This window comes from Phaeovulum sp. (assembly GCF_047638075.1).
GTDB lineage: Bacteria > Pseudomonadota > Alphaproteobacteria > Rhodobacterales > Rhodobacteraceae > UBA6197.
In genome coordinates, this window is record NZ_JBLJBV010000066.1 from 56,850 (window position 1) to 111,988 (window position 55,139).

The following is a 55,139-nucleotide window of genomic DNA, read 5'->3' on the forward strand; positions in this document are numbered from 1 at the left end:
TTGCGCGCGCCACTGTTGTTCGCCGCCATGGCCGCGTTGATCGTGCTAGAGGGCTTTTTAGGAAGCTGGAACTCGGCGCTTTATATCCTCAATACCGGGCTGATCGCAGCGATCATGGCGCTGGGGGTCAATATGCAGTGGGGCTATGCGGGGCTGTTCAACGCTGGTGTTGTCGGCTTTGTGGCTATTGGCGGACTGGCGCCGGTGCTGATTTCCATGCCGCCCAATCCGGGGGCGTTTTCGGCGGGGGGGGTTGGTATTCTTCTTGCCATCGCCATCGTGGTCGCGGTGGTGGCGCTGGCGATCACGGCCAACCGAAGGTTGACACCGCGTTTGCGCAAATTGGCCGTGCCGGCCCTACTGATCGGCGGGTTCTTTCTGTACCGCGGGGCGTTTGACCCTGCGGTAGAGGCCATTGAGGCGGTCAATACGGCTGCGGCGGGCAACCTGGGCGGTATCGGGCTTCCGGTGCTGTTTTCCTGGCCTGTCGGGGCGTTATTCGCGGCTGGCGCGGCATGGGTTGTGGGTAAGACGGCATTGGGGCTGCGGTCCGATTATCTGGCGATTGCGACACTGGGTATTGGCGAAATCATCGTGGCGGTCATCAAGAACGAAGACTGGTTGGCGCGCGGCGTGATGAATATCAACGGGATTCCCCGCCCCTGGCCTGTACCCTATGAGGTTACGTTGCAGTCCAGCCCCGGCTTTGTTGAACGCGCCGCCGCATTGGGCCTGGACCCGATCACAGCCTCAACCCTGCTGGTCAAACTTTGCTACACCGGGCTTTTGGCGCTGGTGCTGCTGGCGTTGATCTGGCTGTCACAGATGGCGCTGCATTCGCCCTGGGGCCGGATGATGCGGGCTATCCGCGATAATGAGACCGCCGCCGCCGCCATGGGCAAGAACGTCACCCGGCGCCATTTGCAGATTTTCATCATCGGATCCGCAGTCTGTGGCCTTGCGGGGGCCATGCTGATCAGCATGGACGGGCAGATGACACCCGGCAGCTACAATCCGCTGCGGTTCACGTTTCTGGTCTGGGTCATGGTCATCGTTGGCGGATCTGGCAACAACTGGGGCTCGGTTCTGGGTGCGATGCTGATCTGGTTTCTCTGGATCAAGGTCGAGGTCTGGGGGCCGCAGTTCATGATACTCGTGACCTCTGGGCTGGCAGAGGGCTCAGCGCTTAAAAAACACCTTGTTGATTCGGCGGCGCAGATGCGGTTGCTGACCATGGGGGTGATCTTGCTGTTGGTGCTAAGGTTCAGCCCGCGCGGCCTTATCCCCGAAAAATGATCCGCCGGGGCGGGGTGCTTGCCTGCCCTTTTCTTCCTTCTTGGCCAAAATCTGCCAAGAGGGTGCGGGGGCGTTGCCCCGCGCCTCTTGCATCAGCGCCAAGGCCGCCATATTCCGGGCCCCATGACACAGCATCAGCGCCTTCTTATCATCGACTTCGGCTCTCAGGTGACGCAGCTTATTGCGCGCCGCCTGCGCGAGCTGAACATCTATTGCGAAATCCATCCCTTCCAGAAGGTGACGGATGCGTTTCTGACCGAGTTTGCCCCCAAAGCCGTGATCCTGTCCGGCGGTCCGGCCTCGGTCTTTGCCGAGGGCGCGCCGATGCCCCCGGCCCGCGTCTTTGACCTTGGTGTGCCAATCCTGGGGATCTGCTATGGTCAGCAGGTAATGATGCACTGCCTTGGCGGGCGGGTTGAACGCGGCCACGGCACCGCCGAATTCGGCCGCGCCTATGTCACCCCCACAGGTGCGCCGCTGCCGCTGCTGGAGGGCTGGTTTGCCGACGGCCGCGAACAGGTCTGGATGAGCCATGGCGATCATGTGTCGCAAATCGCGCCGGGTTTTGCGGTTTACGGCACCTCGCCCAATGCGCCATTCGCCATCACCGCCGACCCTGCCCGCAATTTCTATGCGGTGCAGTTTCACCCCGAGGTGCATCACACCCCGAAGGGCGCGACGCTATATGAAAACTTTGTTCGCATCGCAGGCTTTACCGGTGACTGGACGATGGGTGCCTACCGCGACGACGCCATAGCACGGATTCGCGAACAGGTCGGCGATGCCAAGGTGATCTGCGGGCTTTCGGGCGGCGTTGACAGCTCGGTCGCGGCTGTTCTGATCCATGAGGCAATTGGCGATCAGTTGACCTGCGTTTTTGTCGACCACGGGCTGCTGCGGCTGGGCGAGGCTGAACAGGTCGTCACCATGTTTCGCGACAATTACAACATGCCGCTGATCCACGCCGACGAATCCGACCTTTTTCTGGGCGAGCTGGAAGGGGTGTCGGACCCTGAAACCAAGCGCAAGATCATCGGCAAACTGTTCATTGACGTGTTCCAAAAGCACGCGCATGACGTGGGTGGTGCCAAGTTTCTGGCGCAAGGCACGCTTTACCCCGATGTGATCGAAAGCGTCAGCTTTTCGGGCGGACCCTCGGTCACGATCAAGTCGCACCACAATGTCGGCGGCCTGCCCGAAAAGATGGGCCTGAAACTGGTGGAGCCGCTACGCGAGCTTTTCAAGGATGAGGTTCGCGCCTTGGGCCGTGAACTGGGCCTGCCCGAAAGCTTCATCGGCCGCCATCCCTTTCCCGGCCCCGGCCTCGCGATTCGCTGCCCCGGTGAAATCACCCGTGAAAAGCTGGAAATCCTGCGCAAGGCCGATGCGGTCTTTATCGACCAGATCCGCAAACACGGGCTTTACGACGAAATCTGGCAGGCCTTCGTGGCGATCTTGCCGGTAAAGACCGTGGGCGTGATGGGCGACGGGCGCACCTATGACTTTGCCTGCGCGCTGCGGGCGGTGACCTCGGTCGATGGGATGACCGCCGATTACTACCCGTTCACGCATGATTTTCTGGGGGAAACAGCCACGCGGATCATCAATGAGGTGAAGGGCATCAACCGCTGCACCTATGACATCACCTCAAAACCCCCCGGCACGATCGAGTGGGAATAACACCGCGCCTGACGCGGCCAGGGGCGTGAGGGTTTGCGCAATTTCGCATCTTTCACGTCCTTGCGGCGCCAGAACGACAGGGGCGCATCCCCACCCCTGGTCTGCACTGACGGCGGCTACCGCCCAGAGGATCGTCCGGGGCCACCCGTCATCCGCATCTGCGCCCATCACCATGGTATCAAAGGTTGCGCAAAGGCCCACACCCCGCCGAAAACGCCACCGTGCGCCTCCGGCGGGAGTATTTCAGCCAAACAAAAGCCGAGGTCAGCCCAGATTGCGTAGCCGCGCGATCAGGCTTGAGGTATCCCAACGCGCGCCGCCGAGTTTTTGCACATCCTTGTAGAATTGATCCACAAGCGCCGTGACCGGCAGGCTGGCGCCGGTATCGTTGGCGGTATCGAGGCAGATCCCCAGATCCTTGCGCATCCAGTCAACGGCAAAGCCGAAATCGAACCGATCCTCCTCCATCGTTTTGGCGCGGTTCGCCATCTGCCAGCTTCCCGCCGCGCCCTGGCTGATGACCTCGACCACGTCCGAAATGGAAAGCCCGGCTTTTTCAGCAAAATGCAGCGATTCAGCGAGCCCCTGCACCAGACCCGCGATAGCGATCTGGTTGCACATCTTGGTCAACTGGCCTGCCCCGCTATCGCCAAGGCGGCGGCAGATTTTTGCGTAGGCGGCGATAACGGGTTCGGCGCGCGTATAGGCGGCGGTATCACCGCCGCACATCACCGAAAGGACGCCATTTTCTGCCCCCGCCTGCCCGCCAGACACCGGTGCATCCACAAAGTCGACACCTTGGCCGGCGGCGAGCGAGGCCAGTTCGCGGGTGACAGCGGCGGAAACGGTGGTGTGATCCACAAAGACGCTGCCCGGTTTCATACCTGCAAAGGCGCCGTCCTCGCCCAGGCAGATGCTGCGCAGATCGTCATCATTCCCAACGCAAGCCATGACGAATTCCGCACCTTTCGCGGCCGCGGCAGGGGTTGCGGCGCGCTTACCTTCATGACGCTTGATCCAGGTGTCAGCCTTGGCGGCACTACGATTATAGACCGTGACCTGATGCCCGTTAGCCGCCAGATGCCCCGCCATCGGAAAGCCCATCACCCCCAGCCCCAAAAATGCGATATTTGCCATCGATCGTCCTTTCGCTCGCGCAAACGCGCGTTGATTACCGTTCTTGCCTGACTTAGTTACGCATGCGGCCCACCACGTCAACCGGGCCGGACATCCGGGCACACTAGGGGAACACTATGCAATTTGCTTTTCGCTGGTTGGTCCGGTTTGTCTCGACGGGGCTATTGTTGCTGATAATCGGGCTGGCGGGGATCTATTATTTTGCCGCACGTTCGCTGCCCGATTATAATGCGACCTATGAGGTCAGCGGCATTTCGGCCCCGGTCGAGATTGTGCGCACCACCGATGATGTGCCACATATTTTCGGTGCAGATGACGCCGATGTCTATTTCGCGCTGGGGCTCGCGCATGCGCAAGACCGGCTATGGCAGATGGTCATGCTGCGCCGCACGGTTCAGGGGCGTCTGGCCGAGGTCTTTGGCAAGCGCGCGCTGAAAACAGACGAGTTGATGCGCAGATTTGATCTTTACACGCTGGCAGCCGCCTCTGTTGCTGCGCAAGATGACTATACGCGCGCGGCATTGGAGGCCTATGCCAAGGGTGTGAACCAGTGGATCGCGCAGGTCAATTCGGGGGCGTTGGGGCGGGGGGCGCCCGAGTTTTTCATCTTCAACAACGAAATTGCCTATTGGCAACCGGCGGATTCGATCGCGCTGCTAAAGCTGATGGCGGTTCAGCTTTCGTCGCAGATCGACGAAGAGGTATTGCGGGCGCGGGTGTCGATGCTGGGTCAGGGGTGGGTGCGCGACATCATGCCAGACATGCCCGGTAGCGGTGTGGCCGCCCTGCCCGACTATGCGGGCATTTTTCCGACCGCGCCGCGGGCGGTGAAGGTGGCGGGAACCGGGCGCGATGCCTTTTCGCCTTTCGCACCCCGCACGATGAGCGGCGCCTCAAACGCCTGGGCTGCTGCGCCGGAACGATCGGCGGCTGGTGGATCGCTTTTGGCCAATGATCCGCATCTGGGGCTATCGGCCCCCTCGATCTGGTATCTGGCGCGGTTGGAACTGAAATCCGGCGGCGTGATCGGGGCAACGATACCGGGAATACCTGCGGTATTGACCGGGCGAAACCAGCATCTGGGCTGGGGCATTACCGCCGCCTACGCCGACGATCAGGACATCTCGATGGAAGAGTTGAACCCGGCCGACCCCGAACGTTACCGCACCCCCGATGGTTGGAGCAAGTTCAAGACACGCCGGGCGATCATCTCGGTCAAGGATGCTGATCCGGTCACGATCACATTACGGTGGTCGGGGAATGGGCCAATCTTGTCAGGCGGGCAATTCAACCTTTCGGCGGTGACACCCCCTGGACATGTGGCGGCGATCAACTGGACGGCGCTTTCAGGGGCAGATACCTCGATGACGGCAGCGATGGGGCTGATGCAGGCGGGCAGCGTGGCGGATGGGGTGGCGGTTTCGGAACGTTTCATCGCCCCGGCGCTGAACCTGATTCTGGCCGACAGCAAAGGCGTGGGGATGGTGACAATTGGTGCGCTGCCAAAACGTGACCCCGCGCACAGCACGCTTGGACGGATGCCAAGCCCCGGCTGGGAGCCCGCAAACCGATGGCAAGGCACCCTGCCCTATGCCGACAATCCGCGCTTTCTGGACCCTGAGGGTGGGATCGTTGGCAACACCAACAACAAGACAATCGACCGGCCGTTCCCCAATCACGTCAGTTTTGACTGGGGCGACAGTCAGCGTGTCTTGCGCTGGCAACGCCTGATGGGGGAGCGAGAGGTCCATAGCCGCGAAAGTTTTATCGCGGCGCAGCTTGATACCGGCAGCCCGGCCGCACGGGGGCTGTTGCCGCTGGTCGGTGCGGATCTGTGGTATACCGGCGAGGCGGCCCCGGAAGGCACCCCCGAGCGGCAACGCCAACGCGCGCTGGAATTGCTGGCCGCCTGGGATGGCGATATGAGCGAACACCTGCCCGAGCCGCTGATTTACGCGGCCTGGATGCGGGCGTTGCAAAACCGGTTGATCCGGGATGAGTTGGGGCCTTTGGCCGCCGAGTTTCCGCATCTGGAGCCGCTATTCATCGAGCGGGTGTTTCGCAACACCGATGGTGCAGATCGGTGGTGCGACGTGATGCAATCGGCCCCGATCGAGTCGTGTACCGATATCGCGCGCCTGTCATTGGATGATGCCCTGCTGGATCTGACCGCCCGTTTCGGCACGAATGTCGAAAGTTGGCGTTGGGGGGATGTACATGAGGCGATGCATGACCATCCGGTTTTGGGTAAGGTGCCGGTGCTGAGTTGGGTCACCAATATTCGCCAATCGACCTCGGGGGGGGATTTTACCTTGATGCGCGGCGCTACGGTGGGGACTGGGCCCAACCCCTTTGCCAATGTGCACGGCGCTGGCTATCGCGGGGTTTATGATTTTGCAGACCCCGACAGTTCGGTTTTCATCATTGCCACGGGGCAGTCGGGGCACCCATTGAGCCGGCATTATGATGATCTGAGCGAGTTGTGGCGCAGTGGTGAATATATTCCAATGTCCCTCGACCCCGATTTGGCGCGCGCGGCAGCGGCGGGGGTGACGTGGCTGGAACCGGCACCCTGAGCGGGCAGGAACGGGGGGCGTCTGCCCCCCGCACCCCCCGGGAGTATTTGGCCAAAGAAAAGCCAGGGTCACAGGGTGGCGAATTCGGCCTTTTGTCTGGCAGTCCAGCGGACCAGAAACCTGTGGCTGCTATCTTGCGGGGTTTCTTTTAAAATCACCCCCGCCTCATGCAGCCAGGCGCGGCGGCGGCCGTCGGCGTAGGGAAGGACCAGGGTTTCTTCGGTCTTTTCTTCGCCTAAGCGCTGGTCGATCACCTCAAGCAAGGCCTCGATTCCGTCGCCAGAAATGGCTGAAACGGCCTGCACATCGCCGCGGCGCGCGTCTTGCACCAAAAGCGCGGTGCGGGTTTCGGGCGAGAGGCAGTCGATCTTGTTCCAGACCTCGATCAGGTTCACGTCTTCGTCGACGCCCAGCGTTTCAAGAATGTCACCGACATCGGCGGCCTGTTCTTCGGTTTCGGGGTGGGAAATGTCGCGCACATGCAAAATCAGATCGGCCTCCAACACCTCTTCGAGGGTGGCGCGAAAGGCGGCGACCAGTTCATGCGGCAGATCCGAAATAAAGCCGACCGTGTCTGACAGGATCGCCTTGCGGCCCGACGGAAGCACAAGGCCGCGCATGGTGGGGTCAAGCGTGGCAAACAGCATGTCCTTGGCCAAGACCTCGGCGCCGGTCATGCGGTTGAAAAGGGTTGATTTTCCGGCATTGGTATAGCCAACCAGTGCGACCAGCGGAAAGGGAATCCGGCGCCGTGCGGCGCGGTGCAATTCGCGCGTCTTGATCACTTTCGACAATTGCCGGCGGATGCGCACAACCTGATCGTCAATCGCGCGGCGGTCCGCCTCAAGCTGGGTTTCGCCGGGGCCGCCGACAAAGCCAAGGCCGCCGCGCTGACGTTCAAGGTGGGTCCAGGCGCGGACCAAACGGGTCCGTTGATAGGAAAGCGCCGCCAGTTCCACCTGAAGCACACCTTCACGCGTGCGCGCGCGGTCTGCGAAGATCTCAAGGATCAGACCGGTGCGGTCCAGAAGCTTGACGTCCCAGGCCTTTTCAAGGTTGCGCTGTTGCACCGGGCTGACCGGGCCATCGACCAGCACAAGGTCCACCTCGGCCTCGGTCATTTTTGCCTTCAGCTCATCCATCTTGCCGGTGCCGAACAGATGGCCCGGATGCGCGCGCGTCAGGCGCACGACATCCGCGCCCATTACTTCAAGATCGGGCAGTGCAGCCGCAAGCGACACGGCCTCGGCAAGGCCATGTTCGGGCAATCTGCGGCTTTGCGCGCCCTTCAGTTCTGGGTGCAAGACCCAGGCGCGGGTTGGCCGGTCACGGGCGGGGATGGGATCGCTCAGTTGTCACCTTCATAGAGCGAGATCGGTTGCCCCGGCATAATGGTGGAAATGGCGTGTTTATAGACAAGCTGCGATTGGCCATCACGGCGCAACAACACACAAAAGTTGTCAAACCAGGTGATGACACCTTGAAGTTTGACGCCGTTGATCAGGAATATCGTCACAGGGACCTTGGTCTTGCGTACATGGTTCAGGAATGCATCCTGCAGGTTTTGTTTATCGGCAGCCATTTTTATTGCCTTTTTTGTCTTTTCTTAGCGTGCGTGCGGTTGCGGCCAGATGCGCCAGGCCCCAACGTCAAGTATGCTTAAGCAATCGAAGAGATTCCAGCCCTAAAAACAACCCGTTATGAAGCTAATCTTCTGAAAGCTCAGTTTCGCCAGAATTCGGGATTGAAAAGCGCGATGATGGCGAGCGTTTCAAGCCGCCCCAGCACCATGGCACTGACCAGAATGGCCTTGGTGCTGTCGGTCAGCGTGGCCCAGTTGATCGGGGCATCGCCCGCGATACTGGCCAAGGGGCCGGTGTTGGACAGGGCCGCAATGGACAGGATGGTGGCGGGTTCGAATTCCAACCCCGCCATCGACACCGCCATCATCACCACAGCAATCGACATGGCGAAGAGCATGAAGAATATCCATGACATATAGGCGCCTTCGCGGCGAAGGCGCCGCGCCACGACGCCCCCACCGCCGATTGAGGCGGGGTGCACCAACCGTTCCAATTCGCGTTCGCCGTGGCGCAACAGGGCATAGACCCGCAACAGCCGCACCCCGCCCGCCGTCGTGGCAACGCCGCCGCCAGTGATCGCCAGACCCGCCAGAATAAGCCCCGGCGTGCCAAGACCGGACCAGTTGCGCGCCTCAAGCCAGCCTGAGGATTCAAACCCGGTCGTGGTCAAAAACGACAGAACGGTAAAGAACCCGCCCCAAAGCGAGGTGGCCATCATGGCCGGTGACGGCTCTATCGCGACCTCAAGAGAAGCGATCCAGTGGCGCAAGAACAAGATCAGGGGGACGATCAGGACAAGGCTGGCGGCCAGCTTTAGTTCGGGGTCGTCCCATATCCGGTTCGTCACGCGCAACTCTCGGGCGCCGGGCCAGAAGCGGCGCGACAGGGCCGGTATCAAAAAGAGAAAGATCAGCACCTCTCCCATCATGCCGGAGGGGGCGGTCGCCGGCCCGGTGATGGGTGAAATTCCCGAGGTGGCCAGCGTTGACATCGCATGACACAGTGCCACCAGGGTTGGGTCGCCCGAAATCAGCAACGCCACCCACAGCACCAGTGTCAGCCCCAGATAGGTGGGAAACAACGCCATGGCATAGCGCAAGACCCGATCGCCGGGGTCCGCTACACGTTCAACCGGGCCGGGGCTTGCGTCGGTCATCCGGCCGGATGGGCCAGCCGCGAAAAATACCTCAAAGCCGCCAATCCGCATGGGGGCCAATACCGCGATAGCCATCACCAACATGAAAAAGCCCCCCATCCAGCCCACTGTTGCCCGCCACAGATGCAGGCTGGGCGCAAGGCGCGCGGGTTCGTAAAGCGACGCGCCTGTGGTCGTGAATGAGGAAACCATTTCCCACCAGGCATTGAATAGCCCGGTATCGGGCACCGCCTCATTAAAGGGGATCGCCAACATCAAGGGCAGAACGGTAAAGGCTGCGACCATGGCCAGCAGATGGTTGCGCGCGATGTTGCCGGGCCGGTTAGCCGCAGTGGCCAGCCCCAAAAGCGCCACCAAAAACAGAAATAAGGTGCCGGAATAAAAGAATGGCCGCGCGGTTGCATGATCGCGCAGGGTCAGCGCGTGGGCCGCAGGCACATACATCGCCAAGGCGCTGATCCCCATCAGGATCACGAACAAGGGCAGATCCAGAATGCGCCGCATCAGAAGAAATCAATAGAGACCTGAAGCAGGCGCTCCACCTCGGGGACATCGGCCGAAAGCACAAAGAGGATGATAACATCGCCCTCTTCAACCTTGCTGTCGCCGGTGGGTTTAAGCACCCTGTCCTCTTTTTTCAACGCGCCCATCAGCACCCCTTCGGGGAAGGCAATGTCGCGCACCAACCGCCCGGCAATCGGAGACGTCGATAAAACCTGCGCCTCGATCACCTCGGCCTCGGCGTCACCGATCGAATAGATCGCGCGCACCCGGCCATGCCGGATATGACGCAGAATCGACGAGACAGTCGTGGCGCGCGGGTTGATATAGGCGTCAATGTCCAAAGGCGCCATCAGCGGCACCAAGGTCGGGTCGTTGACCAGCGCGATGGCCATTTTGCAGCCGGCCTGTTTTGCGCGCACCGAAACAAGAATGTTGGTCTTGTCGTCCTCGGTTACGGCCAAAACCGCATCCGCCCGGCTGATACTGGCCTCTTCCAACAGCTCAGCGCTCATCCCGTCGCCATTAAGAACGATTGTGCGTTCCAGCAGGTCGGCCGCGCGTTCCGCCTGGGGGCGCGAACGCTCAATCACCTTGGCGCGAACCCGGTCAGTCCGGGCCTCAAGCGCCCGCGCGACCGCCAACCCCACATTACCGCCACCAATAATGACGATGCGTTCCTGCTTTTTCGTTGTCTTGCCGAAAATTTCCAGCGTGCGGTTCACGTCTTCGATATGAACGAAAACATAAATCTGATCCCCCACAAACAGCTGGTCCCCCGGATCGGGCGCAAACAGCCGCCCATCGCGGCGAACCCCGGCTACAATCGCGCGCAGAGTGGAAAACAGATCCGTCAACTGCCGCAACGGCGTTTCCAGCACCGGGCATTCCTGATCCAGCGCAATCCCCAAAAGCTGCACCTTGCCGCCCATGAAACTTTCCGTGTCGAACGTTGCCGGCGCAGAAAGCCGTTGAAGCGCGGCCTCGGCCACCTCGCGTTCGGGGCTGATGATCACATCAATGGGCAGGTGGTCACGACGGTAAAGATCAGCATAAAGCGGCTCCATATAGGCCTGGGCGCGCAGGCGCGCAATTTTACGGGTGATCCCGAAAACCGAATGCGCGACCTGACAGGTGACCATATTGACCTCATCTGAATGGGTCGCGGCGATGATCAGGTCACAATCCCGCGCGCCGGCGCGCTCCAGCACATCGGGGTGCGAGGCAAAGCCGGCAATTCCCTGCACATCAAGCGTATCCGAGGCCCGACGGACCAGTTCGGCGTTGCTGTCCACAACGGTGACATCATTGCGTTCGCCCGACAGGTGCCGTGCGATCTGCCAGCCGACCTGCCCTGCCCCACAGATGATGACTTTCATATACCCACTCCGCCAGACTCGTGCCGTTCTTCATAGGCCCACGGCCCTGTCTGGGTCAATCGGAGCCTGTTTTGCGTGCCCGGTTAACCCGCGATAGGGTAAGCCGTCTTGATTTGAAGGCGCTCGGTGGCCGTATCCTGGCCCGAAAGAACCCTCAGATCTCTGCGTTTTCATCCTCTTCCAGATGCGCGACGCGCGCACCGGATTTGGCCGTTGTCACTACGCCAAGCGATTTCAGCTTGCGGTGCAGGGCCGACCGCTCCATCCCCACGAAATTCGCGGTCCGGCTGATATTGCCCCCAAACCGGTTGATCTGTGTCAGCAGATATTCGCGTTCAAAAAGCTCGCGCGCTTCGCGCAACGGCAATGTCGCAAGCGCCCCCCCCAGAACGACGCGGCCCTCATCGGGCACAGCATCCTGGCCGGGCAATTCGCGCGGCTCGATCGGGCCGGTGCCCTCACCAAGGATCAGGACGCGCTCAATGACATTGCGCAGCTGCCGTATATTGCCGGGCCAATCCATGGTCTGCATCATCGCCGCGGCCTCTTCACCGATCTCACGCAATGGCAGGCCTTGCGCCTGGTTGAAACCCTCGATGAAATGGTGGGCAATCAGGGGAATATCCTCGCGCCGCTCAGACAGGGCGGGTACCGCTATCGGCACCACATTGAGCCGGTCAAAAAGTTCCTGCCGAAAGTGCCCAGCGGCAATTTCGACCGGTAGATCGCGGGTGGTGGACGATATCACCCGCAAATCAACGCGCACCTTGTCTGCGCCACCGGCGCGGGTGAATTGCTGTTCGGTCAGCACACGCAGGATTTTAGACTGGGTGCCCAGTGGCATATCGGCCACCTCATCGAAATAGATCACCCCCCCGTGGGCCTGCTCCAACAGCCCCTTTTCCACACCGCGTTCGGGCGTTTCGCGCCCAAAAAGCACCTCCTCCATCCGATCAGGCGCAATCGAGGCCGAGGTGACGGTGACGAAAGCTGCAGCCGCGCGGTTCGAGTGTTGATGGATGTAGCGGGCGGCCATTTCCTTGCCCGCCCCCGGCTCGCCGGTCAGCATGACCCGCCCGTTGGATTTGGTAACCTTGTCAAGCTGATCCTTCAGTTTGCGAAAGGCAACGGAATTGCCCAGCATGTCCGCCACGCTAAGGTCACGTCGGCGCAAGCTGGTGTTTTCGCGGCGTAGCCGGGCCGTTTCCATCGCGCGGGTGATCACCACCATCAACTGGTCGATGTTGAACGGCTTTTCGATAAAATCGTAGGCCCCCTGTTTGATCGCAGCGACGGCTATTTCGATGTTGCCATGGCCTGAAATGATCACCACCGGGATCTCGGGGTTGTCGCGTTTGACCTGCTTGAGGATGTCGATCCCGTCCATCCGGCTGTCTTTCAGCCAGATATCAAGGATCATCAGCGCCGGGGGCTCGGTGTTGATTTCGGCCATGCAGTCATCGGCGTTGCCGGCAACACGGGTCGCAAAGCCCTCATCCTTGAGAATATCTGCGATCAGGTCGCGGATGTCTTTTTCGTCGTCAACAATCAGAATATCGCTCATTTCGATCCTGTCGGGGCCTCTGCCCTCTCCTTGATTGCACGGGCCGCCGCGCGGGCGCGGGGCAGACGGATTTCCGCAAGGGCACCTTGATGACCCTCTTGGGTAAAGGCGGGCGCATCCGCCAGGGTCAGCGTGCCGCCATGTTCTTCGATGATTTTCTTGACGATCGGCAGGCCCAGCCCGGTGCCTTTTGACCGTGTCGTCACATAGGGTTCAAACAGCCGTGCGCGGTCAGGCGGCAGGCCGATACCATTGTCTGCAATGGTGATGGTCACTTGGGCCGGGGTTGCGGCCATTGCGATCCGAACCTCTGGGATCCAGCCGTCCGGCGCACCCTTTTCAGACAGGCTTTCAATGGCTTCTCCGGCGTTCTTGATCAGGTTCGTGACCGCTTGACTGATCATCGTGGCGTCAAGTTCCACGATCACCGGGTCTTTGGGAATATCCGCAATCAGGTGCGCCCCATGCAAGGCGCCCTCTTGCAGCAAGACCGCATCGCGCATCAGGTGGGCCAGATCATGGTCGCGGCGGTCGGGTTCGGGCATCCGGGCAAAGCGTGAAAATTCATCAACAATGCGGCGCAAGTCATTGGTTTGGCGTATGATCACACCGGTATATTGCTCAAGCGCCTCGGCCTCGTTCCCGGCCAGAGGGGCAAATTTGCGCTGCAACCGTTCCGCCGATAGCTGGATCGGGGTCAGCGGGTTCTTGATCTCATGGGCGATACGGCGCGCTACATCGCCCCAGGCAGCCATACGCTGCGCGCTGACCAGTTCGGTCACATCGTCAAAGGCGACCACATAGCCCTCAAGCGCGTTATCGGCGCCGCGCCGGATAGCCATCCGCACCAGCAGGCTTTCCAGTTTGGCATCGCGCGATAGCCGCACCTCTTCTTGCGCGACCTCGGCCAGACCGGCCTGAAGGCGCCCGAACAGGGCGGCAAATTCGGGCACAGCCTCGGTCAGGGGGCGGTCATGATCGCGCTCTGCGCAAAGCCCCAAAAGCCGCGTTGCCGCACGGTTCAAAAAGTCGATGTCGCCCGTGGCATCCAACCCGATCACCCCCGAGGTAACCGATGACAGCACCGAATCAAACAGCCGGCCGCGTTCCTCGGTGGCGCGATGACTATCCACCAGTTGCGCGCGCTGCCCCTTGAGTTGGCTGGTCATATCGTTGAACGCGCGCCCAAGCGTGGCGATTTCATCATCCCCCGGCTCTTCGATCACACGGCTGTCCAGATCGCCCGCCCCTACCCGCTGGGCCGCCTGTGCAAGCCGCCCGATCGGACGTGACAGCCGTTCGGCAAACCACAGCCCCAACCAGATTGCCGCCAGAATCAGGATCAGCGCAAAGCCGAAATAGACCAGCCCGAATTCGAACACGACCTTGCCACGGGTCGCCTCCAACTGCTGGTAAAGCCCGACGGTTTCGCGGGTGTCGTCCAGCAGCGACAAAATCTGGCCATCCACCGCGCGGCTGACGTAAAGGTAGCGGTCCACATAGGCATCAAGCGCGATAATGGCGCGAAATTCGCTGTTGGGCCAATCCTCGATCAGCACCGTTTCGCCAGCATCCGCGCGGGCAATGCTTTCGGGCGTGGGTTTTTCAAAGTCGAACAGATAACTGCGTTCGCCGCGGGCGCGGATCTCGCCGGTGGCGTCGATCACGAATGCCTCGCGCAGACCGCGCTGGATACCCGCCTGGCCCTGGGTCAGCAATTCGCGCAGATCGCCATCCGACAAAAAGGTCGCGGCCTGGCGGCGCAGGTTCAAAAACGCGGCCAGCGCCTCGGTATCCTTGGTCAGGTCGCGCTGATGTTCTTCCTGATAGGCCTCGGCGGCGGCCAATGACGTGCCCACCACTTCACGAACCCGGTCTGAAAACCAGCCCTCAAGCCCGATGTTGAGCGTGAGCCCGGCAAACAAGGCCACCAACACGGTCGGCACCAGCGCAATTCCCGCAAACACCCCGGTCAGCCGCAGATGCAGCTGCGACCCCGCAGACCCGGCGCGCCGTGCCGCCACCACCTGCAACAACCGCGACAGGATCAACCCCGCCAGCAGCAGGAAGTAGACGAAATCCGCCAGCAAGATCAACCGCAGCGATGCCGAGGCCGCGCCCTGCCCGAACGGCCCCATGACGAGGAACGTCGCCACGGCAAGCGCAGGCCCCAGAACAACCAACGACAGTGTGGCAAAATTGCGTACCCGCCGTTGCCGCCTAAGCCGGCTCAATCTGTCCCAGGCCACTTTGTGTGCCGTGCTGTGCAAACATTCCCCCGGCGTCAAACCTGCGCTGCGATCCGCCAATTCATTTCGGGCGTCCCTTTGCAGGGGCTCGATTCTATCGGGCAGAATTGCAACGCATACCTGTGGCGGGTTTACATCAGTTTGCGCCGTCGTGTCACCTGAATATCAAGCTCGGTGATCTTTTTACGCAAGGTATTGCGGTTGATCCCCAAAAGATCGGCACATTTGGCCTGATTACCGCCGGTCGCCTCCAGCGCAATTTCAATCAGCGGGATTTCGATTTCACGGATTATGCGATCATAAAGCCCCGGCGGAGGCAGATTGTTTCCATGCAGGTCAAAATACCGGTTCAGGTGCCGCGCAACAGAGTCGGCCAGTTTTTCCCCTTCGGTGCCTTTGTGAAATGGCGCGATCACCGGCTGGCTGGTCAGTGTTTGCTCAACCTCGGTGCGGGTTATTTCCGCTTCGGGTGAGGTCGCAACCAGGCTGCGAAGGGTGTTTTCCAACTGGCGGACATTGCCCGGCCAGGCATGGGCGCACACCAGCGCCATTGCATCTGCGCTTAAATGGCGCACGCCAAGCCCGTCGCGCTCAGCGCGCGCCAGGAAATGATCCGCCAAAAGCGGCACATCTTCGACCCTGCTTCGCAACGCCGGCACCGACAGCGTAACACCGCCCAGCCTGTAGAACAGATCCTGCCGGAAACGCCCGGCTTCGATCAGCGGCATCAGATCAACCTGCGCCGTGGCGATGATTCGGGGGGTGGGGTCGGGTAGCGCATCCAGCATCCGCACGACGCGGGCCTGTGCCTCATCATCGTAGTCGCTGATCTCGTCAAAGATAAGACTGCCTCCGCGTGCCCTTGAAAGCAACGTTGCAGGCCCATCCGCCCCCAGCAGATCAGAGGTCTGAACAACAACAAAGGGCCGTGCCCGGCGGTCGGAAAAATCGTGGATCGCGCGCGCGATCAGCGATTTCCCGGTGCCGTTTTCGCCACTGATCAGCACCGTCAGATCCGTGTTCATCACACGGGCGACCAACCGATAAAGCGCCTGCATCGCGGCAGTGCGCCCGACCAGCGGCAGATCGTCCACCGCCTCTTGCGTCCCCTTTGGGCGGGACGGGGTCGCGTGGTGCTTTCGCTCCAGCGCGCGGGCGGCGCGCTTCATCAAATCCGGCAGATCGAACGGTTTGGGAAGGTAGTCATAGGCCGCCGCCTCGGCCGCCTGAATTGCGGTGACAATGGTATTTTGCGCAGAAATCAGGATCACCGGCAAACCGGGGCGTTCATGCGCGATACGCGGCAGCGCCTCAAGCCCATTACCATCGGGCATCATCACATCCGAGATCACCAGATCGCCCTTACCCTCTTCTACCCAGCGCATCAGCGTGGTCAGGCTGGCGGTCGCATGCACCTTGCAGCCTGCCCGCGTCAGCGCCTGCGTCAGCACGGTGCGGATCGTGCGGTCATCATCCGCGACAAGAACGGTGCCATCCATCAGCTTTTCTCCGAAATTCCGGGTGCCACAGGCAAGGATATGCGCAAGATCGTGCGTCCGGGTGTTGACTCGAGGGTGACCCAGCCGCCGTGCTCTGCAATGATTTTCGACACCACCGCAAGACCAAGGCCGGTCCCGTTTTCGCGCCCCGAAACAAAGGGCTCAAACACCTCGGCGGCGATTTCAGGGGCAATGCCGGGGCCATCGTCGATAACCTCAACCTGAAGCGGCAACACGACCCCGGTGCCATCGGCGCGGCGCAGGCGCAGCGCCTGATCGTAGAACGTATGCAGGCGGATCGTGCCGCCGCCGGTCTTGCTGTGGTGTGCGGCCTCGGCGGCGTTTTTGATGAGATTCAGAAACACTTGCGTCAACTGGTCGGCGTCCCCCAGCGTCAGCGGCAATGAGGGGTCGTAATCCTCGATGATGCGCATATGGGCGCCAAACCCGACCAGCGCCGATTTGCGCGCCCGGTCCAGAATGCCATGCAGATTGACCGGTTGCCGATCAGGCGGGCGGATGTTTCCAAACTGCTCGACCTGCTCCAGCAGCTTTACGATCCGTCGGGTCTCATCCACGATAAGGTCCGTTAATTCAAGGTCTTCCCCGCCGAGGTTCATGCCAAGCAGCTGGGCGGCCCCGGCGATACCGGCCAAGGGGTTCTTGATCTCATGCGCGAGCATTTCGGCCATGCCAATGGCTGAACGGGCCGCAGATTTGACCTGATAGGCACGGCCCAAGCGGTCGGCAATGTCGCGCGGGGTGATCAGCAACAAGACGACGGTGGGGTCATCACCCATCGGTGCCAGTTGCAGGTTGCATTGCACGGGGGCGCGTTGGCCGGTCGTGACATCGACATCGTTGATGAACAGCGCCGAATGACTGCCCCGGACCCGCGCCAAAATCTCTTCCAGGGGTGCCGCGATTGCGAGACGTTCAAACAGGCTTTGGCCCTTCAGCGCGCGGGATGACAGGTTCAGGAACGCTTCGGCTGCGGGGTTGGTTTCAGCCACCCTGTCGGCCCCGTCGATCAACAACGCAGGCGTCGGCAGTGAATTCCAGATAACCCCCGGCGCCGGTAACGTCATGCCGCCAGCCTTTCACCAAAGGCGCGCGCAATCAGTGCCAATGTGGCCTGCGGGCTGTCGGACACCATCATATCGGCGCGCAGCGGTGCCCCGGCGACATCGGCATACCAACCCAGATGCTTGCGCGCGAGCCGCAGGCCAATCGCGGCACCGTAAAAGCCCAGGATCGCCTCGTAATGCTCGGCGATGAAATCGGCCAGCGCCGCCCCTTGCGGCACGTTTGGCGCCGGTGTTCCGTGCAGCGTATGGGCAATTTCGGCCAGCCGCCACGGAGCCCCTTGCGCCCCGCGCCCCACCATTACCCCATCCGCGCCCGACACCGCCCGCGCGGCCCTTGCGCTGGCCACATCGACAATATCGCCGTTGGCCACCACCGGGATCGAAACGGCGGCCTTCACCGCGCTGATCGCGCACCAATCCGCCCTGCCTTTGTAAAACTGCATCCGGGTGCGACCGTGGATCACCACCATCGACACGCCTGCATCCTCGGCCCGTTTGGCAATTGACGCGGCGTTATGGGTTTCATCATCCCACCCCAGCCGCATTTTCAGCGTGACCGGCACGTCTACCGCCCCTGTCACCGCCGAAATCAGCGTCAGCGCATGGTCCGGGTCGCGCATCAGCGCTGAACCTGACAGCCCCCCCGTCACCTTCTTGGCCGGGCAACCCATGTTGATGTCGATGATCCTGGCGCCCATGTCTGCGACCACGCGGGCAGCCTCGGCCATGGCGCCCGCCTCGCGCCCCGCCAGCTGCACCGAGGCGGCCATATCCAACCCCAGATCGGCGCGCGCCTTGGCCCGGACTGAGGGTTTGGCGGTCAGCATCTCGCCCGAGGCAACCATTTCCGAGACCACCAGCCCCGCGCCAAACCGCGCCACCATCCGCCGAAACGGCAGATCGGTGATCCCGGCCATCGGGGCCAGAAACACCGGCGGATCAAGCCGCATCTGCGCCAGTTGAATCGTCACATGCCTGTTCCTTGTGCCATCGGTCGAGGGAATAGCCGTTTGCGGCCAGAATCACAATTCAGACCATAGCGTCAGCGCAATAAATCACAGCACATGCCTAAAAACAGGGCGCAACCCCCGCCAACGCGGCGGATTGCACCTTTGCGGGCCTTGCCCTAAGCCGTTTCAGGACAGTTTCGGAGGAAAGATGACAGTCGCGGTTATTATCGTGGCCGCCGGGCGCGGCATCCGCGCAGGTAGCGCCCTGCCCAAACAGTGGCAATCCCTTGCCGGGAAATCGGTGCTGGCGCGCACGGTAGCGGCTTTTGCGGATGTCGGGCGTATCGTTCTGGTGCTGCACCCCGATGACATGGTGCGCGGTTTGGCAGAGTTTGGCGGCAAGGTCACGCTGGTTGCGGGCGGAGAGACCCGCACGGACAGCGTGAGAAACGCACTGGAAGCACTTGATAACACAGGTGTATCCAAGGTTCTTATCCATGACGGCGCACGGCCTTTGACGCCGCCGGCGGTCGTAGCTGCCGTGGTGCGCGCACTTGATCACGGGCCTGCCGCCGCGGTCGGCCTGGCGGTGACCGACGCGCTTTGGCGCGTGGCGGACGGCACCGTTTCGGGCACCGAGGATCGCAGTGGCCTTTACCGGGCGCAAACCCCGCAAGGCTTTGACTTCGCATCTATCCTTGCCGCCTACCGCGCGCATCCGGCACCTGCCGCCGATGATGTGGAAATCGCCGGCCGTGCCGGTCTGCCGGTTGCCATTGTGCCGGGCAGCGAGGACAATCTGAAAATCACCTGGGCCGAAGATTTTGCCCGTGCAGAACGCATCTTGGGGGCTGAAATGGATGTAAGACTTGGTAACGGCTTTGATGTTCACGCCTTTTGCGAGGGGGATCACGTGGTGCTTTGCGGTGTGCGGGTGCCACATTCGCGCGGTCTTCTGGGCCATTCCGACGCCGATGTGGGGATGCACGCCCTGACGGACGCGATCTATGGCGCGCTGGCCGAAGGCGATATCGGCCGCCATTTCCCCCCCTCGGACCCGCAATGGAAAGGCGCGGCGAGCGAGATTTTTCTGGCGCATGCCGCGGCGCTGGCACGGGATAAGGGTTACACCATTTCAAACGTTGATGTGACGCTGATCTGTGAGCACCCAAAGATCGGGCCGCATGCTGTTGAAATGGCTGCGGAACTGTCCCGTATAACCGGCATGGCACCGACCCGTGTTTCGGTCAAGGCCACAACATCGGAACGGCTTGGCTTTACCGGCCGCGAAGAGGGTATCGCCGCCATCGCCACCGCAACACTGGTGAGCAAATGATCAATTTCATCACGACGTTCTTTTGGGTTGGCAAACTGCGCCCCGCGCCCGGCACCTGGGGCTCGGCGGCGGCGCTGGTTTTGGGCCTGGCGATTGACCGGTATCTGGGCTTTCCGGTTTTGGTGCTGGCTACCGCGCTGGTCACGGCACTGGGATTCTGGGCGGTGGGCCGTGAATTGGCGGACCGCCCCGGCGAAGACCCGTCAGAAATCGTTATTGATGAGGTTGCGGGCCAGTGGCTGGCGCTTTTGTTCCCGGCCGCGGCATTTTGGGGACGCGGGTTGGACGATTGGGCCGTGGTGGCCTATCCCGGCTGGATCGCCGCCTTTTTGTTTTTCCGGCTGTTCGACATCTGGAAACCGTGGCTGGTGGGCCGCGCCGACCGCCGCCACGACGCGGCGGGGGTGATGCTCGATGACCTCTGGGCCGGGGTTTTTGCAGGTATTGCAACGATTATCGCCGCCGGTATAGCGCATGGGGTGCTGATGTGACGCCCGAAGCCATTCTTGCCGCCGCCCGCGCCAAATCGCTTCGCATCGCTACTGCTGAAAGCTGCACCGGGGGCATGGTGGCCGTGGCGCTGACCGATGTGCCGGGGTCGTCGGACGTGTTCGATCGGGGTTTTGTAACCTATTCCAACGCCGCCAAAACCGAGATGCTGGGCGTATCGCCTGCCACACTGGCCGCCCACGGCGCGGTTAGCGAAGAAGTCGCGGCTGAGATGGCCTTGGGCGCGCTCTCTCATTCGCAGGCCGGGTTGGTGGTGTCCGTCACCGGCATCGCTGGCCCCGGTGGATCAGAATTCAAACCCGAGGGGCGCGTCTGTTTCGGATTGGCCGAAACCGGCAAGCCGGTCATCACTGAAACCCGCGATTTCGGCGCCCTGGGCCGCGCGGCGGTGCGGCAAGCCGCCCGCGACCATGCGCTCGCGCTATTGGCAGCGGCGTTGCCGGGTCAGCCGTAAAGCACCTTCGCCCGTTGCTCGAACGCGCGCACGATCCGGCGCATCGCCTCATCAAAAACCACGCCGATGACCTTTTGCAAAATAATGTTGCGAAACTCGAAATCGACGAAAAACTCAACGTCGCAACCGCCTTCGGGGCGGTCGGCAAAGGTCCACCAGCTGCGCAGATATTTGAACGGCCCGTCAAGGTATTCGACCTCGACCCGGTTGCGGGCCGGCCAAAGCGTGGCCCGGCTGCCGAAACGTTCGCGAAACACCTTGAACGAGATCACCAGATCCGCCTCCAGCACTTCTGAGCCATCCGGCCCCGGCCTGCGCGACCGCACCCGTGCCGCCGAATTCCACGGCAAGAACTCGGGGTAGCGCGCCACATCCGACACCAGATCATACATCTGCGCCGCGCTATAAGGCATCACCCGTTTTTCCGAATGTGTCGGCATCCCCGTCCCTTTTTCGCAATCCAACCCGTGACTTTCCGTGCGTGTTTGCGTTAAACAGTGGCCAGAAATCAAGAGGTAGCCATGACGCACCGCCCCTATGTCATTGATCAGATGATTTCGGCCAAGGCGATCGCCGCGCGGGTCGAAGAACTGGCCCAGGAAATAACTGCGGCCTACAAGGGCTCCGACAAGCTGGTGGTGGTCGGGCTGCTGCGCGGTTCATTCGTGTTCATCGCTGATCTGGTGCGCGAAATTGATTTGCCGGTGCAGGTCGATTTTCTTGAGGCGTCAAGCTATGGTGACGGCCTGTCGTCCTCGCGCGAAGTGCGGATCCTGAAGGACCTGCGGTCGGGGATTGAAGGGCAGGATGTGCTGGTCGTCGAAGATATCGTCGATACCGGATTCACGCTGGGCCATGTGCTGACGATGCTGCGCGCACGCAACCCCAAACGGCTGGAAGTCTGCGCGCTTTTGGACAAACCCAGCCGCCGTGAAGTGCCGGTCAAAGCCACCTGGACCGGGTTCGAAATTCCCGATGAGTTTGTGGTGGGCTACGGTATCGACTTTGCGCAGCGCAACCGGAACCTGCCCTATATCGGCAAAGTGCGGTTCACCGAATGAATCTGACATGGCTTTTGCGGATGTCCAAATGGTCGCGCAGGCCGCCCTCGTGGACGCGGGTCAAGCTGGTGGCGTTGGTGGTGGCCCTTTGCTTGTTGCTGTTCGGGCTGGAATGGGCGGGGCTGTGGCCCGACTGGGCGACGCTGCCCGCCAACCGCAACCCGGCACGCGGTTTTCGCCCCTGACCGCCAAGCGGTTGGCGCGGGTGTAAAAAGCTGGCACAGTCAGGGGTCTTGCCCCGGCCCGTTCCGCGGCACCGCCAAAATCACCCCCCGGTGAAAGGAGCCTTTCATGCGCCGCCTGTTTCGTCTTGCCCTTGTTCTTGCCCTGCCGGGGCTGGCCGCCTTTTGGTTCATCACCCGCCCGAACCCACTGCCCGCTGATGCGCTGGTCGGGCTGGTCGCTGACCCCGCCCACGGAGAGCAGGTGTTCTGGGCCGGCGGCTGCGCCTCGTGCCACATGACTGCGGGGGCCAAGGGCGATCAGATGCTGGAACTGGGCGGCGGGCAAAAATTCCCCTCCCCCTTTGGCACCTTCATCGCGCCCAATATCTCGAACGATCCCATCCAAGGTGTCGGCGGTTGGAGCAGTGATGACCTTGCCAACGCAATGATGCGCGGCATTTCGCCCGAAGGGACACATTATTACCCCGCCTTCCCCTATGCCAGCTACGCCAAGGCCACCCCGCAAGATGTGGTGGACCTGCGCGCCTATCTGGCCACCCTGCCCGCTGTGGCCACACCCAGCCAGCCGCATGAGGTGGGCTTTCCCTTCAACCTCCGCCGCACCTTGGGCGGCTGGAAATTCCTGTTTCTCAATACCGATTGGGTTATCGCGGGTGATCTGACTCCCGACGAAACCCGTGGCCGCTATCTGGCCGAGGCATTGGGGCACTGCGCCGAATGCCACACCCCACGCAACCTGCTGGGCGGCTTGCAGCGCGACCAATGGCTTGCCGGCGCCCCGATACCCGGCGCCAAGGGCCGCTTCCCGAATATCACCCCAGCGCGCCTGAAGTGGTCGGCAGCCGAAATCGCCGACTATCTGAATACGGGCTTCACCCCCGAGTATGACAGCGCAGGCGGTCATATGGCGCTGGTCGTAGGCAATTTCGCGCGGCTCTCAGCCGAAGACCGCAGCGCCGTTGCCGCCTACCTCAAAAAAGTGCCGCCCATCGAAACACCGGCGACCGCCCCCGCGCGGTAACCCACGTTTGCACAAGGGTTCAAATTCAACACAACGCGCGCTCTTTCTGGCGGGAATGCCCCCGTTGAGGGCATCGGCACTTGCACAAGGGCGCGCCAGTCCCCCTTGTGGAACCCGGCGCGATTGGGCAGGAATCAGGGATGAACCAGACAGCGGATATCTTGTGCATCGGCTCGGTGCTGTGGGACATTATCGGTCGCACGCCCGGGCATATGCGCGAGGGCTCGGATGTGCCGGGGCGGATTACTCGGTTGCCGGGGGGTGTCGCGATGAACATCGCGATGACGCTGGCCCGCTTTGGCATGCGGCCGGCGCTGCTTTCTACCGTGGGCCGCGACGCCGAGGGCGACGAGTTGATCGCAAGCGCCGCGCATATGGGCCTGATCTGCAATCATATTTACCGCTCAAACGATCTGCCGACAGATCGTTATATGGCGATCGAGGGTGCCAATGGCCTGATCGCCGCTATCGCAGACGCCCATTCGCTGGAAGCCGTGGGCGACAAGATCCTGCGCCCGCTTGCCGATGGCGCCTTGGGCAGCGCGGCAAAGCCCTGGGCCGGCCCGGTGGCGCTGGACGGGAACCTGACCGAGTCGCTCTTGGCCACAATCGCCATATCGCCGCTTTTCGCCCTGGCCGATCTGCGGATTGCCCCCGCCAGCCCCGGCAAGGCCGAACGGCTGCGCCCCTTGCTGGATCACCCCAACGCAACACTTTATGTCAACCTTGATGAGGCGGGGCTGCTTTGTCAGCGCAGCTTTGAAAGCGCCCCCGAGGCCGCCGAAGGGCTGATAGCGCGTGGTGCGCACCGCGTTCTGGTCACCAATGGCGCCCACACCGCCGCCGACGGCGCGCAGGGCAGCGTTCTGACCCAGACCCCACCGCCCGTTCTGGTGACCCGTGTCACCGGCGCGGGCGATACTTTCATGGCCGCCCATCTGGTGGCCGAACGGCGCGGGCTGGACCGCGCCGCATCCCTTGCCGCGGCACTTGACGCCGCTGCGCGCTACGTCTCAGGAGATATCGCCACATGACCGCCCCCCTCAGCTATTCACCCGAAGCCCGCGCCGCCCTTGATACCGGCCGCGCCGTCGTGGCGCTGGAAAGCACGATCATCACCCACGGCATGCCCTACCCGCAAAACCTTGAAACCGCCCGCGCGGTCGAGGCCGAGGTCCGCGCAGCCGGTGCCGTTCCCGCCACCATCGCCATTCAAAACGGCCACATCCACATCGGCCTGACCGAAGTCGAGCTGGACCAACTGGCGCAGACACCCGATGCGATGAAGCTTAGCCGTGCCGATCTGGCCGCCTGCCTCGCAATGGGCCGCACCGGCGCCACGACAGTCGCCGCAACGATGATCTGTGCCCATCTGGCCGGGATCCACGTCTTTGCCACCGGCGGTATCGGCGGTGTGCACCGCGGCGCCGAAACCTCGTTTGACATCTCTGCTGATCTGTCGGAACTGGCGGCAACCCCGGTCACGGTGGTTGCTGCGGGCGCGAAAGCCATCCTTGATCTGCCGAAAACGCTTGAGGTGCTTGAAACGCTGGGGGTGCCGGTCATCGCCCTGGGGCAAGACAAATTCCCGGCCTTCTGGTCGCGCAGCTCGGGCCTGACGGCGCCGCTGCGCATGGACAGCGCCGCCGAAATCGCCGCCGCCCATCTCATGCGCGCGCGCATCGGCCTGCCCGGCGGCCAGCTGATCGCCAACCCGATCCCGAAAGCCGCCGAAATCGCCCGCGAAGACATCACCCCGGTGATCGAGGCCGCCCTTTCCGAGGCCGAAGCCCAGGGGATCAGCGCCAAAGCCGTCACCCCCTTCCTGTTGCAACGCATCTTCGAGCTGACCGAAGGGCGGTCTTTAGCCTCCAACATCGCGCTGGTGCTGAACAATGCGCGTCTGGGCGCCGCAATTGCCCTGGAAATCGAGCGCCAGACCTAAGCTGCCCATTGCAGCACCCCGCCCCCCTCCATAAGTTACGCCAAACCCGGAGGGAACCGCCAGATGACCGACCCCGATCCCGCGCCGCGCAAGCGAAGCGTCTTTGCAACCTTGCGCGCCTCGTTCCTGACCGGGCTGGTCGTCGTGGCACCCATTGGCCTGACGCTGTGGCTGATCTGGACGGTCACCGGCTGGATCGACGGTTGGGTGCTGCCGCTGATCCCCGAACGCTGGCAACCCGAACAATATATCGGGATCAACCTGCGTGGCCTCGGGGTGATCATCTTTTTGGTTTTCACGGTTATTGCAGGCTGGCTGGCCAAGGGGTTTTTCGGCCGCTCGCTGTTGCGCTGGGGCGAAGGGCTGGTCGATCGGATGCCGGTCATCCGCTCGATCTACAATGGCTTGAAACAAATCGCTGAAACCGTTTTTGCACAGACCGAATCCAACTTTGACAAGGCCTGCCTGGTCGAATACCCGCGCCCCGGCATCTGGGCGATCGGCTTTGTCTCCACCAAAGCCAAGGGCGAGGTGCTGCTGCGCACCCCCCACGACGGCGACGTGATGTCGGTCTTCCTGCCCACCACACCAAACCCGACCTCGGGGTTTTTGCTGTTCGTCCCCGAAACAGACCTGATCTATCTGGATATGGGGGTCGAAGACGCGGCCAAACTGATCATTTCCGCAGGCTTGGTCTATCCCAACCCAAAAGACCCAACCACGCCGCCCAAGCCCTAAGACCCGCGCGTCCAGCTGCAACAGCCCCCAACCGCGCCCCCTCCCCCCCCTCTGGCTTTTTTTTGGCAAAAATACTCCGCGGGGGTCCGGGGGCGCGAAGCCCCCGGCGGTCTCTCACGGGGCGGCCCTTCTGTCACCCATAAGAAACGCCCGGCCAATGATCTGGTCCCCTCCCAGCCGATGTGGGGGGCATGAACAGATCCTTTCCGCATGTGGTGACAGTTGCGCGATTGCCCGTTCACACCCCAAACGTCATGCAAAAAAAAACGCCCGCACGAGGCGGGCGTTAAGTCATGAGGCAGGTTTCATACAGGCAAGAAACCTATCGAGCAGTAGGTATCTTATAAGCGCTTAGTTGCCGTAATCCAAGGGAAAAGTTTGCGTATCGCGCCGTGCAAAGCTAGCTTCGCCCCGAAAAGAACAGGCAAGCCGGGGTTATCGCGATGCTGAAATTGGTGTTTTTGCGGGGCCTGCGGTGCTGCCTTGTCGCTTTGGGCCCTGTATTGATGGGGGCCGCAGCCCATGCGGACGCAACACATGGTATAGCGATGTACGGCAGCCCTGCCCTGCCGGCCGGGTTTGATCATCTGCCCTACGCCAACCCCGACGCCCCCAAAGGCGGCCGTATTCGCTTGGGCGAATCGGGCGGATTCGATTCCCTCAACCCCTGGATCCTGTCAGGGCGGGCCGCCGCTGGTGTCGCCGCCTACACAGTCGAATCACTCATGGGCCGCAGTGCGGATGAGCCGTTCACGCTTTACGGGCTGCTGGCCGAAAGCAGTGATACCGATGAGGCGCGCTCTTACGTCGAATTTACCCTGCGTGAAAACGCCCGCTTTTCAGACGGCACCCCGGTCACCGTTGATGACGTGATGTGGAGCTATGAAACCTTGGGCACCAAGGGCCATGCCCGCTATCACACCGCCTGGGCGAAGGTCGCAAAAATGGAGCAGACCGGCCCGCGGTCCGTCCGCTTCACCTTTGATGCGCCTGACCGCGAACTTGCGCTGCTGATGGGGATGCGCCCGATTTTGAAAAAGGCACAGTGGCGGGGCAAGGACTTTGCCGCCTCGACACTGGAGGTGCCGATCGGGTCGGGCCCCTATGTGGTCGATCGGTTTGAGCCGGGCAGGTTCATCAGCCTGAAACGCAATCCCGACTGGTGGGGCAAGGATCTGCCCCTTAACCGGGGCCAGTACAACTTTGATGAAATCCGCTATGATTATTTCGGCGATGGCGGCGTGGTATTTGAGGCGTTCAAGGGCGGCGAGATCGACACATGGCGCGAAACCAACAGCGCCAAATGGGCGCGCGAATATACGTTTCCGGCGGTCAGTTCAGGCAAGGTCGAGAAAGCCGAAATTCCGCACCACCGGCCATCCGGGATCACCGGGTTGGTGTTCAATACCCGCAGACCCGTTTTTGCCGATTGGCGCGTGCGCGAAGCGCTGACACTGGCGTTCAACTTTGAATTCATCAACGCCACGCTCAATGACGGGACCGAGCCGCGGATCAGCTCGTATTTTTCCAACTCCGCCTTGGGTATGGCGCCGGGGCCGGCGACCGGGCGGGTGGCCGCATTGCTGGCGCCCTTTGCTGGCGATCTGATCCCCGGCACGCTTGAAGGCTATGTCTTACCCATTGCAGACGGGACCGAATTGAACCGCGGCAATAGCCGCAAGGCGATGCGCCTGCTGGAAGATGCGGGCTGGACCGTGGACGACGACGGGGTTTTGAAAAACGCCCAAGGCGCGCCCTTCACCTTTGAGATTGTCTTGGCGCAGGGCGCAGCCGAAGTGCAATCCATCGTCGACATCTATACCGAGGCGTTGACCCGGCTGGGCATCGCGCCGCGTCTGACCACGGTGGATGACGCCCAATACAAGGAGCGCACCAATACCTATGATTTCGACATGGCCTGGTATACCCGCGCGCTTTCGCTAAGCCCCGGAAATGAGCAGATGCTTTACTGGGGCGCGCAGGGGGTAAAACAGCCGGGCAGCCGTAACTGGATGGGAATGAATTCCCCCGCCGCCGAGGCGATGATTGCCGCGATGTTGGCCGCCGACAGCGAAGCCGAATTCACCGCTGCCGTGCAGGCGCTCGACCGGGTGTTGACCGCGGGGCGCTATGTGATTCCCATCTGGTATAGCAAAGTCTCGCGGCTGGCCTATGATCGGGATCTTCACTTTCCCCGGCGGATTCCGCTATACGGAGATTGGCCGGGCTTTCAGCCCGATGTCTGGTGGTATGAGGCAGTGAAATGAAAAAACTGATGATTCTGGCCTGTCTGGTAGCCCTTGCAGGGTGCAACACCGTCGCGGGTGTAGGGGATGATGTCTCTGGTGGCGCGCGTCAGGTGCAAAGCTGGTTCTGATCCGATTTTCCTTTGCGTTTTCACCGATTGACGGCAAACTCGCATATAGGGGGCCAACCATCGCAAGATTGCAAGGAAACGGAGAACACGAATGAAATGGCACCATGTCCAGGAAAACTGGCCGGCTTTTTATGACGCGATCATAGACCGTTGGCCTCAGGCGGATGAAGCCGATCTGGATGAGATCGACGGCGATCAGCGTGCCTTCATCGCCTATGTGGCCGGAATGAACGGTCAAGAACCTGCAGAGGCGCGCGAAGAGATCCGCGAATGGATCGTCGGCGAGTTGCCCTCTGACGTTGTGATGGACCCGCGCCATGACAACCATTCGATCACCCTCTCGGCTAAATATGTCGGCGAGGGCGAGGATGAGTCTGATGATGATGCGCGGTTTGGCGATGACGCCAAAGACGGCTGATGCGCCCGGTTGGAGCGTCGCTATTTGAGTATTTTTACCAAAAAAAAAGCCGGGTCAGGCCAGTGAGGTGACCCAAAGCACGGTGGCGTCTTCGGGCGAGGTCGAAATCAGGTTGTGCCCCATGCTGGCGTCGTAATAGGCGCTGTCGCCGCGTCTGAGATCCACAGGTTCATGGGACTCGGTATAAAGCCGTGCGGTGCCGGTCAGGACATAAAGGAACTCTTCGCCATCGTGACGCACCCAGCCGCCGAATTCATCAAAGCTGCGGGCGCGAATCCGAGCGCGGTAGGGCAGCATCTGTTTACGCGTGAGGTCGGTTGCCAGCAGTTCATGTTCATAGGTGGAGGTGACATGCGGCTGCCCTTCGGTGGCGCGGGTCAGCGCCATGCGGCCCGTCACCTGCCCGCCGGAGGGCGGTGTGAACAGTTGCGGGATCGAGATCGCCAGCCCGTCGGCCAGTTTCTTGAGCGCCTCGTAGGTGGGTGACATCTGGCCATTCTCAATTTTTGACAGTGTCGAGCGGGCCAGACCTGCCTGATTGGCGGCGTGTTCAAGTGTCCAGCCACGGGCCTTGCGCAATTCACGCACGCGGCTGGCAAGATCGACCGGTTTGGGCAAATCCTCAGTGCCATTTTCGCGCGCGATGCGGATGATTTTCGCGCTTTCAGTTTCGCCCATCATGCTGCCTTTCAAGCGAGGGTCCCGCATCGGTGCGGACCGGGGGCGGGTCTGCCGGGTTGCAAGCTGCCGGGGCGAGAGGTAGCAGGAAAGGATGTATTCTGTCCATGCCGAAGCCCCCTCACCGCCCTGCCCCGAGCCGTTCAATCTGGCCGGCCATGTGTTGGCCTGTGCGCCCGAGGCCGGCGCGCGCGCGGCGCTGAAGGTTTTGAACCCGGATGGCGGCGCCGAGGTCTGGGGCTATGACCGGCTGGAGGCCGCCGTGCGTGGCACCGCCACCGGCCTGTTGCGCGCGGGGCTGGCGCCCGGTGATCGGGTTTTGTTGCGGCTGGGCAATACGCCCGGGTTTCCGGTGGCGTTTTTGGGGGCGATTGCAGCGGGGCTGATCCCGGTGCCGACCTCATCGCAGTTGACGCGAGCCGAGATCAGCCGGATGGCGGCGGGCCTTGACCCGGCACTGGTGATTGCGGGCGAGGGTATCGCGCTGCCCGATCACCCGGCGCCGGTGCTATCGGAGGCCGTCTTGCGCGGTTTTGAGGCGTTGCCGCCCGCCAATTACGTTTTGGGCGCGCCGGACCGGCTGGCCTATCTGGTATTCACCTCGGGCAGTTCAGGTCAGCCGCGTGCGGTGATGCATGCGCACCGCGCGATCTGGGCGCGCCGGATGATGATCGACGGGTGGTATGGGCTGCGGGCCGACGACCGGCTGCTTCATGCAGGGGCCTTCAACTGGACCTATACGCTGGGCACCGGGCTGATGGACCCGTGGAGTGTTGGCGCCACCGCCCTGATCCCTGGCCCCGGTGTCACGTCGCTGCAACTGCCCGCGCTGCTGTGCGCGCATGAGGCGACGATTTTTGCCGCCGCCCCCGGCGTCTTTCGGCAGATGCTGCGGACGCCGGGCGCCTTGACCCTGCCGGATTTACGTCACGGATTGTCGGCGGGCGAGGCCTTGCCGGGTTCGGTCAGGAAGGGGTGGAATACGGCCACCGGCACGATGATTTATGAGGCGCTGGGGATGTCGGAATGTTCGACCTTCATTTCGGGTAGTCCTGCCCGCCCGGCACCAGATGGCAGTGCCGGTTACCCGCAGCCGGGCCGCCGGATTGCGGTGTTGGACGCTGCCGGTCAGCCGGTGGCGCGGGGCACGTCGGGGGTGCTGGCGGTTCATCGCAGCGATCCGGGGTTGTTTCTGGGCTATTGGCGCGCAGATCGGGAGACCGCCGCGCGCTTTGCCGGTGAGTGGTTCATCACTGGCGACATGGTTTCCATGGCCCCTGATGGCGCAATCACCTACCTTGGCCGCGATGATGACATGATGAACGCAGGCGGCTACCGCGTCTCGCCGCTGGAGGTCGAGGCGGCGCTGGCCCTGCACGAACAGGCGGGCGAAGTCGCGGCGGTGGAATTGCGCGTGAAGGCCGACACCAGCGTAATTGCTGCGTTCTATACGGGTTCCGCCACACCCGAGGCCTTGGCTGCCCACGCCAAGGGTTGCCTTGCGCGCTATAAACAGCCACGGATCTTTCGGCACATTGCTGTGATTCCGAAAAACGCCAACGGCAAGATCAACCGCCGCGCCCTGCGCGATCTGAAGGAAGCGCCATGACGCTGGAACTGTGGTTCGTGTTTTTGCTGGCCTCGGTCGCGCTGTCGCTGACGCCGGGGCCAAACGCGCTTTTGGCGTTGGATCATGGCGCGCGCTACGGGCGGGCGCGGGCGGGGTTCACGGTGCTGGGCTCGGTTCTGGCGATGATGACGATGGTGGGGGCAACGCTGGTGGGCCTTGGCGCGCTGATGTTGGCGTCCGAGGCTTTGTTCGGCGCGATCAAGTTGCTGGGCGCGGCCTATCTTGCCTGGCTGGGGGTAATGCTGTGGCGCGCGCCGGGTTTTGCACCTGCCCCTCTTCCCGGCGAGGCGCGCCGCCTGATTTCACGCAAGCGGGCATTTAGCCAAGGCGCGCTGGTGATGCTGTCTAACCCGAAAACCATCCTGTTTTTCACCACGTTCCTGCCGCAGTTTTTGACCCCTGGCGCGCCGCTCTTGCCGCAGTTTGCGGTGCTTGCGCTGACGCTGGGCATGGTGGAATTGCTGGTCGAGCAGTTTCTGGCCTCGGCGGCGGGTCGCTTTGCCCCTTGGCTTGGCCGCAATGGCCGCATGTTCAACCGTGTCACCGGATTGGCCTTTGTTGCCATTGCCGCAATGGTGGCCCTGTCGTCGAAAGGTAACGCATGATCTCGCTTGATATATTCGCTGATCCGGTCTGCCCGTGGTGCCTGATCGGCAAGGCGCGACTGGATCGGGCGTTGGAGGCGCGGCCCGACCATCCGTTCGTGATTGCCTGGCATCCGTTTCAGCTAAACCCCGACATGCCTGCCGAGGGGGTGGAGCGCGGCACCTATCTGGAGGCCAAGTTCGGCAGCCGCAATGCGGTAGTCGATCTGCACAAACCAATTATTGAGGCCGCCGACGCCTTGGGCCTGACGATTGATCTGGCCGCCATCACCCGCATTCCCAACACGCTTGATGCGCATCGGATGATCCATTGGGCCGGGCAAGAGGGGCGGCAAACCGCGATGATCGCGGCCTTGATGCGCGCCTATTGGCGCGAGGGGCGCGATATTGGCGCGGTTGCGGTGCTGGCGGATCTGGGCGAAAACATCGGTATGGAGCGCGCACTGGTCACCCGTTTGCTGGCCTCTGACGCGGACCGCGATACGGTTCTGGCGCGCGACCGGCATGCCCGCGAACGTGGCCTGAATGCGGTGCCCAGTTTCATCATTGCCAACCAGCACGTCGTTTCGGGCGCACAACCGACCGAGCTGTGGCTGAACGTGATCGACGAATTGACAGGTCGCCCCGATGTTTAAGCCGCGGCGCCCGCTGGCGCTACCAGAGTTCACCGCCCTGCTGGCCGCGCTGTTCGCGACCGTTGCCTTTTCAATCGACGCGATGTTGCCCGCGCTGCCACAGATTGCGGCGGAACTGACCCCGACAGATGTGAATCGCGCGCAGTTGGTGCTGACGTCATTTGTGCTGGGAATGGGATTGGGCACCTTTGTGACCGGCCCAATTTCGGATGCGATGGGGCGCAAATCCACGATCACCGGCGGGTTTGCAATCTATATCGCCGCAGCCATCTGGGCGGCCTACGCCCAAAGCCTTGAGGTGCTGCTGGTTGCACGGTTCGTGCAGGGCTTGGGCGCATCCGGGCCCAGAATCGTCGGGCTTGCGATGGTGCGCGATCTTTATGCAGGGCGCGAAATGGCGCGGGTCACGTCTTTTGTGATGATGATCTTCATCCTTGTTCCGGCGGTTGCCCCGTCAATCGGGCAGTTGATCATTGCGGTTGCGGGATGGCGTGGGATCTTTGGGGCGTTCATCGCGTTTTCACTGATCGGGTTATTGTGGATGAACCTGCGCCAGCCCGAAACACTGCCGGTCACGCACCGTCGCCCCCTATCGCCCGGGCCGCTGCGCGCCGCTGCGATCGAGGTCTTGGCCGACCGTGATGTGCGACTTTATATCGTGGTTCTGACGCTGGGGTTTGGGCAGATGTTTGCGCTTTTATCCTCGGCGCAGCAGATCTTTGACATCAGCTATGGGCGCGGCGTCAGCTTTCCGCATTGGTTTGCGTTGATGGCGTTGCTTTCAGGCACGGGCACGCTGATCAACGCGCGCTTCGTGATGCGGCTGGGGATGCGCAGGCTGGCCAAGGATGCCTATCTGATGCAGATCGTCGCCTCGTTTCTGGCGCTGACGTTGCTGAAATTTGATCTGTTGCCCGAAGGCGCCCATTTTGCGGTGTTTTTTCTTTGGGCGGTTTCGGTGTTTTTCATGGCCGGGGTAACGTTTGGCAATCTGAATGCGCTCGCGATGCAGAAAATGGGCCATATCGCCGGTATGGCGGCCTCGGTCGTCTCGGCGCTGTCGACGGTGTTTGCGGTGGCCATTGCCGCGCCGGTCGGGTTGATGTTTGACGGCACGCCAATCCCCATCATGCTGGGCACGCTGATCTGTTCGGCGCTGGCCTGGGTGCTGATGCGGCGCACCGTCGAGCATTAGGCCTTTTTCCGGCCCTCGATGACCTTTTCAGCCAGATCGCGGGCGATGCCAAAGGCACCCTTGATCTTGTCCGCGTCCGTCGCCCAGTCGCGGCGCACCACGACCTTGTTGCCAGAGATTTTGGCCATGCCACGTTCTGCGGCCAGAAACTCGACCAGGCCTGCGGGGTTGGGGAACTTGTCCATGTGGAACTGCACCGTGGCGCCTTTCGGGCCGGCGTCCATCCGGGCAATCTGGGCGCGTTTGCACATGGCTTTGATCCGCACCACCAAAAGAAGCGTGTTCACCTCTTTCGGCAAGGGGCCGAAACGGTCGATCAATTCGGCGGCGAAGCCCTCCAGCTCGACCTTCGTGGTCAGCGATGAAAGGCGGCGGTAAAGCCCAAGGCGCACGTCCAGATCAGGCACGAACGCCTCGGGGATCATCACCGGCACCCCCAGGTTGATCTGCGGTGCCCATTGGCCATCGCCCTCGGTTTCGGTCAACTGGCCTGACCTCAGCTTGGCAATCGTTTCTTCCAGCATCGCCTGATAAAGCTCGTATCCGACCTCTTTGATATGGCCCGATTGTTCCTCGCCCAAGAGGTTGCCGGCACCGCGCAGGTCAAGGTCCTGACTGGCCAGCGAAAAGCCCGCACCAAGGCTGTCAAGGCTGCCCAAAAGCCGCAACCGCTTGGTCGCCTGCGGGGTGAGCGGCATTCGCGGCTTTGTGGTCAGGTAGCAGTAGGCGCGCGTCTTGGCACGGCCGACCCGGCCCCGGATCTGGTAAAGCTGGCTTAGCCCGAACATATCGGCGCGGTGCACGATCATCGTGTTGGCGGTGGGAATATCCAGCCCTGATTCCACAATGGTCGTGGCCAAAAGCACATCATATTTGCCGTCATAAAAGGCGTTCATCCGGTCATCCAGCTCGCCCGCTGCCATCTGGCCGTGGGCAATCACAAAGCTGACTTCGGGGACATGTTCGCGCAAGAACGCCTCAATCCCGGCAATGTCGGTGATTCTGGGGACAACGTAAAAGCTTTGGCCGCCGCGATAATGTTCGCGCAGCAGCGCCTCGCGGATGGTGACCGCGTCAAATTCCGAAACATAGGTGCGGATCGCCAACCGGTCCACCGGCGGTGTGCCGATGATCGACAGATCCCGCACCCCCGTCAGCGACAGTTGCAGCGTGCGCGGAATCGGCGTTGCGGTCAGCGTCAGCACATGAATCTCGGATCGCATTTCCTTGAGCCGTTCTTTATGGGTCACGCCGAAATGCTGTTCCTCGTCGATCACCAGCAGGCCCAGCCTCGCGAATTTTACCCCCTTGGCCAGCACGGCATGGGTGCCGATGACGATATCGACCGTGCCTTCGGCCAGCCCTTCGCGCGTCGCGGCGGCATCCTTGGCCGTCACAAACCGCGACAGCGGGCGGACGCTAATTGCAGTGCCGCGAAACCGTTCGCAAAATGACTTGTAATGCTGGCGCGCCAGCAATGTCGTAGGCGCGATCACCGCCACCTGCACCCCGGACTGCGCCGCGACAAAGGCCGCGCGCATCGCCACCTCGGTCTTGCCAAAGCCGACATCGCCCACCACCAGCCGGTCCATTGGCGTGCCCGAGGCCAAGTCCTCCACCACATCTGCGATTGCGGTCAGCTGATCATCGGTTTCTTGCCAGGGAAAACGGGCGGCAAAAGCCTCCCATTCATGGTGCGGCGCTTCCAGCATCGGGGCGGCACGCAGGTGGCGTTCGGCGGCGATCCGCATCAGCCGTTCGGCAATCTGGCGGATGCGTTCCTTCAGCTTGGCCTTTTTCGCCTGCCAGGCGCCGCCGCCCAGCTTGTCAAGCAAGCCCTCTTCATGGCCGTAGCGGCTAAGAAGTTCAATATTTTCAACCGGTAAGAACAGCCGGTCACCGCCCGCGTATTCGAGCAGCACGCAGTCATGCGGCGCACCCAGCGCGGTGATGCTTTCCAGCCCCTTGTAGCGCCCCACCCCATGATCGACATGCACCACCAGATCGCCGGGCGACAGGCTTTGCGCCTCGGTCAGGAAATTCTCGGCCTTGCGTTTCTTCTTGGGCGTGCGGATCAGCCGGTCACCCAGCACGTCCTGCTCGGAAATTACCACCAGACCCGCGCCATCCCCGCCCGGAGCCTCAAACCCCTGATCCAGCGCCCAGACCGCAAGGCATAGCCCGCCCTTGCCGGGGCCAATGTCACGCGCATCGCGGATCAGCCGGGCACCGGTCAGCCCTTCGTCCTCCAAAAGACCCTTCAGCCGTTCGCGCGCCCCCTCGGACCAAGATGCGATCACCACCTGCCCCACTTTGAAGCTGGCTTTGATGTGGTCCTTCAACGCCCCGAAAAGGCTGACATTTTCCAATTTTCGTTCGGGGGCAAAGTTGCGTCCCAAACGCCCGCCCGCATCCAGCGCGCCCGGCCCGGTTGGCTGCGCCAAAACCGACAGGTGGATGGTCCGGTGCGCCGCAAGGGCCGCATTCCAGCCTGCGTCGTCAAGGTAAAGCAGATCGGGGGCCGCGGGTTTATAGACGCTATCCACCCGATCACGGCGGCGCAACGCCTCCAACCGGGTGTCATACTGATCGGCAATGCCTTCCCAGCGGCTCAGGCGCTGCGGTTCCAACTGATCGTCCAGCATCACGGACGCGCCGGGCAAATAGTCGAATATCCCTTCAAGCCGTTCGTGGAAAAAGCCCAGCCAATGTTCCATTCCGGCGTGTTTTCGGCCGGCGCTGACGGCCTCATATAGCGGATCATCCGTGCCGCCGGCGCCAAACTCCACCCGGTAATTCTGCCGAAAGCGGGCAATCGCGGCGTCGTCCAGAATGACCTCGGACACCGGGGCCAGTTCCACCATGGTCAGCTTTTGCGTGGTGCGCTGCGTTACCGGGTCAAACCGGCGCGCGCCATCCAGCACATCACCGAACAGATCCAGCCGGATCGGGCCGCCCTCGCCGGGCGGAAAAATATCGATGATCCCACCCCGGACGGCGTAATCCCCCGGTTCGGACACGGTCGAGGCGGGCGAAAAGCCCATCCGCACCAAAAACCCGCGCAGCGCCGTCTCATCCACCTGCCCCCCCACCCGCGCGGCAAAGCTGGAGGCCGCCACCACGTCACGCGCCGGCACCTTTTGCATCGCCGCCGATAGCGTGGTCAGCAAAATGAACGGCCCCCGCACCCCCGCCGCCAGTGCGGCCAGCGTCGCCATCCGCGTCGCCGAGATGGCCGGGTTCGGGGAAACCCGATCGTAGGGCAGGCAATCCCATGCCGGAAAAGTCAATACCACGGCTTCGGGCGCAAAAAACGCAAGCGCGGTGCGCATCGCCTCCATCCGCCGGTCATCGCGCGCGACATGCACCACCGGTGCCCCGCGCGCCAATTCCCGCGCCAAAAGCCGCGCATCATAGCCCTCTGGGGCGCCTGACAACAGGATGTGATTTGTCTGTTTCATCGCGCTCTGAGGTATCGAGCCTGCGCCCGGTGTCAACCCCGCCCCTGCTTTCTTTCTGATCCAAACATCTTTGCAAGACCGGGCCGGAAATCAGCCAAGCCGGGCGCAAACGCGCCCCTTGCCCTTACCGCAATACCGACAGGTTGAGGTTTTGCCACATCCCCCAAAGCGCTGTCACCGTGATCGCCATCATTCCCAACAGTTGCACAAAGAACCGGTGCCGCGTCAGACGAAAGACGACAAGCTCGGCGGTGGCCGCGCCGCCCAACAGCAGCGCCTCAAGGCGCCGCGCGGTTGCCAGACTCATTGCCCCGACAATCGTCAGCGGAAAGACGATCAAAAAGACCGCCTGCGCGAACTCTACCCAATAGAAAAAGCCCAAGATCGCCAGCGAACTCAGCACAAACCCCACTATCATCGCCAGCACCAGCCCGCTTTCGCGCCCGATGTAAAGAAGACGGATCACATTCAGCCGCACCATGACCACCAGATCATCCGCCGCCGTTCCGCCCTTTCTGCGCGCGCGCAGCACCATATCATAGGGCACGCCCAACACCCAATGCGCCGTTGATGACCAGGTCACCGCCAGCGCGATCCAATACCACAGGTTGGAAAACGACCGCATGTCGATCAGCGCAAGAATGGTCTGGGTCACGTTCACGTCAGGCACTCCTGGAAATCTGACGCAAGCGTAGTGGATGTTCGGGCAAAGGAAAACCTCTTGCATTTGCGTCAGACGTGACAGCCTGCCCCCTTGAGAAAGGGCGTGATCCGTGGCACCCCTCGGCCAAGGTTTCCAGCGAAAGTTCAGCCATGACCCCGATCTTGCCCCCCTTCCCGCACACCCGCCTGCGCCGTCTGCGCCGCACCCAAGCCCTGCGCGATCTGGCGCAAGAACATCGGCTTGCCGTCAAGGATCTGATCTGGCCGATTTTCGTAACCGATGTGCCCGGCGCCGATGTCGAGATCCCGTCGATGCCGGGTGTGTCACGCCTGACGCTTGAGGGGGCGGTGCGCGCCGCCGAAGAGGCCGCCACTTTGGGCATTCCGGCGATCTGTCTGTTTCCCTACACCGATCCGGCCCTGAAAACCGAAACCTGCGATGCAGCCTGGAGCCCGGAGAACCTGGTCAACCGGGTGATCCGCGCCGTCAAGGCCCGCGTTCCCGAAGTGGCAATCATGACCGATGTGGCGCTTGATCCCTACAATATCAACGGCCATGACGGCCTGGTGCGCGACGGCATCATCCTGAACGATGAAACGGTCACCTGCCTGACCAATATGGCGCTGGCGCAGGCCGATGCGGGGGCCGATATTCTGGGCCCGTCCGACATGATGGATGGGCGCATCGGTGCCATGCGCAGCGCGCTGGAGGCCAAGGGCCATGCCGATGTCACCATTCTCAGCTATGCCGCCAAATACGCCAGCGCCTTTTATGGGCCTTTTCGGGATGCGGTGGGCGCATCGGGCGCCCTGAAGGGCGATAAAAAGACCTATCAGATGAACCCCGGCAACTCTGACGAGGCAATTCGCCTGGTCGCCCGCGATCTGGCCGAAGGCGCCGATATGGTGATGGTAAAACCGGGCATGCCCTATCTGGACGTCTGCCACCGCGTCAAGGAAACCTTCGGCGTGCCGACCTATGCCTATCAGGTTTCCGGCGAATACGCGATGATCGCGGGGGCCGCGCGCAATGGCTGGGTCAACCATGACGCGGTGGTGCTGGAAAGCCTGATGGCGTTTCGCCGCGCCGGCTGTGACGGTGTGCTGACCTATTTCGCCCCCGTTGCCGCACGTCTTTTGCAAGGCTGATCGGCGCCGCGTCGCCTTTCACCACAAGTGGAAGTGACAACTGCGTATTTTTACCCTATAACTTGTGTCCAACAGGCCGCATAAAGGCCTGATCACAGGCGGAGAGCAGTAATGACCCAGATTTCCAGACGCAATCTTCTGGCTTTTGGCGGTGCGGGGCTTGGCCTTGCCGCTTGTGGCAATGGCATCGGCGGTGGCGGCGCCCCGCGGCTTGACGCGCGGGTGGACGCCACGCGCGACTATCTGATTTCGCGCTATCCCGGCACGCAGGATCTGATGAGCAAATCGGTGGGCATTCTTTACATGCCGCTGATGACCGAGGCGACCTTTGGTTTTGGCGGCGCTTATGGCCGCGGCGCGCTCAGGATCAACGATGTGACGGTGGATTACTATTCGGCGGCTTCGGCCTCGGTCGGGTTTCAGATTGGCGCGCAGCAATACGCGCATGCGCTGTTTTTCATGACGCAAAAGTCGCTGGCGGATTTCCGCAGGGCGGATGGGTGGGAACTGGGCGCAGATGCGCGCTATGCCCTGCCCGACGGTGGCGGCGCTATTGGCACCGACACCACAACCACCCTTGCGCCGGTCATCGCACTGGTCTTTGGCCAGGCCGGGCTGATTGCCGGTGCCTCGCTTGCAGGAACGAAATACACGCGCATTCTGCCCTGATCCGATGGGCGCCCGGTGCTGATCGGGCGGCCTTTTGACGGGCGGCGGGTCAACTTCCCAGAATAACGCGAACGTAGTTTGTCGTTTCGCGGTAGGGCGGGATGCCGCCGTGCTTTGCCACCGCTTCGGGCCCGGCATTATAGGCCGCCAACGCCAGGCGCCAACTGCCGAACCGATCATACATCTGCCGTAGATAGCGCGCGCCACCGTCAAGGTTCTGGCGCGGATCACGCGGATCCACCCCCAACCGTGCCGCAGTTCCGGGCATCAACTGTGCCAACCCATGCGCGCCCTTGTGCGAGGTCGCGTTTGCGTTCCAACCTGATTCCTGCTGCACCAGCCGCAAGAACAGATCCTCGGGCACGCCGTGTTTTCGGGCGGCGCTTCGGGCCATTGCCAAGTATTCGCCCTTGTAGCGCCCTGAATAGCCCGGCAGATTGGCGTTTTCAGGCGCGCTGAGCAGCCCTTTTGGCTGAAGCCGCGCCGAATTTGAATATTGCGCGTTCAGCCGGGTGTCCATCAGCTTGGTCTGGTTGCGAAACAAATTGGCCCGCGACTTGCTCGATGATCCCGAAAGCGACAGCCCCTCGGCCCCCGCATCCATCGGCACAAAACTGATTCCGGCCATGACAACAGCCACCAACACTCGACGCATTCACGGTCCCTCAAACGAGCGGTTTTCAAACCCGCGCAGTTCTTTGAACGAAACTAGCCTGTTTCGCCGCAAAACGAAAGCCTTAGGCGCGCAGCACCTTGCGCATCGGCATTGGCGGGGCCCGCAGGCCCTTTTTTACCCTTTCTTACCCCCGCCCTGATGGGCTAACACAAGCCAACAATACGGATTCGAGTGGAGGATTTAATGGCGGGTTCTGTAAACAAGGTGATCCTGATCGGCAATCTGGGTCGCGACCCCGAAGTTCGGTCCTTCCCCAACGGCGGCAAGGTGTGCAATCTGCGCATTGCCACGTCAGAAACCTGGCGCGACAAGGCCACGGGTGAACGCAAGGAACGGACCGAATGGCATTCCGTCGCAATTTTCTCGGAACCGCTGGCCAAAATCGCTGAACAATACCTGCGTAAAGGCTCCAAGGTCTATCTGGAGGGCCAGTTGGAAACCCGCAAATGGCAAGACCAGTCCGGTGCGGACCGTTACAGCACCGAAGTCGTATTGCGCCCTTTCCGCAGCGAATTGACGCTGCTTGACGCCCGTGGCGAGAGTGGCAGTTCGGGTGGCGGCTCTCAGGGCGGCTATGGTGGTGGATCGCAGGGCGGCTATGGTGAAAGCTCAGGCGGCGGCTATGGCACCCCATCCCCGCAGGGCGGTGGCCGCGCGGACATGGACGATGAAATCCCGTTCTGACGCCGCGCGCTACCTAGGCTGATCGCGTCATCATTTCGGCCAGCGTGTGCGTGGTGGGGGGCGGGCAAAGGCTGCGTAAAACAAACGCCGCCCCGCAACCCCCCAAAGGTTTTCGTTGCCATATCGTCGCGGGCACGATGGATACTGCCTCCGGCGGCGGCGCGTTTTCGGGGTGCGCGTTTGACCAGACGTGCCAGGTGCGCAAGGCTGATCGTGCCCCCCTATTGATCCGCGCCGTTTGCCAAACGGTGGCGGATTTTACACCCGGCAGGGACGCCGCTGTTACAGGGATCTGGCGATGGGTTCGGGTGAAATCACGTCAACGCCGCTTGACAGCATCAAAATCCGAACCGCGCCCACTTGGTCAGGCGCCACAATGCCGTTCGGATGTGTGCAGCGTTTTATAAAGCCTCACGGCTCGCCGGTTGTGGGTTTGGGCCGATCCTGATGCCTGCCGCGATCCAGCCGGTCAGCAAAGGCCTTGCGCTCATCTGGTGTCATTGCGGCGATCCGCCCGAACATCAGCCGCCCGCCGATCTCGATCCGCTCCAGCGTTCGCATCCGGTGCCCGTCAAGTACGGCCTGCACCTCGGCTTTGTTCCAGGGATCTGCGCGCAAAGCCGCGATCAGCCGCGCATAGTCGGCGCGCGCCGCACGCTGCATGGCGCGAAAGTCCTGACCCTCGGCCTCGGCGTCGCGGCGCAGGGCTTCGCGGTCCTCGCGCGATAATGAGGCGGTAAAGGGGCCCATGCTGATACTGCTGACCCTATGGCGTGGCGGGTGCTTGGCATGACCAATCACCCCGCCTGCAACGACCCCCAAAACCACCAGATTCAACGCAAGCGACACGATGAAGACCGCGCGCACCCAGCCGCGCATGCCGGGCTTTGGCGCGGCGACGGCACCGGTATCGTCCGTTTTTGTCATCGTCCATCCTCCGTTCCCAGCGCAAAGGCAAAGACATCTTCGTCAGGCAACAGATCGACGGTGCCCAACACTTCGGCCCCGCCGACACCCAGATAGCCTGCGCTCATATCCTCCAACCGGTCCACGCCAGCAAATCCGATCCAGACCCCCGCCAGCGTCGCCGTAGCCAACCCGCCCACCGCACGCCAGCCGCCCAGCGCCGCCAGTAGTGCCGCAAAACCGCCCATACGCGGCTTGGGGGCATGCGCCAACGCTGCAAGGGGATGGCGCGCCCGCGTCTCGGCCTCGGCATCCGCCAACACCCGCGCCAGCAACGCCATGCCGGGTTCGGGCGCCGCCGTGCGGGCCGCCCCGAAAAACGCCTCTAGCGGATCGTGGGCCTTATCCGTCTTATCCATGGCCATACCCCAATTCCTCTCGCCGCCCGGCCAGCATGGCCGTCAACGCCCGTTTTCCCCGCGCCGTCAGGCTTTCCACCGCCTCGACGCCAATCTCCATCACATCTGCAATCTCGGGGTTGGACAACCCTTCGAGGTGGCGCAGAACCACCGCCTGCCGCTGGCGGTCAGGCAAGGCGGCAAGTGCCGCCTCCAACGCCTTGGCGCGGTCCGTATCAATCATCACATCCACAACCGCTGGCCTGCCGTCATCGGGCTCTGCCGCCTCGTCCAAAGACACGCCGCGCCGTTTGCGCAGACGGTCGGTGGCCAGGTTCGACACCACCCGGTAAAGCCAGGTCGAGACCTTGGCCTCGCCCTGCCGCCAGTCGGGGGCCACGCGCCACAACCGCAGCATCGCCTCTTGCGCGACGTCCTCGGCCTCGCTGCCGTCCCCCAACATCCGCGCGGCAACCCTTAGCGCCATTGGCGTCAGACGTATGGTCAGCGCGCGTGCGGCTGCGGGGTCTCCATTGGCATAGAGAACCAGCAGGGCCTCTTCCGAGGTGTCGGTAAGCGCGTCAAATGGCATATCCATGCGTCCAATGGCCTAGCGCGGAATCCGTCATCTTGCAATCACGGCCCAGAGGGTGCCCTCCGGGCCGTCAACGGCGTCAGTTCCAGTTCTGGTGCATCTTGTGGTTATGCCCGCGGCGATCGTGGTCGCCCTTGGCCTTGCCCTTCTTGCCCATGCGGTCCTGCATCCGGGCTTTCGCGGCCTCCATTTCCGCGGTGGAAATGGCACCGTCGTTGTCGGTGTCAAACCGGTCAAACATCATCATCGGCATGGGTCGGCTGGCCAGTTCGGCGGCAGACAGCATCCCGTCACCATCGGCGTCTTGGGCGGCAATGCGTGCCTTTACCCGCGCCTCGACGCGCGCCTGCACCCCTGCCATTTCCTGCGCGACCAATTCCTCGGCGCTGATCTTGCCGTCACCGTTTGCGTCCAGCGCGGCAGCCTCGGCGGCGCGAACTGCCCGGATCTCGTCTTGCGTGATCTTGCCGTCACCATCCGTATCGTATTTGGCGAAATCGAACATCGCACCGCGCTGCCCGCCCATCATCGGACCATCCGACATCGGGCCGGCACCCATTCCGGCACCCGGACCAGCCTCCATCCCTGCGGGTGGCGGCGCATCCTGGGCGAAAACCGGCACCGCGATGGCAAGGCTGGTGCCCGTCAGAACGATTGCGGCAAGGGTGTCTTTGAACGTCATCTTCATCAAAATTCTCCTGATATACCGGCACTTTGCCGCTGTCTGATACCTGTCAAACGCGCCAGTGCGCGGTTTCCGTCGCGCAGGCGTCGATCACCAATGCGTGAGCGGGGGTGATGTGGTCCCTTCCCTGCACCGTATTTTAGGTGGATAAAGACCCCGCGCATGAGGGAGACGACGATGACCGATATCAGCCCCGACCTTGAGGACGACCGCCCCATGGGCAATGCGGTCTGGCGCGGGCTTGCCTGCCGCTGCCCCGCCTGCGGCAAGGGGGCGCTGTTGCGCAGTTATCTCAAGGTGCACGACAATTGCCCCACTTGCGGCGAGACGTTTTCGCATCACCGCGCCGATGACGGCCCCGCCTATCTGACCATCCTGATTGTCGGCCACCTTATGGCACCGCTGATCCTTTGGGCCTTTATCACATGGCGGCCTGAACCGATGACCATGATCGCCATTTTTGCAACCGGCACGTTGGCGCTATCGCTTTTGTTGTTGCCGCGGCTGAAAGGCATGATTGTCGGGATTCAGTGGTCGCGCCGGATGCATGGCTTTGGCCCCGGCCCGGACGCGCGCGATGACTAAGCCACAGACCGAAGACAAGGCCCGCCTGCGCGATGCCGCCACCATCTTGCTGGTGCGGCGCGGGCCGGATGGCCCTTCGGTGCTGATGGGGATGCGCGGTGCGGCTGCGGCCTTCATGCCGTCGAAATATGTCTTTCCGGGCGGCGCGGTCGATGCCGATGACGCGCTGGTGCCCCTTGCGGCACCCTTGGGCGCGGCCTGTGCCGGACGGATTGCCGCCGACGCGCCGGCAGGTCTGGCCACGGCCCTTGCCGCCGCTGCCGTGCGCGAACTGTGGGAAGAAACCGGGTTGATGCTGGGGGTGCCGGGGCAATGGCCCGGCGCGGTTCCGCCCGATTGGGCCGGCTTTGCGGCCACCGGCAATCTGCCCTCGGCCGCCCCGCTGACCTTCGTTTTTCGCGCAATCACGCCGCCGGGTCGCCCACGCCGTTTTGACGCGCGCTTCTTTCTGGCCGATGCGGCGGATGTGCTGGGCGATCCGGACGACTTTTCACTGGCCTGCGATGAGCTTTCGCATCTTCATTGGGTGCCCATCACCACGGCCCGCCGCCTAAACCTGCCCTTCATCACCGAGGTCGTTCTGGCCGAGGTTGCCGCCCTTTTGGAGATCAGCGGCGACACTATCGCCACGCCCGAAAGCGTGCCGTTTTTTGACAACTCCGGTGCAGATTCAACCTTTCGCAGGCTGGCCTAGCCGGGGCTGGCGCGCCTCATCAGCGCGCGCCGCCCAAAATGATCAGCAGCAGGCTGACCACCACCAGCGCAATGCCCACCCCCTCGCGGCGGCTTAGCCGTTCGTGAAAGACCAGCGCAGACACCAGCAGCGTGAACACAATCTCGACCTGGCCCAAGGCGCGCACATAGGCCGCGTTTTGCAGCGCAAAGGCGGTGAACCACCCCGCCGATCCTGCCACGCCCGTGATCCCCACCCAGATCGTGCGCCGCCATGCCGCCAGCACGCGGCGCAACTCTCCGGGTTCGCGCAGACGCAGGTATAGCGCCATGCCGATGGATTGCGCAAAGGTCACGCAGGCCAGCGTCACCACCGCGCGGGTAAAGGCCGCAAGGGGCAACAACTCTAACGTTGCGCCGCGGTAGCCGATGGCCGAAATGCCAAACAGCCCCCCCGCCAGCACACCGTAAACCGTGGCCCTGCTGCGCAAACCGCCGCCCGCAGGCGTGCGTGACAGCAAAAGCACCCCGGCCAGCCCGATCAGAATGGCAAGCCAACCCAACCCGCTGACCGCCTCGCCCAGAACCACCACCGAAAACAGCGCGACCTGCACCGTTTCGGTTTTGGTAAAGGCGACGCCCACCGCAAAATTGCGAAGCGAAAACAACGCCACCGTCAGGAAGGTCGCGGCGACCTGTGCCGCACCACCGGCCAGCGCGAAGATCCAAAACCGCGCACCCGGAAGCGGCACCGTCTCACCCGTCAGGCTTAGCGTCAGCGTGGCAGCCAGTGCCGCAATCGGCGCGCCGAACAAAAACCGCGAAAACGTAGCGCCTCCGGTTGAAAGCCCTGCCCCCTTCAGCCGTTTTTGCAACATGAAGCGCAGCGTCTGCACCAAGGCCGCCGCCAGTGTGACCCAGATCCAAAGCGCCATTACCGCACCGCCAGACGGGTCAGGTCATACCCGTTGAACGCCAGCACCTCGCGCGCCGCCCGCAACAGATCGGCGCGCCCGTCCGGGCTGCGCGACACGATCATCCCCCAGCGCCCCGAGGGCGTGCCAAGGGCGGCCACCCGGTAATCCTGATCCACCCACAGCACAAAGACCGGGTCGCGCCCAAAGCCGCTGTCGGGCGTGATCCGCCCGCCCGGCCCGGTCACCGTTGCGCGCCCCGACAGCGTCGTGGGGGCCGCGCCCGTGCAATCAACCCCGGTAAGGGCATAGGCCGCAGGCCCGGTCGCGCGCCAGTCCTGCACCGCCCCCGCACAGCCCGGTGTATGGCTTTCCAGCACATGCCAGCGCCCGGCAAACCGGCCCGGATCAAAAAGCGCCGCAGACGATATCCGCACCTCCTGATCGCGCCGCCCGCCGCTATCGGGCGCGCCCGTGCACCCCCCCAAAGCCGCCAAAAGCACCAGTGCTGCCCCTATTCCACGCATTCTGTCACCCGCATCCCCGAATTCGTCAGCACATCATTGCAGCCCGGCAGCGGTATGACCGGCGCGCAGGTCATCGACCGGGCAAGGCAGGCGCCCTCGCAATCGGCGTCACTGGTGCAGGACTTGCCCGCATCCTTCGGGGTGCGCTGGCAAATGAAGGCCCCCGCACCGCCCAGTTGCCGAAACGCGCCGCCGCCCTTTTCACAGGCACTACGCGCCAAGGCCACGCGGGCCGCGCCGACCGGCTCCAGCTTTGGGGTCGAGGGGTCGGGCTGGCAGGCCGCCAACATCAGCGCCAGTACCGCAAACCCTGCGTGTTTCAACTTTGGCCGCACCAACCGCCCCTTTTCACGTCAAAATGCCACCGCATGGCCCGATGTGTTCGCCCGATAGCCTTTATCGTGCTATCGGGCAATACCACCCCCGCCCCATCCGGCCCTACCGGGGCCACCCCCACCACCCCCACCACCGGCAAGGGGCGCGTCACCGCCTGCGCGGCGACCTTTGTGACCGGACCCAGCCCCGCAAGGATCGCCAGCGGTTGACAGGCCGCAAGCCGCACCCGATGCTGCCGCCAACTCCGGAGCATGCCTTGGCCTTTACCCTGCGTCAGTTGCAATTCTTTACCGCCGCCGCCGAACAGGGCAGCGTTTCAGGCGCAGCGCGGGTTCTGTCGATTTCGCAATCATCGGTAACCGAGGCGATCCGCGCGCTGGAGGACGACCTTGGCGTGAGGCTGTTTGAACGGCAGGCGCGGGGCTTGGAAATCACCCATAAGGGCAGCCTGTTCCTGCGCCACGCACGACAGATCCTGGCTGATGTATCCACCGCGCGGATGGCGTTTCGGGATGAGGCAGGACAGGCCAGGGGGCGGCTGTCGCTGGGGGTGACGTCGCTGGTGGCGGGTTATGTGCTGTCTGACATCCTGTCACGCTTTCGCCGCGCCCATCCGCAGGTAGAGCTGAACGTGATCGAGGATAACGGCGATTATCTTCAGCACCTGCTGATCGGCGGCGAACTGGATGTGGCGGTGCTGCTGACCTCATCGGTGCGTGACCGGATGGCGCTGCATGTGGAAACGCTGCTGGTGTCGCCCTACCGGCTGTGGTTGCCGCTGGGGCATCCGCTGGCCGAACAAGAGGCCATATCGCTGGACCAATTGGCGGGCGAGCCGCTGATTCAGCTGATGGTCGATGAAATCGAGGAAAGCACCGCGCACTTGATGCAGGCGCTTCAGGTGCGGCCCAATATCGCATTCCGCACCCGTTCGGTCGAGGCGGTGCGCAGTCTTGTGGCCACCGGTGCGGGCGTCGCCATTCTGCCCAGTCTGGTTTATCGGCCCTGGTCGCTAGAGGGCGACCGGATCGGCATTCGCGATGTGTCGGGCGATCTGCCGTCGGTTCAGGTCGGGTTGGCGTGGCGCAAGGGGGCGCCGCTGGCAACCCCCGCGCTGAACTTCGTGCGCTCGGCACAAAACGCGATCACCCACCGCTAAGCCATCGGTTTTTCCGATATCTCCTTTCTGCGTTTTGATATTGCGAAGATGCGGCGCCCCGTCCACCTTTTGCCCAAGAACCAAAAATCGGCAAGCCCGGCACATGCCCGGGCCTTTTGACAGGGAGCACTACCATGACCACCCGCACCAGCCGGAGCCTTGCCCACATCGCCCCAATCCTTCTGGCCAGCACCGCGCTAAGCCTGTGCCTGACCCCAGCCTTCGCCCAGGTTACCGCGCTTGGCGAACCCGAAGGGCAGGTCAACATCGTCGCTTGGCCCGGTTATATCGAGCGTGGCGAAACCGACCCCGCCTATGACTGGGTGACGAAATTCGAGGAAAGCACCGGCTGCAAGGTCAACGTCAAGACCGCCAACACCTCTGATGAGATGGTCGCGCTGATGAATGAGGGCGGGTTTGACCTAGTGACCGCCTCGGGCGACGCCAGCCTGCGGCTGGTCGCCGGCAAACGCGTGCAGCCGATCAACCTTGATCTGATCCCCTCGTGGAACACCGTTGATGACCGGCTGAAAGATGCGCCGTGGTATGTGGTCGATGGCGTGCATTACGGCGTGCCCTATCAATGGGGCCCCAATGTGCTGATGTACAACACGGACGTATTCAAAGAGCCGCCCACGTCCTGGAATGTCGTGTTTGAGGAAATGGAGCTGCCCGACGGCAAGTCGAACGTGGGCCGCGTTCAGGCCTATGACGGCCCGATCTATATTGCCGATGCCGCGCAATATCTGATGGCGCATCAGCCAGACCTTGGCATCACCTCGCCTTATGAGCTGAACGACGCGCAATATGCGGCGGCGCTTGATCTGCTGCGCGCGCAGCGCAAACTGGTTGCCCGGTATTGGCATGATAGCTTCATCCAGATTGATGACTTCAAAAATGAGGGCGTCGTCGCCTCGGGGTCGTGGCCGTTCCAGGTGAACCTGCTCAAGGGCGACGGCTTTCCGGTGGCCTCCACCATCCCGTCAGAGGGCGCTACAGGCTGGTCCGATACGACGATGATGCATGTCGATGCGGCAAACCCGACCTGCGCCTATAAATGGATCGAGCACAGCCTCAGCTCGAATCTGCAATCGGATCTGTCGGTCTGGTTTGGCGCCAACCCGGTCGTGCCGGCCGCCTGCACCGACGGGCGCGGCATTCAGACCGCCGAAGGGTGCAAGGCCAACGGCTTTGAGGATTTCGACAAGATCCGGTTCTGGACCACCCCCGTCTCTAACTGCGCGGCGGGCAATTGCGTGCCTTATTACCGCTGGGTGTCGGACTACATCGGTGTGATCGGCGGGCGCTAAGCCCCGCAAAACAAGGGCTGGGCACCTGCCCGGCCCGCACCGGCCCGGTTTGGCCGGCAAAGGAACAACCATGACCCATGCGGTAGAATTTCAGCGCGTTCTGCGCCGTTTCGGCCCGATCCTGGCCGTCGATCACGTCGATCTGACGATCGAGGAAGGCTCGTTCTTTGCGATGCTCGGACCTTCGGGGTCGGGCAAGACCACCTGCCTGCGGCTGATTTCGGGCTTTGAAAAACCCGATGCCGGGCAGGTGCGCATCTTTGGCCAGGATATGGGCACGGTGCCGCCGAACCTTCGGCAGGTGAACACCGTGTTTCAGGATTACGCCCTGTTTCCGCATATGAATGTGCGCGACAACGTGGCCTACGGCCTGATGGTGCGCGGCGAAAGCCGTACCACCCGCTACGCCCGCGCCGAGGAAATGCTGGCGCTGGTCAAGCTGGACAACTTTGCCGACCGCAAGCCGGGGCAGCTATCGGGGGGGCAGCGCCAGCGCGTCGCGTTGGCGCGTGCGCTGGTGGGTCAGCCGCGCGTGTTGCTGCTGGACGAGCCGCTGGGGGCGTTGGACCTGAAGCTGCGCGAGGCGATGCAGGACGAACTGAAAGCCTTGCAAAAGCGCCTTGGCATTACCTTTGTTTTTGTAACCCACGATCAGGGCGAGGCCCTGTCGATGGCCGATCGGCTGGCCGTATTTTCCAACGGCAAGATCGCCCAGATCGGCACCCCCGCCGATATTTACGACCGCCCCCGCACCCGCTTTGTGGCCGATTTCGTCGGCTCCTCAAACGTGTTGCCGCCCGAGGTAACCCAACGTCTGGGCGGCCCCGCCCGCTGGTCCAGCCTGCGCCCCGAGGCCCTGCGCCTTGCCCCGGCGGCAGGTGCGCCGCTGAATGGCCCCGTGACCGGCCTGCGGTATCTGGGGGCGGGCACGCGGCTGACCATCGCCCTGCCCGGCTTTGAGGTTGCGGCCCTGGTGCCGACCGGCCAGCCCCTGCCCGCCCCCGGCAGCGACGTGGGCCTGACCTTCCCCCCCGAGGCCCTTCACCTGATGGAGGAAGCATGACCGCCGCACCCGCATTGCAATCTGTCAGCCACCCCACACGGGGGTTGGGCGACCGGTTGACCGGTCTGTTCTGGCGCCGCCCGCGTCTATTGACCGCCCTTCTGATCGCGCCACCGTTGATCTGGCTGGGGGTGGTTTATCTGGGGTCGCTGGCCGCGCTGTTGCTGCAAAGCTTTTATTCCATTGACGAATTTTCCGGCATCGTCGTGCAGGAATTTACCCTGCGCACCTACGGCGAATTGTTCCGCCCGGCAAACCTGGACATCATCATCCGCACCACAACAATGGCGGCAAGCGTCACGCTGGCCTCGGCCGTGCTGGCCTTTCCCATCGCCTATTACGCGGCGCGCTATGCACGGGGCCGCTGGAAGGCGGCGTTCTATCTGGGGATCATGCTGCCGCTTTGGTCCAGCTATCTGGTCAAGGTCTATGCCTGGAAACTGATCCTTGCCAAAGAAGGTATCATCACCTGGGCCGCCGATAGCGTGGGGGCCACCCCGTTGCTGAACGCGGCACTGGCGCTGCCGGTGGTGGGCGGAAATTCCCTGTCCACCAGTTACATCGGCACCTTTCTGGTCTTTGTCTATGTCTGGCTGCCCTACATGATCCTGCCGATGCAGGCGGCGTTGGAGCGGGTTCCGAAATCCATGCTTGAGGCCTCGGCCGATCTGGGGGCGACATCCGGGCAGACGCTGCGCAAGGTGATCTTGCCGCTGGCAATGCCGGGGGTGATTGCCGGGTCGATCTTTACCTTTTCGCTGACGCTGGGGGATTACATCATCCCGCAGATCGTGGGCTCCTCGCGGCTGTTTATCGGGCAGGCGGTCTATCAGTTGCAAGGAACCGCCGGAAATATCCCCCTGGCCGCCGCCTTTGCGGTGGTGCCGATTGTGGTGATGCTGGTGTATCTTACGCTGGCAAAAAGACAGGGGGCCTTCGATGCGCTCTGACCGTGCCCCCCGTGGCCTGACGCTGGCCGCTATTGGCGGGCTGTTGTTCTTGCACCTGCCGATCGTGCTGATCTTCCTTTACGCCTTTACCACGGAGGAACGCACCTATCAGTTTCCGCCCCCCGGCCTGACGCTGAAATGGTTTGGCGTGGCATGGAGCCGCGCCGATATCTGGCCGCCGCTTTACCTGTCGCTGCGGGTTGCCGCGATATCCACCACCATGGCGCTGGTGCTGGGCACGTTTGCCGCCGCTGCAATGTCGCGGGCGCGGTTTTTCGGGCGCGATCAGATGAGCCTGTTGATTTTGCTGCCCATCGCGCTTCCCGGCATCATCACCGGCATGTCGCTGCGCTCGGCGTTCTCGGTCATGGATATTCCGTTTTCGACTTTTTCCATTGTGTTGGGCCACGCGACCTTCTGCATCGTCATCGTCTACAACAATGCCGTAGCCCGGTTTCGCCGCCTGTCCGGCCCCCTGGTCGAGGCGTCACTGGACCTGGGCGCAAACGGCTTTCAGACGTTTTGGCATGTGATCCTGCCCAACCTCGGGTCGGCGCTGCTGGCGGGGGGGATGCTGGCCTTTGCGCTGTCATTTGACGAGGTGATCGTGACCACCTTCACCGCGGGCCAGCAATCGACCCTGCCCATCTGGATGCTGAACGAACTGGTTCGCCCCCGCCAACGCCCCGTCACCAATGTCGTCGCCATCGTGGTTTTCGCCGCCACTTTCGTGCCGATCCTTATCGCCTATTACCTGACCCGCACTGGCCATGAAACGGCTGGCGGCGGCAAATAAAGGAACGTTTCCATGGATACCAAGACCATCGCCACCACACTTTTGATCGGCAACGCGTTCGAGGCCGGGGCGGAGACGCCCGAAACGATCCTCAACCCGCGCACCGGGGCTGCGCTGCTGGACATCCCCGAGGCGTCATCGGCGCAGATCGACCGCGCCGTGGCCGCCGCGCGCGCCGCCTTTGAGGGCTGGTCGCGCACCCCCCCGGCCGAACGCTCAGCCATCCTGCTGCGTATCGCAGACCGGATCGAGGCCGACGCGGCCGGCTTTGCAGCCCTTGAGGCGCTGAACTGCGGCAAACCGATCAACGCCGCACTGAACGACGAAATTCCCGCAATCGTTGATTGCTTTCGCTTTTCCGCGGGGGCTGTGCGCAACCAGCACGGCATGATCGCGGGCGAATACATGGCGGGTCACACCTCAATGGTGCGGCGCGATCCGATCGGGGTCGTGGCCTCGATTGCGCCGTGGAATTACCCACTGATGATGATGGCGTGGAAGCTGGCACCAGCGATTGGCGCCGGCAACACGGTGGTGTTCAAGCCGTCAGAACAAACCCCGCTGACGGCGCTTAAACTGGCGCGGATACTGGCCGATCTGCTGCCCGAAGGCGTGGTCAACATCATCGCCGGACGCGGGCATACGGTGGGCAACGCCCTGATCAACCATCCCGGTGTGGATATGATTTCGCTGACCGGCGATGTGGCAACGGGTAAAAAGATGCTGGATGCGGCCGCGAAAACCGTCAAACGCACCCATCTGGAACTGGGGGGCAAGGCCCCGGTCGTGGTCTTTGACGACGCCGATATCAGCGAGGTCGTCGAGGGGCTGCGCGCCTTCAGCTTTTATAACGCGGGTCAGGACTGCACCGCTGCCTGCCGGATCTATGCGGGCAAAAAGATCTATGAACGGCTGGTGGCCGATCTTTCCGCGGCTGCATCCTCGATCACCCTTGGCGCCGCAGATGACAGCACCAATGAAATTGGCCCGCTGATTTCACTGCGCCAGCGTGACCGTGTGGCCAGCTTTGTCGAACGCGCCCGCGAATTGCCGCATATCGAGATTACCGCCGGCGGCGCGCCGATGGATCAGGGGTTCTACTATCGCCCCACCGTGGTTGCGGGCGCGCGCCAGCAAGATGAAATTGTGCGCCGCGAAGTATTTGGCCCGGTCGTGTCGATCACACCATTTTCCGATGTGGAACAGGCGGTTACATGGGCCAATGACAGCGACTACGGGCTTGCCTCCTCGGTCTGGACACGCGATGTGGGCCGCGCCATGGCAACCGCTGCGCGGCTGCGCTATGGCTGCACATGGGTCAATACCCATTTCATGCTGGTTAATGAAATGCCGCATGGCGGGTTGAAGCAATCAGGCTATGGCAAAGACCTGTCCAGCTATTCGCTAGAGGATTATTCGGTCGTGCGTCACGTCATGGTCAAACACGGCTAGACCCTAGCGCACCAGAACCACCGGCACCTTGCACGACCGCACCATCGCGGTCGTGGTCGACCCGATGATCAGGCTGCGGATACGCGAATGACCGTAGGCGCCCATCACCACCAGATCAACGCCCGCCACCTCGACATGCGCGCCTAGCGCTGTGTCGGGCTGGCCGGGCAAGACCAGCGTTTCGGCCTTGGCCCCGGCGGCACGCATGATCGCCAGCGCATCCGCCAGCACCTTTTGCGCCTCGGCAGTGTCAGCGCCAACCCAGACCAGCGTCACCGACAGCCCGGCATAGACCGGGCTTTGCGCCACATGCGCCACCGCCTTCGTTGACGAAGCCCCCCCGTCGCAGGCCACCAGCACCGTGCCCACCGCCCGAAACGCGCGCGAGGCTACCAGCACCGGTTTATGGCTGGCGCGCACGATCCGCTCCAGATTCGAGCCCAGATGCCCCTTGGCAAAATCCGCAGCCTCGCCGCGTTTGCCGATCACGATCATTGCGGCCCCGGCCTCTTGCGTGGCCACCGCCTCAACGATGTCACCGTGGCGCAGCCTTGTGGAAACGTCGCGCACACCCGCCGCCTCGACCCGCGCTTTCGCGTCATCCAACAGGGCGCGGCCATGGTGTTGCATCAGCTTGGCGCGCTTTTCATCCAGCGAGGCCAGTTCCTGCAAAAGGGCGGTGCGTGCGCCCAGCCTGATCGAACCCGACAGATCCGCCCCCGCAACACCCTCGGGGCGGGCCAGCACATGCATAACCTCTACCGGCGCCCCGGCGCGCGTGGCGACCCAAGCCGCATGGTCACAAACCGAATGTGAATAGATCGAGCCATCCACCAGCGCGATGATCTTGTCACTCATCCGTCTCTCCTCAATGCGTGCCCAATGGGTCCATGCCGCCGGGTTTGTCATGCAGCGCCAGCCGGTCAACAATGGTTTCAGAGGCCGCGTTCATGCCGACGATCTGCACCTCGGCCCCTTCGCGGCGAAATTTCAGCACCGCCATATCCAGCGCGGCCACCGAAGAAATATCCCAGATATGGGCGGCCGATACGTCAATCGTTACCCGCTCCAACGCCTCGCGGAAATCGAAGGCGGCCATGAAATCTTCGACGCTGGCGTAGAAAAGCTGCCCTTCGACCACATAGACCCGTTCACGGCCATCGGCAGACAGGGTGGAGTGCACTCGGAACAGCTGCGCGATCTTGCCCGCAAAGAAGATCCCCGACAAAAGCACCCCGACCAGCACGCCAATCGCCAGGTTATGGGTAAAGACCACGAAAGCCACCGTCGCCAGCATCACCACCGAAGACGATTTCGGATGCGTGCGCAGATGCTTGATCGACGACCAGCTGAACGTCCCGATCGAAACCATGATCATGATCGCTACCAGCGCCGCCATGGGTATCTGACCCACCCAATCGCCCAGAACCACGATCAGGAACAACAGCATCACCCCCGCCATAAAGGTTGAAAGCCGCCCCCGCCCGCCGGATTTCACGTTGATCATCGACTGACCGATCATCGCACAACCGGCCATGCCACCGATAAACCCGGTCGCCGCATTGGCCAGTCCCTGCCCCACACATTCCATCGTCCGGTTGGACGTGGTGTCGGTCAGATCATCGACAATCTGCTGCGTCATCAGGCTTTCCAACAGCCCGACCACCGCGACCGCGATGGAATAGGGCAGGATGATCGTCAATGTCTCGAATGTCAGCGGCACATCGGGTATCAGAAAACTGGGGAAAGCATCAGGCAAATCGCCCATATCGCCCACCGTGCGCACATCCCAGCCAAAGGCCAGCGTCAGCGCCGTCAGCACCACGATAGTAACCAACGGCGAGGGTACTGCGGTGGTCAGCCGAGGCAGCAGATAGATGATCGCCAGCGCAGCGGCGACCAGCGCATAGGTCAGCGCGCCCACCCGCGCCGGGTCCAGTTCCGGCAGTTGCGCCATGAAAATCAAGATCGCCAGCGCGTTCACAAACCCCGTCATCACCGATTTGGACACAAACCGCATGACCCGGCCCAACCGCAGCGCCC

General features: G+C 62.5%; 55 protein-coding genes (2 of these 55 cut by a window edge). 31 read left to right on the forward strand and 24 right to left on the reverse strand.

What is annotated here, in order from left to right:
- Positions 1 to 1,296, forward strand: the 3' portion of a protein-coding gene (locus tag ACM62R_RS10430; RefSeq protein WP_415183991.1) for a branched-chain amino acid ABC transporter permease. The gene continues 39 nt to the left of window position 1, outside the view; only the last 1,296 of its 1,335 coding nucleotides appear in the window; its start codon lies beyond the left edge, outside the window; the stop codon is at positions 1,294 to 1,296.
- 123 nt (positions 1,297 to 1,419) lie between these two features.
- Positions 1,420 to 2,976 carry a glutamine-hydrolyzing GMP synthase gene (gene guaA, locus ACM62R_RS10435; RefSeq protein ID WP_415183992.1) on the forward strand — a complete coding sequence of 519 codons (1,557 nt, stop codon included), beginning with the start codon at positions 1,420 to 1,422 and terminating at the stop codon, positions 2,974 to 2,976.
- Positions 2,977 to 3,240: 264 nt separating this feature from the next.
- Here guaA and ACM62R_RS10440 read toward each other — a convergent pair whose 3' ends face one another.
- Complete coding sequence (locus ACM62R_RS10440; protein ID WP_415183993.1) at positions 3,241 to 4,113, reverse strand: NAD(P)-dependent oxidoreductase; 873 nt, start codon at positions 4,111 to 4,113, stop codon at positions 3,241 to 3,243.
- Between the two features lie 116 nt (positions 4,114 to 4,229).
- Here ACM62R_RS10440 and ACM62R_RS10445 point away from each other — a divergent pair, with 116 nt between their 5' ends.
- On the forward strand, positions 4,230 to 6,689 hold the full coding sequence (locus ACM62R_RS10445) for a penicillin acylase family protein (RefSeq protein WP_415183994.1): 2,460 nt from the start codon (positions 4,230 to 4,232) through the stop codon (positions 6,687 to 6,689).
- 68 nt (positions 6,690 to 6,757) lie between these two features.
- On the opposite strand, the gene hflX is transcribed toward ACM62R_RS10445, so the two are convergent.
- The 9 genes from hflX to dusB all read right to left on the reverse strand — a co-directional run bounded on the left by hflX (position 6,758) and on the right by dusB (position 18,679).
- Positions 6,758 to 8,041 carry a GTPase HflX gene (hflX, locus tag ACM62R_RS10450; RefSeq protein ID WP_415184059.1) on the reverse strand — a complete coding sequence of 428 codons (1,284 nt, stop codon included), beginning with the start codon at positions 8,039 to 8,041 and terminating at the stop codon, positions 6,758 to 6,760.
- Positions 8,038 to 8,271, reverse strand: a complete 234-nt coding sequence (gene hfq, locus ACM62R_RS10455) for an RNA chaperone Hfq (protein WP_415183995.1) — start codon at positions 8,269 to 8,271, stop codon at positions 8,038 to 8,040. Before hfq ends, hflX begins: the two co-directional genes overlap by 4 nt.
- 140 nt (positions 8,272 to 8,411) lie before the next feature.
- Positions 8,412 to 9,932 carry a TrkH family potassium uptake protein gene (locus ACM62R_RS10460; RefSeq protein WP_415183996.1) on the reverse strand — a complete coding sequence of 507 codons (1,521 nt, stop codon included), beginning with the start codon at positions 9,930 to 9,932 and terminating at the stop codon, positions 8,412 to 8,414.
- On the reverse strand, positions 9,932 to 11,308 hold the full coding sequence (gene trkA, locus ACM62R_RS10465; RefSeq protein WP_415183997.1) for a Trk system potassium transporter TrkA: 1,377 nt from the start codon (positions 11,306 to 11,308) through the stop codon (positions 9,932 to 9,934). Before trkA ends, ACM62R_RS10460 begins: the two co-directional genes overlap by 1 nt.
- Before the next feature lie 154 nt (positions 11,309 to 11,462).
- Positions 11,463 to 12,872, reverse strand: coding sequence for a sigma-54-dependent transcriptional regulator (locus ACM62R_RS10470; RefSeq protein ID WP_415183998.1), 1,410 nt, complete (start codon positions 12,870 to 12,872; stop codon positions 11,463 to 11,465).
- Complete coding sequence (locus ACM62R_RS10475) at positions 12,869 to 15,142, reverse strand: ATP-binding protein (RefSeq protein ID WP_415183999.1); 2,274 nt, start codon at positions 15,140 to 15,142, stop codon at positions 12,869 to 12,871. Before ACM62R_RS10475 ends, ACM62R_RS10470 begins: the two co-directional genes overlap by 4 nt.
- A gap of 110 nt (positions 15,143 to 15,252) precedes the next feature.
- A complete protein-coding gene (locus ACM62R_RS10480; protein WP_415184000.1) occupies positions 15,253 to 16,620 on the reverse strand; it encodes a response regulator in 1,368 nt (455 codons plus the stop codon).
- Complete coding sequence (locus tag ACM62R_RS10485; protein WP_415184001.1) at positions 16,620 to 17,708, reverse strand: two-component system sensor histidine kinase NtrB; 1,089 nt, start codon at positions 17,706 to 17,708, stop codon at positions 16,620 to 16,622. The genes ACM62R_RS10480 and ACM62R_RS10485 overlap by 1 nt, the downstream gene beginning before the upstream one ends.
- Entirely contained in the window at positions 17,705 to 18,679 is a 975-nt protein-coding gene (dusB, locus tag ACM62R_RS10490) for a tRNA dihydrouridine synthase DusB (protein WP_415184002.1), read from the reverse strand. The genes ACM62R_RS10485 and dusB overlap by 4 nt, the downstream gene beginning before the upstream one ends.
- A 187-nt stretch (positions 18,680 to 18,866) precedes the next feature.
- Here dusB and ACM62R_RS10495 point away from each other — a divergent pair, with 187 nt between their 5' ends.
- Genes ACM62R_RS10495 through ACM62R_RS10505 form a run of 3 tightly spaced genes read left to right on the forward strand, consistent with a single transcriptional unit; the run spans position 18,867 to position 20,958 of the window.
- A complete protein-coding gene (locus tag ACM62R_RS10495) occupies positions 18,867 to 19,994 on the forward strand; it encodes a bifunctional 2-C-methyl-D-erythritol 4-phosphate cytidylyltransferase/2-C-methyl-D-erythritol 2,4-cyclodiphosphate synthase (protein WP_415184003.1) in 1,128 nt (375 codons plus the stop codon).
- Positions 19,991 to 20,485 carry a phosphatidylglycerophosphatase A gene (locus ACM62R_RS10500; RefSeq protein WP_415184004.1) on the forward strand — a complete coding sequence of 165 codons (495 nt, stop codon included), beginning with the start codon at positions 19,991 to 19,993 and terminating at the stop codon, positions 20,483 to 20,485. The genes ACM62R_RS10495 and ACM62R_RS10500 overlap by 4 nt, the downstream gene beginning before the upstream one ends.
- On the forward strand, positions 20,482 to 20,958 hold the full coding sequence (locus ACM62R_RS10505) for a CinA family protein (RefSeq protein ID WP_415184005.1): 477 nt from the start codon (positions 20,482 to 20,484) through the stop codon (positions 20,956 to 20,958). The genes ACM62R_RS10500 and ACM62R_RS10505 overlap by 4 nt, the downstream gene beginning before the upstream one ends.
- Here the strand turns inward: ACM62R_RS10505 and ACM62R_RS10510 are convergent.
- The gene (locus tag ACM62R_RS10510) at positions 20,949 to 21,398 is read right to left on the reverse strand and encodes a type II toxin-antitoxin system RatA family toxin (RefSeq protein ID WP_415184006.1); all 450 of its coding nucleotides are present in this window, start codon (positions 21,396 to 21,398) and stop codon (positions 20,949 to 20,951) included. The two genes, ACM62R_RS10505 and ACM62R_RS10510, sit on opposite strands and share 10 nt — an antisense overlap.
- Before the next feature lie 81 nt (positions 21,399 to 21,479).
- Here ACM62R_RS10510 and hpt point away from each other — a divergent pair, with 81 nt between their 5' ends.
- The 9 genes from hpt to ACM62R_RS10555 all read left to right on the forward strand — a co-directional run bounded on the left by hpt (position 21,480) and on the right by ACM62R_RS10555 (position 28,703).
- On the forward strand, positions 21,480 to 22,019 hold the full coding sequence (hpt, locus tag ACM62R_RS10515; protein ID WP_415184007.1) for a hypoxanthine phosphoribosyltransferase: 540 nt from the start codon (positions 21,480 to 21,482) through the stop codon (positions 22,017 to 22,019).
- The gene (locus ACM62R_RS10520; protein ID WP_415184008.1) at positions 22,016 to 22,204 is read left to right on the forward strand and encodes a hypothetical protein; all 189 of its coding nucleotides are present in this window, start codon (positions 22,016 to 22,018) and stop codon (positions 22,202 to 22,204) included. Before hpt ends, ACM62R_RS10520 begins: the two co-directional genes overlap by 4 nt.
- Before the next feature lie 106 nt (positions 22,205 to 22,310).
- Positions 22,311 to 23,225, forward strand: coding sequence for a c-type cytochrome (locus ACM62R_RS10525; RefSeq protein WP_415184009.1), 915 nt, complete (start codon positions 22,311 to 22,313; stop codon positions 23,223 to 23,225).
- Between the two features lie 140 nt (positions 23,226 to 23,365).
- Complete coding sequence (locus tag ACM62R_RS10530; RefSeq protein WP_415184010.1) at positions 23,366 to 24,259, forward strand: PfkB family carbohydrate kinase; 894 nt, start codon at positions 23,366 to 23,368, stop codon at positions 24,257 to 24,259.
- Positions 24,256 to 25,170: a pseudouridine-5'-phosphate glycosidase gene (locus tag ACM62R_RS10535; RefSeq protein WP_415184011.1), complete on the forward strand. Its 915-nt coding sequence runs from the start codon at positions 24,256 to 24,258 to the stop codon at positions 25,168 to 25,170. Before ACM62R_RS10530 ends, ACM62R_RS10535 begins: the two co-directional genes overlap by 4 nt.
- Before the next feature lie 63 nt (positions 25,171 to 25,233).
- The gene (locus tag ACM62R_RS10540) at positions 25,234 to 25,908 is read left to right on the forward strand and encodes a DUF502 domain-containing protein (protein WP_415184012.1); all 675 of its coding nucleotides are present in this window, start codon (positions 25,234 to 25,236) and stop codon (positions 25,906 to 25,908) included.
- Between the two features lie 506 nt (positions 25,909 to 26,414).
- Complete coding sequence (locus tag ACM62R_RS10545) at positions 26,415 to 28,175, forward strand: extracellular solute-binding protein (protein ID WP_415184060.1); 1,761 nt, start codon at positions 26,415 to 26,417, stop codon at positions 28,173 to 28,175.
- Complete coding sequence (locus tag ACM62R_RS10550) at positions 28,172 to 28,285, forward strand: entericidin (RefSeq protein WP_415184013.1); 114 nt, start codon at positions 28,172 to 28,174, stop codon at positions 28,283 to 28,285. The genes ACM62R_RS10545 and ACM62R_RS10550 overlap by 4 nt, the downstream gene beginning before the upstream one ends.
- Positions 28,286 to 28,376: 91 nt before the next feature.
- A complete protein-coding gene (locus tag ACM62R_RS10555) occupies positions 28,377 to 28,703 on the forward strand; it encodes a hypothetical protein (RefSeq protein WP_415184014.1) in 327 nt (108 codons plus the stop codon).
- Positions 28,704 to 28,757: 54 nt separating this feature from the next.
- Here ACM62R_RS10555 and ACM62R_RS10560 read toward each other — a convergent pair whose 3' ends face one another.
- On the reverse strand, positions 28,758 to 29,411 hold the full coding sequence (locus ACM62R_RS10560) for a helix-turn-helix domain-containing protein (RefSeq protein WP_415184015.1): 654 nt from the start codon (positions 29,409 to 29,411) through the stop codon (positions 28,758 to 28,760).
- Positions 29,412 to 29,475: 64 nt separating this feature from the next.
- On the opposite strand from ACM62R_RS10560, the gene ACM62R_RS10565 reads away from it, so the two are divergent.
- From ACM62R_RS10565 to ACM62R_RS10580, 4 genes are read left to right on the forward strand one after another with little or no spacing between them, the layout of a single operon-like run.
- Positions 29,476 to 30,990, forward strand: a complete 1,515-nt coding sequence (locus ACM62R_RS10565) for a class I adenylate-forming enzyme family protein (RefSeq protein WP_415184016.1) — start codon at positions 29,476 to 29,478, stop codon at positions 30,988 to 30,990.
- The gene (locus ACM62R_RS10570) at positions 30,987 to 31,616 is read left to right on the forward strand and encodes a LysE family translocator (protein ID WP_415184017.1); all 630 of its coding nucleotides are present in this window, start codon (positions 30,987 to 30,989) and stop codon (positions 31,614 to 31,616) included. The genes ACM62R_RS10565 and ACM62R_RS10570 overlap by 4 nt, the downstream gene beginning before the upstream one ends.
- Complete coding sequence (locus tag ACM62R_RS10575) at positions 31,613 to 32,251, forward strand: DsbA family oxidoreductase (RefSeq protein WP_415184018.1); 639 nt, start codon at positions 31,613 to 31,615, stop codon at positions 32,249 to 32,251. The genes ACM62R_RS10570 and ACM62R_RS10575 overlap by 4 nt, the downstream gene beginning before the upstream one ends.
- Positions 32,244 to 33,446, forward strand: coding sequence for a multidrug effflux MFS transporter (locus tag ACM62R_RS10580; protein WP_415184019.1), 1,203 nt, complete (start codon positions 32,244 to 32,246; stop codon positions 33,444 to 33,446). Before ACM62R_RS10575 ends, ACM62R_RS10580 begins: the two co-directional genes overlap by 8 nt.
- Here the strand turns inward: ACM62R_RS10580 and mfd are convergent.
- Together mfd and ACM62R_RS10590 are read right to left on the reverse strand one after the other, a co-directional pair.
- Entirely contained in the window at positions 33,443 to 36,907 is a 3,465-nt protein-coding gene (mfd, locus tag ACM62R_RS10585) for a transcription-repair coupling factor (RefSeq protein WP_415184020.1), read from the reverse strand. The two genes, ACM62R_RS10580 and mfd, sit on opposite strands and share 4 nt — an antisense overlap.
- A gap of 124 nt (positions 36,908 to 37,031) precedes the next feature.
- A complete protein-coding gene (locus ACM62R_RS10590; protein WP_415184021.1) occupies positions 37,032 to 37,568 on the reverse strand; it encodes a component of SufBCD complex in 537 nt (178 codons plus the stop codon).
- A 152-nt stretch (positions 37,569 to 37,720) separates the two neighbouring features.
- On the opposite strand from ACM62R_RS10590, the gene hemB reads away from it, so the two are divergent.
- Positions 37,721 to 38,719, forward strand: coding sequence for a porphobilinogen synthase (gene hemB / locus ACM62R_RS10595; RefSeq protein ID WP_415184022.1), 999 nt, complete (start codon positions 37,721 to 37,723; stop codon positions 38,717 to 38,719).
- Between the two features lie 111 nt (positions 38,720 to 38,830).
- The gene (locus ACM62R_RS10600; RefSeq protein ID WP_415184023.1) at positions 38,831 to 39,388 is read left to right on the forward strand and encodes a YSC84-related protein; all 558 of its coding nucleotides are present in this window, start codon (positions 38,831 to 38,833) and stop codon (positions 39,386 to 39,388) included.
- A 49-nt stretch (positions 39,389 to 39,437) separates the two neighbouring features.
- Here the strand turns inward: ACM62R_RS10600 and ACM62R_RS10605 are convergent, their stop codons facing one another.
- A complete protein-coding gene (locus tag ACM62R_RS10605) occupies positions 39,438 to 40,043 on the reverse strand; it encodes a lytic transglycosylase domain-containing protein (protein WP_415184024.1) in 606 nt (201 codons plus the stop codon).
- 204 nt (positions 40,044 to 40,247) lie between these two features.
- Here ACM62R_RS10605 and ssb point away from each other — a divergent pair, with 204 nt between their 5' ends.
- Positions 40,248 to 40,748: a single-stranded DNA-binding protein gene (ssb, locus tag ACM62R_RS10610; protein ID WP_415184025.1), complete on the forward strand. Its 501-nt coding sequence runs from the start codon at positions 40,248 to 40,250 to the stop codon at positions 40,746 to 40,748.
- A gap of 411 nt (positions 40,749 to 41,159) precedes the next feature.
- Here the strand turns inward: ssb and ACM62R_RS10615 are convergent, their stop codons facing one another.
- From ACM62R_RS10615 to ACM62R_RS10630, 4 genes are all read right to left on the reverse strand, one after another.
- Positions 41,160 to 41,675, reverse strand: a complete 516-nt coding sequence (locus ACM62R_RS10615) for a periplasmic heavy metal sensor (RefSeq protein ID WP_415184026.1) — start codon at positions 41,673 to 41,675, stop codon at positions 41,160 to 41,162.
- Positions 41,672 to 42,073, reverse strand: coding sequence for a dihydroorotate dehydrogenase (locus ACM62R_RS10620; RefSeq protein ID WP_415184027.1), 402 nt, complete (start codon positions 42,071 to 42,073; stop codon positions 41,672 to 41,674). Before ACM62R_RS10620 ends, ACM62R_RS10615 begins: the two co-directional genes overlap by 4 nt.
- Positions 42,066 to 42,650 carry an RNA polymerase sigma factor gene (locus ACM62R_RS10625; protein WP_415184028.1) on the reverse strand — a complete coding sequence of 195 codons (585 nt, stop codon included), beginning with the start codon at positions 42,648 to 42,650 and terminating at the stop codon, positions 42,066 to 42,068. Before ACM62R_RS10625 ends, ACM62R_RS10620 begins: the two co-directional genes overlap by 8 nt.
- Positions 42,651 to 42,726: 76 nt before the next feature.
- Complete coding sequence (locus ACM62R_RS10630) at positions 42,727 to 43,335, reverse strand: EF-hand domain-containing protein (protein WP_415184029.1); 609 nt, start codon at positions 43,333 to 43,335, stop codon at positions 42,727 to 42,729.
- 174 nt (positions 43,336 to 43,509) lie between these two features.
- On the opposite strand from ACM62R_RS10630, the gene ACM62R_RS10635 reads away from it, so the two are divergent.
- Positions 43,510 to 43,917 carry a DUF983 domain-containing protein gene (locus ACM62R_RS10635; protein WP_415184030.1) on the forward strand — a complete coding sequence of 136 codons (408 nt, stop codon included), beginning with the start codon at positions 43,510 to 43,512 and terminating at the stop codon, positions 43,915 to 43,917.
- Positions 43,910 to 44,611, forward strand: a complete 702-nt coding sequence (locus ACM62R_RS10640) for an NUDIX hydrolase (protein ID WP_415184031.1) — start codon at positions 43,910 to 43,912, stop codon at positions 44,609 to 44,611. Before ACM62R_RS10635 ends, ACM62R_RS10640 begins: the two co-directional genes overlap by 8 nt.
- A gap of 19 nt (positions 44,612 to 44,630) precedes the next feature.
- Here ACM62R_RS10640 and ACM62R_RS10645 read toward each other — a convergent pair whose 3' ends face one another.
- From ACM62R_RS10645 to ACM62R_RS10655, 3 genes are read right to left on the reverse strand one after another with little or no spacing between them, the layout of a single operon-like run.
- Entirely contained in the window at positions 44,631 to 45,524 is an 894-nt protein-coding gene (locus ACM62R_RS10645; RefSeq protein ID WP_415184032.1) for an EamA/RhaT family transporter, read from the reverse strand.
- Positions 45,524 to 46,030 carry a lipocalin gene (locus ACM62R_RS10650; protein ID WP_415184033.1) on the reverse strand — a complete coding sequence of 169 codons (507 nt, stop codon included), beginning with the start codon at positions 46,028 to 46,030 and terminating at the stop codon, positions 45,524 to 45,526. Before ACM62R_RS10650 ends, ACM62R_RS10645 begins: the two co-directional genes overlap by 1 nt.
- Positions 46,018 to 46,365 carry a hypothetical protein gene (locus ACM62R_RS10655; RefSeq protein ID WP_415184034.1) on the reverse strand — a complete coding sequence of 116 codons (348 nt, stop codon included), beginning with the start codon at positions 46,363 to 46,365 and terminating at the stop codon, positions 46,018 to 46,020. Before ACM62R_RS10655 ends, ACM62R_RS10650 begins: the two co-directional genes overlap by 13 nt.
- A 33-nt stretch (positions 46,366 to 46,398) precedes the next feature.
- Between ACM62R_RS10655 and ACM62R_RS10660 the strand changes: the two genes are divergently transcribed.
- From ACM62R_RS10660 to ACM62R_RS10690, 7 genes are all read left to right on the forward strand, one after another.
- Entirely contained in the window at positions 46,399 to 46,575 is a 177-nt protein-coding gene (locus ACM62R_RS10660) for a hypothetical protein (RefSeq protein WP_415184035.1), read from the forward strand.
- Positions 46,576 to 46,622: 47 nt separating this feature from the next.
- On the forward strand, positions 46,623 to 47,525 hold the full coding sequence (locus ACM62R_RS10665; RefSeq protein ID WP_415184036.1) for a LysR family transcriptional regulator: 903 nt from the start codon (positions 46,623 to 46,625) through the stop codon (positions 47,523 to 47,525).
- Positions 47,526 to 47,659: 134 nt separating this feature from the next.
- Complete coding sequence (locus ACM62R_RS10670; protein WP_415184037.1) at positions 47,660 to 48,835, forward strand: ABC transporter substrate-binding protein; 1,176 nt, start codon at positions 47,660 to 47,662, stop codon at positions 48,833 to 48,835.
- A gap of 70 nt (positions 48,836 to 48,905) precedes the next feature.
- Positions 48,906 to 49,898: an ABC transporter ATP-binding protein gene (locus tag ACM62R_RS10675; protein ID WP_415184038.1), complete on the forward strand. Its 993-nt coding sequence runs from the start codon at positions 48,906 to 48,908 to the stop codon at positions 49,896 to 49,898.
- Positions 49,895 to 50,848, forward strand: coding sequence for an ABC transporter permease (locus ACM62R_RS10680; RefSeq protein WP_415184039.1), 954 nt, complete (start codon positions 49,895 to 49,897; stop codon positions 50,846 to 50,848). The genes ACM62R_RS10675 and ACM62R_RS10680 overlap by 4 nt, the downstream gene beginning before the upstream one ends.
- Positions 50,838 to 51,644, forward strand: a complete 807-nt coding sequence (locus ACM62R_RS10685) for an ABC transporter permease (protein ID WP_415184040.1) — start codon at positions 50,838 to 50,840, stop codon at positions 51,642 to 51,644. Before ACM62R_RS10680 ends, ACM62R_RS10685 begins: the two co-directional genes overlap by 11 nt.
- 27 nt (positions 51,645 to 51,671) lie before the next feature.
- Positions 51,672 to 53,096 (forward strand): gamma-aminobutyraldehyde dehydrogenase, encoded by a 1,425-nt coding sequence (locus ACM62R_RS10690; RefSeq protein WP_415184061.1) that lies wholly within the window; start codon positions 51,672 to 51,674, stop codon positions 53,094 to 53,096.
- Positions 53,097 to 53,099: 3 nt separating this feature from the next.
- On the opposite strand, the gene ACM62R_RS10695 is transcribed toward ACM62R_RS10690, so the two are convergent.
- Together ACM62R_RS10695 and ACM62R_RS10700 are read right to left on the reverse strand one after the other, a co-directional pair.
- Positions 53,100 to 53,954 carry a universal stress protein gene (locus ACM62R_RS10695; RefSeq protein ID WP_415184041.1) on the reverse strand — a complete coding sequence of 285 codons (855 nt, stop codon included), beginning with the start codon at positions 53,952 to 53,954 and terminating at the stop codon, positions 53,100 to 53,102.
- Positions 53,955 to 53,964: 10 nt separating this feature from the next.
- Positions 53,965 to 55,139, reverse strand: the 3' portion of a protein-coding gene (locus ACM62R_RS10700; RefSeq protein ID WP_415184042.1) for a SulP family inorganic anion transporter. Its footprint extends 316 nt past the window's final position; 1,175 of the gene's 1,491 nt are visible here — the last part of the coding sequence; the start codon falls outside the window, past its right edge; it ends in the stop codon at positions 53,965 to 53,967.

What these genes read in the sequence shown, in the direction of transcription:
- guaA (WP_415183992.1), top strand. Translation starts at nt 1,420, where the DNA reads ATGACACAGCATCAGCGCCTTCTTATCATCGACTTCGGCTCTCAGGTG.
- ACM62R_RS10605 (WP_415184024.1), bottom strand. Translation starts at nt 40,043, where the DNA reads ATGCGTCGAGTGTTGGTGGCTGTTGTCATGGCCGGAATCAGTTTTGTG.
- ACM62R_RS10535 (WP_415184011.1), top strand. Translation starts at nt 24,256, where the DNA reads ATGACCGCCCCCCTCAGCTATTCACCCGAAGCCCGCGCCGCCCTTGAT.
- ACM62R_RS10565 (WP_415184016.1), top strand. Translation starts at nt 29,476, where the DNA reads ATGTATTCTGTCCATGCCGAAGCCCCCTCACCGCCCTGCCCCGAGCCG.
- hemB (WP_415184022.1), top strand. Translation starts at nt 37,721, where the DNA reads ATGACCCCGATCTTGCCCCCCTTCCCGCACACCCGCCTGCGCCGTCTG.
- ACM62R_RS10530 (WP_415184010.1), top strand. Translation starts at nt 23,366, where the DNA reads ATGAACCAGACAGCGGATATCTTGTGCATCGGCTCGGTGCTGTGGGAC.
- ACM62R_RS10635 (WP_415184030.1), top strand. Translation starts at nt 43,510, where the DNA reads ATGACCGATATCAGCCCCGACCTTGAGGACGACCGCCCCATGGGCAAT.
- ACM62R_RS10440 (WP_415183993.1), bottom strand. Translation starts at nt 4,113, where the DNA reads ATGGCAAATATCGCATTTTTGGGGCTGGGGGTGATGGGCTTTCCGATG.
- ACM62R_RS10470 (WP_415183998.1), bottom strand. Translation starts at nt 12,872, where the DNA reads ATGAGCGATATTCTGATTGTTGACGACGAAAAAGACATCCGCGACCTG.
- ACM62R_RS10480 (WP_415184000.1), bottom strand. Translation starts at nt 16,620, where the DNA reads ATGGATGGCACCGTTCTTGTCGCGGATGATGACCGCACGATCCGCACC.
- ACM62R_RS10630 (WP_415184029.1), bottom strand. Translation starts at nt 43,335, where the DNA reads ATGAAGATGACGTTCAAAGACACCCTTGCCGCAATCGTTCTGACGGGC.
- ACM62R_RS10460 (WP_415183996.1), bottom strand. Translation starts at nt 9,932, where the DNA reads ATGCGGCGCATTCTGGATCTGCCCTTGTTCGTGATCCTGATGGGGATC.
- ACM62R_RS10600 (WP_415184023.1), top strand. Translation starts at nt 38,831, where the DNA reads ATGACCCAGATTTCCAGACGCAATCTTCTGGCTTTTGGCGGTGCGGGG.
- ACM62R_RS10675 (WP_415184038.1), top strand. Translation starts at nt 48,906, where the DNA reads ATGACCCATGCGGTAGAATTTCAGCGCGTTCTGCGCCGTTTCGGCCCG.
- ACM62R_RS10640 (WP_415184031.1), top strand. Translation starts at nt 43,910, where the DNA reads ATGACTAAGCCACAGACCGAAGACAAGGCCCGCCTGCGCGATGCCGCC.
- ACM62R_RS10445 (WP_415183994.1), top strand. Translation starts at nt 4,230, where the DNA reads ATGCAATTTGCTTTTCGCTGGTTGGTCCGGTTTGTCTCGACGGGGCTA.
- ACM62R_RS10580 (WP_415184019.1), top strand. Translation starts at nt 32,244, where the DNA reads ATGTTTAAGCCGCGGCGCCCGCTGGCGCTACCAGAGTTCACCGCCCTG.
- ACM62R_RS10620 (WP_415184027.1), bottom strand. Translation starts at nt 42,073, where the DNA reads ATGGATAAGACGGATAAGGCCCACGATCCGCTAGAGGCGTTTTTCGGG.
- ACM62R_RS10575 (WP_415184018.1), top strand. Translation starts at nt 31,613, where the DNA reads ATGATCTCGCTTGATATATTCGCTGATCCGGTCTGCCCGTGGTGCCTG.
- hfq (WP_415183995.1), bottom strand. Translation starts at nt 8,271, where the DNA reads ATGGCTGCCGATAAACAAAACCTGCAGGATGCATTCCTGAACCATGTA.
- ACM62R_RS10510 (WP_415184006.1), bottom strand. Translation starts at nt 21,398, where the DNA reads ATGCCGACACATTCGGAAAAACGGGTGATGCCTTATAGCGCGGCGCAG.
- ACM62R_RS10670 (WP_415184037.1), top strand. Translation starts at nt 47,660, where the DNA reads ATGACCACCCGCACCAGCCGGAGCCTTGCCCACATCGCCCCAATCCTT.
- ACM62R_RS10645 (WP_415184032.1), bottom strand. Translation starts at nt 45,524, where the DNA reads ATGGCGCTTTGGATCTGGGTCACACTGGCGGCGGCCTTGGTGCAGACG.
- ACM62R_RS10550 (WP_415184013.1), top strand. Translation starts at nt 28,172, where the DNA reads ATGAAAAAACTGATGATTCTGGCCTGTCTGGTAGCCCTTGCAGGGTGC.
- ACM62R_RS10545 (WP_415184060.1), top strand. Translation starts at nt 26,415, where the DNA reads ATGGGGGCCGCAGCCCATGCGGACGCAACACATGGTATAGCGATGTAC.
- ACM62R_RS10695 (WP_415184041.1), bottom strand. Translation starts at nt 53,954, where the DNA reads ATGAGTGACAAGATCATCGCGCTGGTGGATGGCTCGATCTATTCACAT.
- ACM62R_RS10500 (WP_415184004.1), top strand. Translation starts at nt 19,991, where the DNA reads ATGATCAATTTCATCACGACGTTCTTTTGGGTTGGCAAACTGCGCCCC.
- ACM62R_RS10560 (WP_415184015.1), bottom strand. Translation starts at nt 29,411, where the DNA reads ATGCGGGACCCTCGCTTGAAAGGCAGCATGATGGGCGAAACTGAAAGC.
- ACM62R_RS10495 (WP_415184003.1), top strand. Translation starts at nt 18,867, where the DNA reads ATGACAGTCGCGGTTATTATCGTGGCCGCCGGGCGCGGCATCCGCGCA.
- ACM62R_RS10525 (WP_415184009.1), top strand. Translation starts at nt 22,311, where the DNA reads ATGCGCCGCCTGTTTCGTCTTGCCCTTGTTCTTGCCCTGCCGGGGCTG.
- ACM62R_RS10650 (WP_415184033.1), bottom strand. Translation starts at nt 46,030, where the DNA reads ATGCGTGGAATAGGGGCAGCACTGGTGCTTTTGGCGGCTTTGGGGGGG.
- trkA (WP_415183997.1), bottom strand. Translation starts at nt 11,308, where the DNA reads ATGAAAGTCATCATCTGTGGGGCAGGGCAGGTCGGCTGGCAGATCGCA.
- ACM62R_RS10625 (WP_415184028.1), bottom strand. Translation starts at nt 42,650, where the DNA reads ATGGATATGCCATTTGACGCGCTTACCGACACCTCGGAAGAGGCCCTG.
- ACM62R_RS10660 (WP_415184035.1), top strand. Translation starts at nt 46,399, where the DNA reads ATGGCCCGATGTGTTCGCCCGATAGCCTTTATCGTGCTATCGGGCAAT.
- ACM62R_RS10570 (WP_415184017.1), top strand. Translation starts at nt 30,987, where the DNA reads ATGACGCTGGAACTGTGGTTCGTGTTTTTGCTGGCCTCGGTCGCGCTG.
- ACM62R_RS10685 (WP_415184040.1), top strand. Translation starts at nt 50,838, where the DNA reads ATGCGCTCTGACCGTGCCCCCCGTGGCCTGACGCTGGCCGCTATTGGC.
- ACM62R_RS10520 (WP_415184008.1), top strand. Translation starts at nt 22,016, where the DNA reads ATGAATCTGACATGGCTTTTGCGGATGTCCAAATGGTCGCGCAGGCCG.
- ACM62R_RS10485 (WP_415184001.1), bottom strand. Translation starts at nt 17,708, where the DNA reads ATGACGTTACCGGCGCCGGGGGTTATCTGGAATTCACTGCCGACGCCT.
- ACM62R_RS10615 (WP_415184026.1), bottom strand. Translation starts at nt 41,675, where the DNA reads ATGACAAAAACGGACGATACCGGTGCCGTCGCCGCGCCAAAGCCCGGC.
- ACM62R_RS10540 (WP_415184012.1), top strand. Translation starts at nt 25,234, where the DNA reads ATGACCGACCCCGATCCCGCGCCGCGCAAGCGAAGCGTCTTTGCAACC.
- ACM62R_RS10680 (WP_415184039.1), top strand. Translation starts at nt 49,895, where the DNA reads ATGACCGCCGCACCCGCATTGCAATCTGTCAGCCACCCCACACGGGGG.
- hpt (WP_415184007.1), top strand. Translation starts at nt 21,480, where the DNA reads ATGACGCACCGCCCCTATGTCATTGATCAGATGATTTCGGCCAAGGCG.
- mfd (WP_415184020.1), bottom strand. Translation starts at nt 36,907, where the DNA reads ATGAAACAGACAAATCACATCCTGTTGTCAGGCGCCCCAGAGGGCTAT.
- ssb (WP_415184025.1), top strand. Translation starts at nt 40,248, where the DNA reads ATGGCGGGTTCTGTAAACAAGGTGATCCTGATCGGCAATCTGGGTCGC.
- ACM62R_RS10555 (WP_415184014.1), top strand. Translation starts at nt 28,377, where the DNA reads ATGAAATGGCACCATGTCCAGGAAAACTGGCCGGCTTTTTATGACGCG.